This is a genomic window from Lichenihabitans sp. Uapishka_5, assembly GCF_033947565.1.
GTDB lineage: Bacteria > Pseudomonadota > Alphaproteobacteria > Rhizobiales > Beijerinckiaceae > Lichenihabitans.
In genome coordinates, this window is sequence record NZ_JARPVX010000026.1 from 1 (window position 1) to 47,332 (window position 47,332).

The 47,332-nt window shown below is 63.1% G+C and carries 57 protein-coding genes; 40 read left to right on the forward strand and 17 right to left on the reverse strand.

Annotated features, from left to right (window positions below; translation table 11 throughout):
- Window positions 1-671: Mov34/MPN/PAD-1 family protein (locus P7D22_RS11360; RefSeq protein WP_319934348.1), on the forward strand; the 671-nt coding region annotated here is incomplete at its 5' end.
- A gap of 106 nt (window positions 672-777) precedes the next feature.
- On the opposite strand, the gene P7D22_RS11365 is transcribed toward P7D22_RS11360, so the two are convergent.
- A complete protein-coding gene (locus tag P7D22_RS11365) occupies window positions 778-1,371 on the reverse strand; it encodes a hypothetical protein (RefSeq protein WP_319934349.1) in 594 nt (197 codons plus the stop codon).
- Between the two features lie 177 nt (window positions 1,372-1,548).
- Here P7D22_RS11365 and P7D22_RS11370 point away from each other — a divergent pair, with 177 nt between their 5' ends.
- Both P7D22_RS11370 and P7D22_RS11375 read left to right on the forward strand, forming a co-directional pair.
- Window positions 1,549-2,124 (forward strand): recombinase family protein, encoded by a 576-nt coding sequence (locus P7D22_RS11370; protein ID WP_319934350.1) that lies wholly within the window; start codon window positions 1,549-1,551, stop codon window positions 2,122-2,124.
- Window positions 2,124-2,546: a hypothetical protein gene (locus tag P7D22_RS11375; protein ID WP_319934351.1), complete on the forward strand. Its 423-nt coding sequence runs from the start codon at window positions 2,124-2,126 to the stop codon at window positions 2,544-2,546. The genes P7D22_RS11370 and P7D22_RS11375 overlap by 1 nt, the downstream gene beginning before the upstream one ends.
- Window positions 2,547-2,661: 115 nt before the next feature.
- On the opposite strand, the gene P7D22_RS11380 is transcribed toward P7D22_RS11375, so the two are convergent.
- The 3 genes from P7D22_RS11380 to P7D22_RS11390 all read right to left on the reverse strand — a co-directional run bounded on the left by P7D22_RS11380 (window position 2,662) and on the right by P7D22_RS11390 (window position 5,510).
- Window positions 2,662-3,846: an MFS transporter gene (locus tag P7D22_RS11380; protein WP_319934352.1), complete on the reverse strand. Its 1,185-nt coding sequence runs from the start codon at window positions 3,844-3,846 to the stop codon at window positions 2,662-2,664.
- 112 nt (window positions 3,847-3,958) lie between these two features.
- Window positions 3,959-4,828: an SDR family oxidoreductase gene (locus P7D22_RS11385; protein WP_319934402.1), complete on the reverse strand. Its 870-nt coding sequence runs from the start codon at window positions 4,826-4,828 to the stop codon at window positions 3,959-3,961.
- Between the two features lie 25 nt (window positions 4,829-4,853).
- Entirely contained in the window at window positions 4,854-5,510 is a 657-nt protein-coding gene (locus tag P7D22_RS11390; protein ID WP_319934403.1) for an O-methyltransferase, read from the reverse strand.
- 93 nt (window positions 5,511-5,603) lie between these two features.
- Here P7D22_RS11390 and P7D22_RS11395 point away from each other — a divergent pair, with 93 nt between their 5' ends.
- From P7D22_RS11395 to P7D22_RS11435, 9 genes are all read left to right on the forward strand, one after another.
- A complete protein-coding gene (locus P7D22_RS11395; protein ID WP_319934353.1) occupies window positions 5,604-6,230 on the forward strand; it encodes a TetR family transcriptional regulator in 627 nt (208 codons plus the stop codon).
- A gap of 224 nt (window positions 6,231-6,454) precedes the next feature.
- Window positions 6,455-7,243 (forward strand): alpha/beta fold hydrolase, encoded by a 789-nt coding sequence (locus tag P7D22_RS11400; RefSeq protein WP_319934354.1) that lies wholly within the window; start codon window positions 6,455-6,457, stop codon window positions 7,241-7,243.
- Between the two features lie 43 nt (window positions 7,244-7,286).
- A complete protein-coding gene (locus tag P7D22_RS11405) occupies window positions 7,287-8,387 on the forward strand; it encodes a PAS domain-containing sensor histidine kinase (RefSeq protein ID WP_319934355.1) in 1,101 nt (366 codons plus the stop codon).
- Window positions 8,388-8,663: 276 nt separating this feature from the next.
- Window positions 8,664-10,073, forward strand: coding sequence for a sensor histidine kinase (locus P7D22_RS11410; RefSeq protein WP_319934356.1), 1,410 nt, complete (start codon window positions 8,664-8,666; stop codon window positions 10,071-10,073).
- Window positions 10,070-10,435 carry a response regulator gene (locus P7D22_RS11415; RefSeq protein ID WP_319934357.1) on the forward strand — a complete coding sequence of 122 codons (366 nt, stop codon included), beginning with the start codon at window positions 10,070-10,072 and terminating at the stop codon, window positions 10,433-10,435. The genes P7D22_RS11410 and P7D22_RS11415 overlap by 4 nt, the downstream gene beginning before the upstream one ends.
- A gap of 310 nt (window positions 10,436-10,745) precedes the next feature.
- Complete coding sequence (tnpA, locus tag P7D22_RS11420; RefSeq protein WP_319934358.1) at window positions 10,746-11,198, forward strand: IS66-like element accessory protein TnpA; 453 nt, start codon at window positions 10,746-10,748, stop codon at window positions 11,196-11,198.
- Complete coding sequence (gene tnpB / locus P7D22_RS11425) at window positions 11,198-11,551, forward strand: IS66 family insertion sequence element accessory protein TnpB (RefSeq protein WP_319934359.1); 354 nt, start codon at window positions 11,198-11,200, stop codon at window positions 11,549-11,551. Before tnpA ends, tnpB begins: the two co-directional genes overlap by 1 nt.
- 51 nt (window positions 11,552-11,602) lie before the next feature.
- Window positions 11,603-13,198 carry an IS66 family transposase gene (tnpC, locus tag P7D22_RS11430; RefSeq protein WP_319934360.1) on the forward strand — a complete coding sequence of 532 codons (1,596 nt, stop codon included), beginning with the start codon at window positions 11,603-11,605 and terminating at the stop codon, window positions 13,196-13,198.
- Window positions 13,199-13,212: 14 nt separating this feature from the next.
- Window positions 13,213-14,231 (forward strand): IS630 family transposase gene (locus P7D22_RS11435; protein WP_319934404.1). Its coding sequence is split into 2 segments (ribosomal slippage): window positions 13,213-13,663 and window positions 13,663-14,231, totalling 1,020 coding nucleotides; the frame shifts between segments, so codons are not numbered across the junction.
- A 142-nt stretch (window positions 14,232-14,373) separates the two neighbouring features.
- Here P7D22_RS11435 and P7D22_RS11440 read toward each other — a convergent pair.
- Window positions 14,374-15,579 (reverse strand): sensor histidine kinase, encoded by a 1,206-nt coding sequence (locus P7D22_RS11440; RefSeq protein ID WP_319934361.1) that lies wholly within the window; start codon window positions 15,577-15,579, stop codon window positions 14,374-14,376.
- Window positions 15,580-15,781: 202 nt separating this feature from the next.
- On the opposite strand from P7D22_RS11440, the gene P7D22_RS11445 reads away from it, so the two are divergent.
- From P7D22_RS11445 to P7D22_RS11460, 4 genes are all read left to right on the forward strand, one after another.
- Window positions 15,782-15,997 (forward strand): type II toxin-antitoxin system ParD family antitoxin, encoded by a 216-nt coding sequence (locus P7D22_RS11445; RefSeq protein ID WP_319934362.1) that lies wholly within the window; start codon window positions 15,782-15,784, stop codon window positions 15,995-15,997.
- A gap of 131 nt (window positions 15,998-16,128) precedes the next feature.
- Window positions 16,129-18,450, forward strand: a complete 2,322-nt coding sequence (locus P7D22_RS11450) for a PAS domain-containing protein (RefSeq protein ID WP_319934363.1) — start codon at window positions 16,129-16,131, stop codon at window positions 18,448-18,450.
- A gap of 95 nt (window positions 18,451-18,545) precedes the next feature.
- The gene (locus tag P7D22_RS11455; protein WP_319934364.1) at window positions 18,546-19,061 is read left to right on the forward strand and encodes an SOS response-associated peptidase family protein; all 516 of its coding nucleotides are present in this window, start codon (window positions 18,546-18,548) and stop codon (window positions 19,059-19,061) included.
- Window positions 19,058-19,264, forward strand: coding sequence for a hypothetical protein (locus P7D22_RS11460; protein ID WP_319934365.1), 207 nt, complete (start codon window positions 19,058-19,060; stop codon window positions 19,262-19,264). The genes P7D22_RS11455 and P7D22_RS11460 overlap by 4 nt, the downstream gene beginning before the upstream one ends.
- A gap of 46 nt (window positions 19,265-19,310) precedes the next feature.
- On the opposite strand, the gene P7D22_RS11465 is transcribed toward P7D22_RS11460, so the two are convergent.
- The 5 genes from P7D22_RS11465 to P7D22_RS11485 form a co-directional block, all read right to left on the reverse strand.
- The gene (locus P7D22_RS11465; RefSeq protein ID WP_319934366.1) at window positions 19,311-19,529 is read right to left on the reverse strand and encodes a CsbD family protein; all 219 of its coding nucleotides are present in this window, start codon (window positions 19,527-19,529) and stop codon (window positions 19,311-19,313) included.
- Between the two features lie 64 nt (window positions 19,530-19,593).
- Window positions 19,594-20,082 carry a thermonuclease family protein gene (locus P7D22_RS11470; protein ID WP_319934367.1) on the reverse strand — a complete coding sequence of 163 codons (489 nt, stop codon included), beginning with the start codon at window positions 20,080-20,082 and terminating at the stop codon, window positions 19,594-19,596.
- Window positions 20,083-20,232: 150 nt separating this feature from the next.
- Window positions 20,233-20,610, reverse strand: a complete 378-nt coding sequence (locus P7D22_RS11475; protein ID WP_319934368.1) for a hypothetical protein — start codon at window positions 20,608-20,610, stop codon at window positions 20,233-20,235.
- Between the two features lie 31 nt (window positions 20,611-20,641).
- Complete coding sequence (locus P7D22_RS11480; protein ID WP_319934369.1) at window positions 20,642-21,919, reverse strand: Y-family DNA polymerase; 1,278 nt, start codon at window positions 21,917-21,919, stop codon at window positions 20,642-20,644.
- 2 nt (window positions 21,920-21,921) lie between these two features.
- A complete protein-coding gene (locus P7D22_RS11485; protein ID WP_319934370.1) occupies window positions 21,922-22,479 on the reverse strand; it encodes a LexA family protein in 558 nt (185 codons plus the stop codon).
- Window positions 22,480-22,505: 26 nt separating this feature from the next.
- On the opposite strand from P7D22_RS11485, the gene P7D22_RS11490 reads away from it, so the two are divergent.
- Window positions 22,506-22,901, forward strand: coding sequence for a hypothetical protein (locus P7D22_RS11490; protein WP_319934371.1), 396 nt, complete (start codon window positions 22,506-22,508; stop codon window positions 22,899-22,901).
- Window positions 22,902-22,904: 3 nt separating this feature from the next.
- Here P7D22_RS11490 and P7D22_RS11495 read toward each other — a convergent pair whose 3' ends face one another.
- Together P7D22_RS11495 and P7D22_RS11500 are read right to left on the reverse strand one after the other, a co-directional pair.
- Window positions 22,905-23,255 carry a response regulator gene (locus P7D22_RS11495; RefSeq protein ID WP_319934372.1) on the reverse strand — a complete coding sequence of 117 codons (351 nt, stop codon included), beginning with the start codon at window positions 23,253-23,255 and terminating at the stop codon, window positions 22,905-22,907.
- 64 nt (window positions 23,256-23,319) lie between these two features.
- Window positions 23,320-23,604, reverse strand: a complete 285-nt coding sequence (locus P7D22_RS11500) for a hypothetical protein (protein ID WP_319934373.1) — start codon at window positions 23,602-23,604, stop codon at window positions 23,320-23,322.
- A gap of 524 nt (window positions 23,605-24,128) precedes the next feature.
- On the opposite strand from P7D22_RS11500, the gene P7D22_RS11505 reads away from it, so the two are divergent.
- The 5 genes from P7D22_RS11505 to P7D22_RS11525 all read left to right on the forward strand — a co-directional run bounded on the left by P7D22_RS11505 (window position 24,129) and on the right by P7D22_RS11525 (window position 25,727).
- On the forward strand, window positions 24,129-24,350 hold the full coding sequence (locus tag P7D22_RS11505; RefSeq protein WP_319934374.1) for a hypothetical protein: 222 nt from the start codon (window positions 24,129-24,131) through the stop codon (window positions 24,348-24,350).
- 83 nt (window positions 24,351-24,433) lie between these two features.
- Window positions 24,434-24,568 carry a hypothetical protein gene (locus P7D22_RS11510; protein WP_319934375.1) on the forward strand — a complete coding sequence of 45 codons (135 nt, stop codon included), beginning with the start codon at window positions 24,434-24,436 and terminating at the stop codon, window positions 24,566-24,568.
- Window positions 24,565-24,750: a hypothetical protein gene (locus P7D22_RS11515; protein WP_319934376.1), complete on the forward strand. Its 186-nt coding sequence runs from the start codon at window positions 24,565-24,567 to the stop codon at window positions 24,748-24,750. The genes P7D22_RS11510 and P7D22_RS11515 overlap by 4 nt, the downstream gene beginning before the upstream one ends.
- Before the next feature lie 418 nt (window positions 24,751-25,168).
- Entirely contained in the window at window positions 25,169-25,426 is a 258-nt protein-coding gene (locus tag P7D22_RS11520; RefSeq protein WP_319934377.1) for a type II toxin-antitoxin system ParD family antitoxin, read from the forward strand.
- Complete coding sequence (locus tag P7D22_RS11525; protein WP_319934378.1) at window positions 25,419-25,727, forward strand: type II toxin-antitoxin system RelE/ParE family toxin; 309 nt, start codon at window positions 25,419-25,421, stop codon at window positions 25,725-25,727. Before P7D22_RS11520 ends, P7D22_RS11525 begins: the two co-directional genes overlap by 8 nt.
- Window positions 25,728-25,895: 168 nt before the next feature.
- On the opposite strand, the gene P7D22_RS11530 is transcribed toward P7D22_RS11525, so the two are convergent.
- Complete coding sequence (locus tag P7D22_RS11530) at window positions 25,896-26,891, reverse strand: 3'-5' exonuclease (RefSeq protein WP_319934379.1); 996 nt, start codon at window positions 26,889-26,891, stop codon at window positions 25,896-25,898.
- A 527-nt stretch (window positions 26,892-27,418) separates the two neighbouring features.
- Here P7D22_RS11530 and P7D22_RS11535 point away from each other — a divergent pair.
- Window positions 27,419-28,312: an ArdC family protein gene (locus P7D22_RS11535; protein WP_319934380.1), complete on the forward strand. Its 894-nt coding sequence runs from the start codon at window positions 27,419-27,421 to the stop codon at window positions 28,310-28,312.
- Between the two features lie 15 nt (window positions 28,313-28,327).
- Here the strand turns inward: P7D22_RS11535 and P7D22_RS11540 are convergent, their stop codons facing one another.
- Window positions 28,328-28,840 carry a hypothetical protein gene (locus P7D22_RS11540; protein ID WP_319934381.1) on the reverse strand — a complete coding sequence of 171 codons (513 nt, stop codon included), beginning with the start codon at window positions 28,838-28,840 and terminating at the stop codon, window positions 28,328-28,330.
- 225 nt (window positions 28,841-29,065) lie between these two features.
- Between P7D22_RS11540 and P7D22_RS11545 the strand changes: the two genes are divergently transcribed.
- From P7D22_RS11545 to P7D22_RS11555, 3 genes are all read left to right on the forward strand, one after another.
- Window positions 29,066-29,452: a hypothetical protein gene (locus P7D22_RS11545; RefSeq protein WP_319934382.1), complete on the forward strand. Its 387-nt coding sequence runs from the start codon at window positions 29,066-29,068 to the stop codon at window positions 29,450-29,452.
- 20 nt (window positions 29,453-29,472) lie between these two features.
- A protein-coding gene (locus P7D22_RS11550; RefSeq protein ID WP_319934383.1) for an IS3 family transposase occupies window positions 29,473-30,656 on the forward strand; the annotation gives its coding sequence in 2 pieces (ribosomal slippage) (window positions 29,473-29,737 and window positions 29,737-30,656; 1,185 coding nt in all).
- 33 nt (window positions 30,657-30,689) lie between these two features.
- The gene (locus P7D22_RS11555) at window positions 30,690-32,192 is read left to right on the forward strand and encodes an AAA family ATPase (protein WP_319934384.1); all 1,503 of its coding nucleotides are present in this window, start codon (window positions 30,690-30,692) and stop codon (window positions 32,190-32,192) included.
- Here the strand turns inward: P7D22_RS11555 and P7D22_RS11560 are convergent.
- Complete coding sequence (locus P7D22_RS11560) at window positions 32,189-32,383, reverse strand: hypothetical protein (RefSeq protein WP_319934385.1); 195 nt, start codon at window positions 32,381-32,383, stop codon at window positions 32,189-32,191. The genes P7D22_RS11555 and P7D22_RS11560 overlap by 4 nt on opposite strands.
- 244 nt (window positions 32,384-32,627) lie before the next feature.
- Between P7D22_RS11560 and P7D22_RS11565 the strand changes: the two genes are divergently transcribed.
- From P7D22_RS11565 to P7D22_RS11580, 4 genes are all read left to right on the forward strand, one after another.
- Window positions 32,628-33,329: a ParA family protein gene (locus tag P7D22_RS11565; protein WP_319934386.1), complete on the forward strand. Its 702-nt coding sequence runs from the start codon at window positions 32,628-32,630 to the stop codon at window positions 33,327-33,329.
- Window positions 33,329-33,739 carry a stability/partitioning determinant gene (locus P7D22_RS11570; RefSeq protein ID WP_319934387.1) on the forward strand — a complete coding sequence of 137 codons (411 nt, stop codon included), beginning with the start codon at window positions 33,329-33,331 and terminating at the stop codon, window positions 33,737-33,739. Before P7D22_RS11565 ends, P7D22_RS11570 begins: the two co-directional genes overlap by 1 nt.
- Window positions 33,740-34,197: 458 nt before the next feature.
- Window positions 34,198-35,064, forward strand: coding sequence for a replication initiation protein (locus tag P7D22_RS11575; RefSeq protein WP_319934388.1), 867 nt, complete (start codon window positions 34,198-34,200; stop codon window positions 35,062-35,064).
- 885 nt (window positions 35,065-35,949) lie between these two features.
- Window positions 35,950-36,282, forward strand: a complete 333-nt coding sequence (locus tag P7D22_RS11580; RefSeq protein ID WP_319934389.1) for a hypothetical protein — start codon at window positions 35,950-35,952, stop codon at window positions 36,280-36,282.
- 212 nt (window positions 36,283-36,494) lie between these two features.
- Here P7D22_RS11580 and P7D22_RS11585 read toward each other — a convergent pair whose 3' ends face one another.
- The gene (locus tag P7D22_RS11585) at window positions 36,495-36,947 is read right to left on the reverse strand and encodes a hypothetical protein (RefSeq protein ID WP_319934390.1); all 453 of its coding nucleotides are present in this window, start codon (window positions 36,945-36,947) and stop codon (window positions 36,495-36,497) included.
- Between the two features lie 209 nt (window positions 36,948-37,156).
- Between P7D22_RS11585 and P7D22_RS11590 the strand changes: the two genes are divergently transcribed.
- The 5 genes from P7D22_RS11590 to P7D22_RS11610 are packed head-to-tail and all read left to right on the forward strand — an operon-like array spanning window position 37,157 to window position 38,595.
- The gene (locus P7D22_RS11590) at window positions 37,157-37,426 is read left to right on the forward strand and encodes a type II toxin-antitoxin system RelE/ParE family toxin (RefSeq protein WP_319934391.1); all 270 of its coding nucleotides are present in this window, start codon (window positions 37,157-37,159) and stop codon (window positions 37,424-37,426) included.
- Window positions 37,423-37,740 (forward strand): helix-turn-helix domain-containing protein, encoded by a 318-nt coding sequence (locus P7D22_RS11595; RefSeq protein ID WP_319934392.1) that lies wholly within the window; start codon window positions 37,423-37,425, stop codon window positions 37,738-37,740. Before P7D22_RS11590 ends, P7D22_RS11595 begins: the two co-directional genes overlap by 4 nt.
- Before the next feature lie 55 nt (window positions 37,741-37,795).
- Window positions 37,796-38,023 (forward strand): hypothetical protein, encoded by a 228-nt coding sequence (locus P7D22_RS11600; RefSeq protein WP_319934393.1) that lies wholly within the window; start codon window positions 37,796-37,798, stop codon window positions 38,021-38,023.
- Entirely contained in the window at window positions 38,020-38,226 is a 207-nt protein-coding gene (locus P7D22_RS11605) for a hypothetical protein (protein ID WP_319934394.1), read from the forward strand. Before P7D22_RS11600 ends, P7D22_RS11605 begins: the two co-directional genes overlap by 4 nt.
- Window positions 38,227-38,280: 54 nt before the next feature.
- A complete protein-coding gene (locus P7D22_RS11610; RefSeq protein ID WP_319934395.1) occupies window positions 38,281-38,595 on the forward strand; it encodes a hypothetical protein in 315 nt (104 codons plus the stop codon).
- Window positions 38,596-38,987: 392 nt separating this feature from the next.
- Here the strand turns inward: P7D22_RS11610 and P7D22_RS11615 are convergent, their stop codons facing one another.
- On the reverse strand, window positions 38,988-41,084 hold the full coding sequence (locus P7D22_RS11615) for a catalase (protein ID WP_319934396.1): 2,097 nt from the start codon (window positions 41,082-41,084) through the stop codon (window positions 38,988-38,990).
- Between the two features lie 195 nt (window positions 41,085-41,279).
- Between P7D22_RS11615 and P7D22_RS11620 the strand changes: the two genes are divergently transcribed.
- The 5 genes from P7D22_RS11620 (at window position 41,280) to P7D22_RS11640 (ending at window position 47,315) form a co-directional block, all read left to right on the forward strand.
- Window positions 41,280-42,431, forward strand: a complete 1,152-nt coding sequence (locus P7D22_RS11620) for an IS110 family transposase (protein WP_319934397.1) — start codon at window positions 41,280-41,282, stop codon at window positions 42,429-42,431.
- Between the two features lie 542 nt (window positions 42,432-42,973).
- Window positions 42,974-44,173 carry a hypothetical protein gene (locus tag P7D22_RS11625; RefSeq protein WP_319934398.1) on the forward strand — a complete coding sequence of 400 codons (1,200 nt, stop codon included), beginning with the start codon at window positions 42,974-42,976 and terminating at the stop codon, window positions 44,171-44,173.
- Between the two features lie 97 nt (window positions 44,174-44,270).
- Window positions 44,271-44,540 (forward strand): hypothetical protein, encoded by a 270-nt coding sequence (locus P7D22_RS11630; protein ID WP_319934399.1) that lies wholly within the window; start codon window positions 44,271-44,273, stop codon window positions 44,538-44,540.
- Window positions 44,495-45,652, forward strand: coding sequence for a metallohydrolase (locus P7D22_RS11635; RefSeq protein WP_319934400.1), 1,158 nt, complete (start codon window positions 44,495-44,497; stop codon window positions 45,650-45,652). Before P7D22_RS11630 ends, P7D22_RS11635 begins: the two co-directional genes overlap by 46 nt.
- Before the next feature lie 4 nt (window positions 45,653-45,656).
- A complete protein-coding gene (locus P7D22_RS11640; protein WP_319934401.1) occupies window positions 45,657-47,315 on the forward strand; it encodes a thiamine biosynthesis protein ThiF in 1,659 nt (552 codons plus the stop codon).
- Window positions 47,316-47,332: the final 17 nt, after the last annotated feature.

Below are 47,332 nucleotides of genomic sequence, written 5' to 3' on the forward strand. Positions count from 1 at the left end.
AGCCGGGCACTGTGATGGCCTCATCAGCTACACCACGTCAGGGGACACGATCCGGCACCCTCACTTTCCCGATGCCCGACAGCCGGCTGAGCACATTCGCGGCCGGGCTTGCGGAGGCCGTGCACCGCCGATTGATCAGTCGGGAAGCGTCGCTGCCGGGCCATATCGATCTGGGCCACATCCTCTCAGACGGGCTCTCCCAAATTTGGCAGTCGGTCGACATAGATCCGATGATCGCCTTCGCAGTAGGCGACCGGCATGTGCGCGTCAGCGCGCGGGTCGACGTGCTCATCAGGGAAAGGATTGCAGCGCGGCCCGGGGTAGAAACCGGCGGCGTTATTGTCGGCCGCTACGTTCAGGCGTCCGAGACCTTTCAGGTCGTTGACCTGATCGAGGCGCCACCGGACAGCATCTTCACCGCAGAGCGGTTCACGCTTGGCACCCAGGGCCTTCGGCCAGCTATTGCCCGATTGATGCGGGAAGCCGGCGGCTCACTTCATGTGCTTGGCACCTGGCACAACCACCTGATGCCAAGTGGACCCTCAAGGCTGGACGCAGCAACAGCAGCGCGCCTGGCGCTGCGCCAGTTCTATCCTGCGCTGATGCTGATCGCGCACCCAGAAGGCTATTCGGCTTTGATCAGCGAAGTGGCCGAGTTGGCAGGCCAATGATCGACCAGGCCTAATCGACAGTATGGCTGTAAGCAGAGAGGACCTGCCGACCATAAGCAGCGTAGTACTTTATGAACCGGCCAAACATCCCCACAGCAAACACGATCTACGTCGAAAGCAGAACCAGATCGAGCGTCATGTGGTCCCTGTGATATTTCAAGGCGAGCATGGGCGTGGCGATGATCGCCACAAAGCAGATGTTCCGGCAAAAGCCATAGCTGTTGATAAAGCTGTCGAGTCGCTTGGCTGAGTCTTCCTGCCCGCGGGCCGCTGGAAAAGCGACCTGGAAGACGGCTTCCGCGTCGAGATCGTCGACGTTTACTTTCAATTTGGTAGCAGCAGCCTTTTTGATCCTGTTCTGCACCGCCGATGAAAGCGGCGCATATTCGCGATTGGCAAAGAGCCACGCCACGACGTGTTCCCGCCAGCGGCGCTTGCCGATCCCTAAAGCGACTGTTGCCGGCGAGCGCAGCCAGACCCTGGCCAGCAGGAACTCGACGACTGCAGAAGAAGGGGCGGCGCAGATTTGGCCGAGCACATAAGCCACTACAGTCCAGAAAACACCCTGAACGACAGTCCACTCAGTGCGGCCAACCAGAACTCCTCCCGTATAGCAGTAATCGACTGCCGCGATCAGGAACATGCCCGAAGCCACGAAAGCATAAAATTCGTAATCGGTGAGAGGGAACCACTCGCGCATGCATGATCCTAACACAGTCCAGGTTGTCCGTGGGGCTGCCTATCTGTCGGGAAAACGACCCTTTTCCAGACATATCCTGCTGGTTGCGCCCGATACCCAAAAAGCAGGCTGTAAATGTCTGGAAAGCGTGTCTATTTTTCTATTGTATGATAAACGGTAATATTGCAGAATACGGACATGCTTATCGGCTATGCCCGTGTTTCAACTGCCGACCAGAACCTCGACCTGCAGCGTGACGCGCTTCGCAAGGCCGGGTGCGAACGCATTTTCGAAGAGAAGAAGTCTGGCAAGGCTCGGACCAGCCGGCCGGAATACGAAGCTGCGCTCGCGTTCCTCCGTCCCGATGACATCCTGGTGGTGTGGAAGCTCGACCGCCTCGGTCGCTCGCTCGTCGAGATGATGCGTACCCTCGACACGCTGCGCCGTGATGGTGTCCGGTTTCAGAGCCTGACAGAACACTTCGACAGCGAAACAGCCCATGGGCGCTTCGCCCTGCAGGTCCACGGTGCCATGGCCGAGTATTTCCTCGACCTCAACCGCGAACGCACCATGGAAGGCCTGAAGGCCGCGCTTGCCCGTGGTCGGAAAGGTGGGCGGCGGAAGAAGCTCACCGAGGCAGACCTGGCCGCAGCGCGGGCCATGCTGAAGGACCACACTATCTCGGTGGCCGAGATCGCGCGCCGCCTCGATGTCACCCGAGGGACTTTCTACCAGTATTTCCCGGCTGCGCGCCGCCAGGCAGGAGGGGCCTGATGCCGATCCGCCCACACCTCAAATACCTGTACCCGATCGACTGGCAGCAGCTCTCTGCAGTGATCCGCTTCGAACGGGCTAAGGGGCGCTGCGAAGGCTGCGGTCGCCCACACGGCATGACGGTGCGCCACCTCGGCGACGGTAGATGGTACGACGAGGAACGGGCGCACTGGCGCTGCGGAAAGGGCAGAACGCTTCCACGGCTGTCTATCGACCCGGAGCAGGGGACCACCACGACCGTCTATCTCGCAACGGCGCACTTGGATCACGATCCGGTCAACAGCAGCCCGAGGAACCTGAAAGCCCTCTGCCAGCGGTGCCACATGCTGCACGATCGTGAAGAGCATCACCGGCAGCGATGGTTGACGCTCCGCATGCGCAAGGCGCTCGGCGACCTGTTCTCCGGGCCATACCGCCCATAAGCTAAGGGTCCTGCACCGAGCATTTGCACCGGCTAAGCCTATGACAGAGTAGGGCCGTCAGGTTGGTGCATCGGTCTTAAGTGATGCACCATGAAGGGAGGCTGCTTTCCTGCCATCAAGCTGGCGCGATGAGTACTGCTCGATGAAGTCGCAAGGTCAAGGTCATAGCCAGCAAGGCTGCCACGCCGCCGACCAAGAACACGGTCGAGTAACTGGTCTTGTCGGCCAGCAACCCGACAAGCGGGCCCGACGCGCCATATGCCAAATCCTGGAAGATCACGAAGCCGCCGATCGCGGTGCCCCTGAGGTGCGGTGGCACTCGCTTCACCACGTTCGCTCCCATGGCCGGAAACACCATGGAGCAGCCTAGCCCGGTCAGCAGGGCACCGGCCAATGCCATTAAGGGAGTGTATGCCTGCCAGAGCAAGAACTGACCGCAGGCCTCGACCCCGAGCGATACAAGCGCCACTGGTGTCCCGCCGATCCGATCAGGCAAATGACCGCAAAGCAGGCGAACAGCAACGAACCCCAGACCGAAGCATGTCAGGCCCAAACCGGCATAGGGCCAGCCTCGGCTCAGAAAATACAGCGAGAAGAACGCACCGAGGACCGCGAAACCGACACCCTGGAAGCCCACGACGGTACCGGGCTGCCAGATCTGGCCGATGATCCGCCAGAACGACTCGCGACGGCCTGGGCTCGGAGCGACCGCAGGGATCGCCTGGATCGCGAGCAGGCCGATCAGCGGCAGCAGCGTGCAGGCCGCCATGACGCCGGCGAAGCCAGTCCGTCCAAGCAGTATCATGCCGAGCGGGCCGCCGACCGCGAATGAGCCGTACATGCCGGCACCGACCAAAGCCATGACGCGTCCCGTCTGGGGCTGCCCCATCAGGCCGATGGCCCAGCTGATCATGCCCACCATGGCAAGGCTTTCGCCGAGTCCTACCAGCAGCCGCCCGGCAATCAACACCGTATAGGCGGTCAAGTTGGGCAACGTGCCCCAGCTCGACGTCAAGCAGATCACGCACGCGACGGCATAGATCAAGAGGCCGCGCTGCATGCAGAGCTTGCCGCCGATGCGGTCGCTCAGGCCGCCGGCGATGCCCCGGGTCAGGATGGTGGACAGGAATGCGATGCCGATCGCCAGGCCACCCGCCGCGTTCGGCAGGCCAAGATGCTGGACCACATGCACCGGCACGGCAGGCAGTGACATGGCCACGGTCAGATAGGAAAGGAACAGTGCGCCGGTCAGGGCCACGACCTGCCGGTAGGCTGCACGGGATTGTTCGGGGAAACTCATGGCGACGCTTCCTTGATTTGATGACCGACTAGGGTCGGGCTCCTACCCCTGCCGGCTCTGGTGGAGGCGTTGGCTGACGTGAACGCTTACGGCGGTCGTGGATGGACCTGCTTTACCCTGCGTAGTAGCGGTCGTCGTCCAGCTCGCCGATCAGATCCGGCCCGGTCGGCTGCCAGCCGAGCGCCGCACGGGTCCGGGCGGCGGAGACGCTCATGTCGGCGCGGGCCATCATGGCGAACCAGCCGAAATGTTCCTGCTCCCGCGACTCGACCGGCAAGCCCAGACGACGACCGATGACGCTCGCGATGTCCTTGAACGGCACGGCCTCTTCCGCCACGGCATGGTAGACGGGCTCCGTCACGCCCGTTTCGAGCGCGAGGCGGTACACGCGGGCGGCGTCCAGGCGATGCACGCCGGCCCAGCAGTTAGCCCCCTCTTCGATGTAGGCCGACACGCCCTTCTCCCGCGCGGTCCGGATCAGGATCGGCATGAAGCCATGGGTTTCGCCGACACCGTGAACCGACGGCGCCAGCCGGATCGTGGCCACCCGCTGGCCACGCTCGGCCAGGCTGCGAGCCGCCTGCTCGGATTTGCGCGGTGAGGCGTCGGCAGCCATGTCGGCCTCGGTCGCACCACGCTTCAGGCCGGAAAGGCCCGATGTCACCAACAAAGGCCGGTCGGAGCCATGCAGGGCATCGCCGAGGACCTCGATGACACGCCGATCCTGCAGAGCGTTTTCAGCGAAGCGGGAAAAGTCGTGGTTGAATGCCGTGTGGATCACGGCATCGGCGGCGTTCGCGGCTTCGTGCAACGCCGCGTGGTCGTCGAGGCTAGCGTGCACAACCCTTGCGCCTGTCGCAGCTAAGACTTCGCCTTTATCCGCTGAACGGGACAAGCCCGTAACCTGATGCCCGGCCGCGAGCAGGTCGGCGACGATGGCTGAGCCGACCCAGCCAGTCGCGCCTGTGACGAAGATATGCATGGTAGTTCCTCCTTTGTTGATGTGTTCAGTCGGTGCGCAGGGACAGTTCGACGTCATCGCCGAACGACAGGGATACGTAGCCTCCGCCCGTTGACCGCACGCGCGCCAGGTAGTCCGGGTTCTGGTCGGCATCGTCAGCGATGATCAGCGCCCCTGGCCGCAGTCGGGACTCCAGGAGATCAAGGATTTCACCGTAAAGCGCCTTGGCCCCGTCAAGCAGGAGCAGGTCGATCGTTGCCGGCAGGTTCTGCGCAAGGGTCTGCAGCGCGTCGCCCTCGCGCACATCGACAAGATCGGCCAACCCAGCTTCTTCAAGGTTGCGACGGGCACGCGCCACCTTGGAGGGCTCGAACTCGGTGGTGATCAGGCGACCGCCACCATTGTCGCGGAGGGCCGCGGCTAGGTAGAGGGTCGAGATGCCGAACGACGTGCCGAACTCGACGATTGACGTTGCTTGGCTGTTGCGCGCCATCAGGTAAAGCAGCGATCCGGTCTCGCGCGACACCGGTAGCCACAGATCCTTCACTAGGCTGTAGAATTGCAGGTATTCGGTCTTGCTCTTCAGGAGGCGATTACGCTCGTCCTTGGGCATGGACTTGAGTGCCGGGCTGGTTGCGGCATCGGCTTCCGAGAATAGGTGATCGAGCAACAGTGCCAGAGGTTTCGAAGTCAGAGTATTCATCGCATTCATCCGTTCAAAGGCTTGTTCTTGGCTCCCCCTTAAAATACGATCAATAGCTCACATTTACTAATCGCGTTTGCTGGAGCCTGAACGGTGCCATCTGACAAGCCACTAATTTCTCAAAGGAAAAAACCGAAGCAGGCGCGCTCTTCATGCTTGGTGACGGCCATTCTGGACGCGGCGGCTCAGGTTTTGGCGCAAGAAGGCGCACACCGTTTTACAACGGCGCGCGTGGCCGAACGGGCAGGCGTCAGCATCGGGTCGCTTTACCAGTATTTCCCGAACAAGGCCGCCATCCTGTTTCGCCTGCAGAGCGAGGAGTGGCAGGAAACATCGACGATGATGCGCGATATCCTCGCTGATGCGGGGCAGCTTCCGCTCGATCGCCTTCGGGCCCTCGTCCATGCCTTTCTCTCGTCGGAGTGCCAGGAAGCGAAGATGCGCATTGCCCTTAGCGATGCTGCGCCGCTGTATCGCGATGCACCCGAAGCGCAATCGAAGCGCGCCGAAGGTGACGCGATGTTCAGCGACTTCATCGAGGAGGTCTTGCCCGTATCCTCAGCTGCGACGCGCGTTTTGGCGGCTGACCTCGTCCTGAACACGATGGGCGAAGTGGGCAAAAGTTTTTCAGACGGAGAGCGATCGGTAGAAGAAATCGCAGCCTACGCTGACGCCATGGCCGACATGTTTTGCGCCTACCTCACTCAGATCGAAGCGTAAGTCACGGTTGGTGCGCCAGTCTTGAGATATGCAACGCGGTCTTATGCGTGTGGCGCTCATCAGCAGGATCAGAGAGTTAACGTGGACATGGTGCCTCGCGGAGAGGAGGTCTTTGCACAGCGCTAACATCCTTGGCTCGGCAGATAGATTTTTGGTATGTCAATGACGAGGGCGGCTCGCGATACGCAAATCTGCGTTATCCGGCGAGCCTCCGCAGAGGTTGGATGTCGAGTGGTCGAAGAAATAACGTCCGGGTAAAGGGAAGCGGGGTGCGAACGATCGTTTTCGCGCATGGCTATGGCTGCGACCAGAATATGTGGCGGTTCGTGGCCCCTTCGTTTGAAGAGGATTTTCGCGTCGTGGCGTTCGATCATGTCGGAGCAGGCAGTTCCGACATCGAGGCGTATGACCCCGCCAAATACGCGTCTTTGTCCGGCTACGTCGACGACCTCATAGAGATCGGCCGGGACTTTGGGCTCAAGGATGCAATTTTCGTCGGCCACTCCGTAAGCACAATGATCGGAATTCTGGCGTCTCTCAAAGCGCCAGGCCTGTTCGGCCGCCTCGTGCTGGTCAGCCCTTCGCCACGCTATATCAATGACGTGAACTACTCGGGCGGTTTCGATGCCGAGCAAATCGACGAACTGCTGGAGTTCCTCGGTCGCAATCACATGGGATGGTCGGCCACCATGGCTCCGGTTATCATGGGGAATGCCGATCGGCCCGAACTCAGCGAGGAACTGACAGCCAGCTTCTGCCGGATGGATCCGGAGATCGCCCGCAACTTTGCGCGTGTCACTTTCACGTCGGACAACCGGCAGGACCTCGAAAAGGTAGCGGTCCCGACGCTGATCCTTCAATGCCAGGAGGACAGCATAGCGCCCATACAGGTTGGCGAGTACGTCCACAGCCATATACCCGGCAGCCGCATCGTCTACCTCAATGCGACCGGACACTGCCCCAATTTGAGCGCGCCCGAGGAAGTCATCGGGGCGATCCGCGCCTTTGTCTAACGCCAGCCATAATGCACCTGGAGGCGCACCAATCGAGGATTTTGTGGACCTCTACGAACAAGCCCCGGTTGGCTATCTGTCGATACATACCGACGGCCTGATCATTCAGGTAAACGAGACGCTCGCAAGCTGGAGCGGTTACGCAAAGACAGACCTTCTCGGCAGACGTTTCGCGAGCCTGCTCACCGTCGGCACGCGCATATTTTACGAAACCAATGTGGCCCCGCTGCTGAGGATGCAGGGCGGGTTTAGCGAAATGGCACTCGAACTGCGGACCGCCGATGGTCACGTCCTTCCTGTCTTCGCTCATGCACAGCTGCAACAAAACGATACCGACAGGCTTCCGATCATTCGGCTCGCGCTGACCAAGGCGCTCGATCGAAGGCGCTACGAGCAGGAGCTTCTGGAAGCGCGTGCCGCTGCCAAGGTGGCCGAAGCCCGAACACAAACCCTACTGGAGAGCGAGCGCGAAATCGCCCAGTTGCGCGAGGAGTTCATAGCCGTCCTCGGCCATGATCTGCGCAATCCTCTCGCCTCGATCGGGGGTGGCCTGAACCTCCTGAAGCGGGACGTGACGCCCGAACGTCGAGCGCTCATCCTCGATATGCTCGAAGGCAGCGTCTTTCGAATGGGAACGCTCATCGACAACGTGCTGGATTTTGCGCGCGGCCGTCTCGGCGCGGGCATCCCGCTCGATCTCCGGATCGACGTCGCTCTGACACCGATCCTCGAACAGGTCGTGTCTGAACTGCGCCTCGGCAACAGCGGCCGCGCCATCGAAACCGATTTCGATCTGCCCGCGCCGATCAGATGCGATCCCTCGCGGATCGGCCAGCTTGTATCCAACCTGCTTGGCAACGCCCTGACTCATGGGGAGGCCGGACAGCCCGTCCAAGTTCATGCCGATCAGAGCGACGGGGTATTGACGATCTGGATCGCCAATGCGGGCGAGCCTATTCCGCCTCAGGCCATGGAGCGGCTGTTCCACCCATTTTTCCGGGGCGAGGTCCGAAGCAGCCTGCAAGGCCTCGGCCTCGGTCTGCATATCGCGTCCGAAATCGCTAAGGCGCATGGGGGGACTCTCGGGGTAGACTCCACCCACGAAGCAACCCGTTTCACGTTCCGAATGCCGCTTCTCGCCTGATCCATGGCGCCATACTGCTCAAATCGTTCCTCTTTGAGCGAATGATTGTATGCAACCCAGGCTATCTGTGCTCCGCACCAATCTTGATTTGGTCAACGGTAAGCGCCGCTTAGCAACAGCCGACGGTGGGTTTTTCCCAGTGATGACGCTTCGAGGGTGGCCGCAGGCGCACGGCAATCTAAGTTAGATCGAACGTCGGGTAGCGAACGTGCATGATCGAGTGACGCAGGCCCCTCTCCCCAGTACGGGCTTGGCAAAACGCCAGGAAGGAAGTTGATGACACTGCACGAAGCTGATGCCAGCGCCGCCACGAAGGCGGCTTTCAACGCCGAAGTAGCCGGTCGTTTTGGGCTTGTGCCAAATTTCTTCCAGAGCGCTTCAGAGGCGCCTGGCCTGATCGCCGAGCTCTGGGGCTTCGCCAAGTCGGCCTACATTTTCAACCCGCTGCCTTCCCTCTTCAAAGAAAGGCTGTTCGTCCACGTCTCGCGCTTCTGTGAGGTGCGGTACTGCATCGTCCGACACGTCGGGTTCCTCGTCGGCAACGGTCAGCCCGCCGGTGATCCCAAAGCACACCCGCAGACCGTAGACGACGTCGTCGAGCTGCTGCGGAAGCCTGGCGTGCCGGACGCCGGGACCCTGGACGCCATCCTGCTTCGCCTCGAAGCCCGCAACTCGCCTTTCGGCGTGCCGGAAGCGGGCACCCAGGAGGAGTTCGACATCTTTGCGGCCGCCAGCATCGTCTTCCTGCATCCGACGGCTTCGGAGCGTGCACGCGGTGCCCTGCGGGCTGCGCTCGGTGCTCAGACACTCGAATTCCTGACGGCTTTCCTGGCCTTCATCCGGACGGCTCACTACTGGACGGAAACCCACCCCGACATCGTGTTCGAGGAAGATATGGAGGAACTCATGCGGCTGCATGAGGAACTCGCCTCACTCATGCTGGACACCAAGGACGCAGCCCGGACTGAGGTCGGGCAACGGCTTTACGACGAGGTGATCCTGCTGCGTCAGGAACGGGATGACCGCGTGGCGCTCAGGAAGTCGCTTGCAGAAAACCAGGAGGCCAGGCGCCACCAGCAGTTGCTGATCAATGAGCTGAACCACCGCGTTAAAAACACGCTGGCAATCATCCAGTCGATCGCGATGCAGACCCTTCGCGACGAGGACATCACGCCGCAGATCCGGGAAGCATTCATGGCACGGCTGATGGCTCTCGCCGATGCGCACGACGTCCTGACGGCCGAAAGCTGGGATGGCGCCGAGCTGGACGCCGTCATCACAAAGGCCGCGATTATTCATCAGGCTGCCGGCGGGAACAGCCGTTTCCGGCTTTCCGGGCCACCGATCCGCCTGACACCAAAAACGGCCGTGGCTTTGTCGATGGCCTTCCACGAACTTGCGACAAACGCTGCCAAATATGGCGCGTTGTCTGTGTCGACAGGCAAGGTCGACGTCGACTGGTCCCTGGAGAAGTCGGAAGCGGGAGACCGGTTGAGCTTGTGTTGGACGGAGCGTGCCGGCCCTTATGTCATGGGCCCGGCCCGCAAAGGCTTCGGATCGCGCCTCATCGAACGCGGGCTCGCGGGTGAACTCGCCGGAGATGCCACGCTCGACTTTCGACCCGATGGGCTCGTCTGCACGATCCACGCCCCCTACCCATTCGAAACGGAGATCATCCAGGCGTGACAGACGCGTACCGAGTGCTCGTCGTCGAAGACGAGATGATGGTCGCCATGCTCGTCGAGGACATGCTCGTCGAGATGGGTTACCGCGTGGTTGGACCGGCCTATCGCCTGAGCGATGGGCTACGCCTGGCGCAGAGCGAGACGATCGACTTCGCCGTCCTCGACGTGAACCTCAATGGTGCGAGATCTTTCCCAATCGCGGCCGTGCTTGTCGATCGCGGCATCCCGTTCGTGTTCGCGACCGGCTACGGCTACAGCGGCGTCGAGTTGGAATATCCTGGCGTTCCGGTCATCTCTAAGCCATTTACATTAGGCAGGCTCAACGATGCCTTGACAAAGGCCGAAGAAGTCCGCGAAACCTGAAAGCGCTCCTGCTAAGACTGTCAGATGCTTCACGAGCGCGAGCAACACATTGACAGATTGCTTACGCCCCGCATGCGCAGGCACTAATACCAGCGAGTGGCGAGCGTGACTCCTGGGGTTTTCAGGCGGCCTGAAGTCTGAATCATCATGGCAACGGAGATTGCCATGGCGACGCCCATCCCCCTTCGCGATGATTTCGACGGCTTGAGGCTTCGTGGGCTGGCGCGGGGTAAGCGTGACTGGACGGCCGCCTACCGTGTTTTGGTTTGGCCTGGGATAGGTGTCCACCTGATGTCGAGGTGGACACCTAATGGAAGCGAGCAGCGGGAAGCGACGCGTTTGGCCTGCTGAGGAGCGACAACGGATTGTTGCTGAAGCAATGGCGCCGAACGCGTCGGTTGCGGCGGTTGCCTTGCAGCATGGGGTCAACGCGAATCTTCTGTTTAAGTGGATCAGCCGCTCGCGCCAGGGCTTACTTGATCGGCGTCGGGGTCTTCGCCTCGGGAAGGAAGGCACGATAGCTGGCCGGGTGCCGGTGTTCGTTCCGGTGGAGATCGTCGACCCGTCGGCACCGGCTCCGACCCTGTTGCCGCAGCTGCACAAGAAGGCCAGGCGCCCGGCGTCGCTGACACAACAGCCTGGTCGAGGCCGCCCGCAGGGTGCGATGGAAATCGCACTCCCGAACGGCGTCCGGTTATCGCTTGATAGCGACATCGCTCCCGAGGCTTTGCGGGGCATCCTGTCGACCTTGGTCGGTCTCTGATGCTGACGATCGCGCCGGGGCTGAAGGTCTATCTCGCCTGCAAGCCGGTCGACATGCGCCGCGGCTTCGACGGGCTGGCGGCCGATGTGGCGCAGGTGCTGCGCGCCGACCCGTATTCTGGCGCCGTGTTCATCTTCCGGAGCCGCCGCGGTGACTACCTGAAGATCCTGGCCTGGGATGGGTCCGGGCTGTGCCTTTTCGCAAAAAGATTGGAGCGGGGACGGTTCGTGTGGCCGCCGATCGTGGAGGGCGGCCTTCGTCTCACGGCCGCGCAAGCCGCCTTGTTGGTCGAAGGGATCGACTGGCGGCGCACGGTGGCGCCCGCTGAGGTCGCGGCACCCGCCCTGGCCTGAGATCGGCGCCATTTTCCTTTGCGGTCCAGACCCGTGTGATAGTCTCGGGCCATGTCGCGCATTACCACCGATCTGCCCGACGACCCTGCCGCGCTCCGCCGGTTCGCGAGCGGGTTGCAGCATGATCTCGTGGTGCTCGAAGCCACTGTCCAGGCCCAGACCCTGCTGGTCGAGAAGCTGAAGCACCAGCTCGCCCTGCTGCGGCGGGCGCGCTTCGGCCGCTCGTCGGAGAAGCTCGACGCGCAGGTCGAGCAACTCGAACTGTTGATTGGCGACATCGAGGAGAGCGCGGCCGAGGCGCAGGCCAGGATGGCTCGATCGGCAGCGCCTGTGCTTGTTGCGGTCGAGCGCAAGCCGTCCGTGCGCATGCCCTTGCCGTCCCACCTGCCGACCGAAACGATTATGCACGAGGCGCCTTGCGTCTGCCCGAACTGCGGCGGCACCGCGTTCGGCCGCATTGGCGCGGACGAGCGCGAGGTGCTGGAATACGTGCCCGCCCGCTTCCGCCGCATCCTGCACATCCGCCCGAAGATGACCTGCCGCGCCTGCGAAACGATCCTGCAGGCACCGATGCCAAGCCTGCCGATTGAAAAGGGGCGGCCTGGTCCGGGGCTCCTGGCGCACGTGGTTGTGTCGAAGTTCTGCGATCACCTTCCCCTGTACCGTCAATCCGAGATCTACGGCCGCGAAGGCGTCACCATCGATCGGTCGGTAATGGCGGGCTGGATGGGCCACGTTGCGGCGCTGCTCGCGCCCTTGGCCGAACGCATCGGCCGACATGTGCGCGCCGGCCCTGCGATCCACGCGGACGACACCACGGTCCCGGTGCTCGATCCTGGGCGCGGCAAGACGAAGACCGGCCGCCTATGGGTCGCGGTGCGCGACGAGCGGGGCTTCGGCTCCATGGCGCCGCGGGCGGCCGTCTACCTCTACTCGCCGGACCGAACGGCCCAGCATGCGCATGCGCTGCTAAAGGGCTGCCGCGGCCACCTGCATGCCGACGGTTACACGGGCTTCGGCAAGCTCTACGAACCCGATCCGCTGACCGGCGCGCCGGCGTCACTGATCGAGGTGGCGTGCTGGAGCCATGCGCGACGCAAGATCTACGACGTCCATGTCACGACGGCATCTCCCGCCGCCGAGCGCGCCCTGGCGCTGATCGGCGACCTGTTCGCGGTCGAGACCATCATCCGTGGTCGGCCGCCAGCCGAGCGGCAGCGCGCACGTGCCGAGCGGTCCACTCCGATCCTGGACACGCTGAAGGTTCACCTGGAAGCGACGCTGACCAGGATCAGCGGCAAGAGCCCCTTCGCCAAGGCGATCCGCTATGCGACGTCACGATGGCCGGCGCTGACGCGCTTCGTTGGTGACGGAAGTCTCGAACCCTCGAACAACGCCGCGGAACGGGCTATCAGGCCGCTCACCTTGGGCCGGAAAAACTATCTGTTCGCCGGTTCCGACGAGGGCGGCCGCCGCGCCGCGACCTTCTACACCTTGATCAGCACGGCCCGCCTGAACGGCGTCGACCCTCAGGCTTGGCTGACCGACGTCATCGGTCGCATCGCCGACCATCCCATGAGCCGGCTCGACGACCTGCTCCCCTGGACTTGGACCGCCAGCCGACCGCCTCAGGCTCAAGCCGCGTAGCCCGCCGCGGCCATCTGCTCACGCTTACGGCGCGGGCCACGAAGGATGCGGATCAGGCGCGTCGGCTTTTGGCACTGGCGGCGATCTATGACGGCGGGACGCGCAACGAAGCGGCGATGGTTGGCCACGTCACGCTTCAAATCGTGCGCGACTGGGTGGTGCGGTTCAATGCACGCGGTCCGGACGGGCTCATCAGTGGCCGCGCCCCGGGTAGCCGGCCGAAGCTGGGCGAGATGGAGCGGCAAGCCCTGGCCCGGATGGTGGAAAGCGGCCCAATCCCGGCGATCCACGGCGTGGTGCGCTGGCGGCGCAAGGACCTCGTAGCCTGGATCTTCGGGGAATACGGCATCTCGCTCGACGAGACGACGGTAGGACGCGAGTTGAAGGCGCTTGGCTTTGCCAAGCTGTCGGCCCGCCCGCGCCATCATGCCCAGAACGAACTCAAGGTAGACGCTTTTAAAAAGGCTTCCCAGCCGAGCTGGTGGCCATCCAGGCCAAGCTCCCGCGCGGGACCGAGATCGAGATCTGGTGGCAGGACGAAGCTCGTATAGGGCAGAAGAACAAGATCACGCGGCGATGGGCTCGCCGGGGAACGCGGCCGTCGGCGCCCCAGGATCAGCGCACCATGTGGGCGTACATCTTTGGAGCGATCTGCCCAAAGAAGGGCAAGGGCGCCGGCCTCGTCCTGCCCTACTGCGACACAGGCGCGATGAACCGGCACCTGGCCGAGATCTCTACCACCGTCGATCCGGGCGCTCACGCGATCCTCATCCTCGACCAAGCCGGGTGGCACGCGACCCCTAAGCTCACCGTGCCCGACAACATCACGCTGCTCTTCTTGCCCCCGCGAGCCCCCGAGCTCAATCCGCAGGAGAACATCTGGCAGTTCATGCGCGACAACTGGCTGTCAAACCGCATCTTCGCCGACTACGACGACATCGTCGGCCGATGCTGCGAGGCCTGGAACAAGCTCATCGACCAGCCCTGGATCATCATGTCCATCGGATTGCGCGACTGGGCCCATGCGTTCTGATCAGTGCACGTTGGTATAATAGCGCAGCCGTCCGGCTGGTTCATCAATCTTGAGTGATGCACCAGCGAACTGTTGGTCATTGAGCACCAGCAGCCTCACGGAGGCGAGCATCAGGCCTGCCCCGGCGGTCAGCGATCTTTTCTCACACCGGGTCCAATGCCGGTTCGGAGTTGAACCTGGGAAACCGCACGGTGAAGGTGGTGCCTTGCTGTTCTGACGAGCTGACCTGGATCGTACCGTTGTGGGCTACGACAATCTCATGGGTGATGTAGAGGCCCAGCCCTAAATTCATGGAAGCGTGCTGGTCGGTCGTCGCCGGTGCGCGGGTCAAGGGATTGAAGATCGTTCCGATCTTCTCCGGCGGGATTGGCACGCCTTGGTTGTTGATCATCAACGTGACTGCGTCACCGTCGCATGTGACGCCGACATCGATCGAGCCGTCCTTGAAGCCATACTGGATAGCGTTGCCGAGCAGGTTCGAAAACACCTGCCCAATACGGGCTTTGTCCCACTCCCCTTCGAGGTCTCCGGGCGGCACATCGAGCTTGATCGTCCGCAACGGATGCGCCGCCCGCATTTCGTCAACAAGCTGATGGGCGACGTAGCCGAAGTTCATGGCGGATCGGACGATCGGGAGCGAACCGCCGAACCGCGCGCGGGTAACATCCATGAGGTTGTCGATCAGGCCGCCGATACGTCGGGCGGAGTCGAACATGCCTCCTGCGAGCATCTCCTGTCGTTCATTGAGCGATCCCAAGCGCGGCATAAGTTCGGCTGACAATGTGATTGCCTGCACTGGGCTGCGCAGGTCATGCCCAAGGATGCCGATGAACAGATCCTTCGACCTCAGCACCTCGTCGGTATAGTAGGTCACCGACTCCGTCATGGCTTGGTCGATTGCCTCGTTGAACCTCGTCAGGTCATCGAAGTCCTTCTCATCCATGAGCGGGATTGTTCTCCTCCAGAGCTTGATTACGCTGGCTCGCAAGGCGCGGTACTCGGAAACCATCTGGCCGATGTTGAATCCGCCCGAGAGGCGCAGTGCGGCGTGGACCTCCGCAGCCGTGCTGGTCTTGGTGCGAACTTTTTTCCCCTTGGACTTGATCGTCTCTTCCTTCGGCGTCTGATCCGACTGAATGTCGGCGACGATGAATTGCAGGATTTGGCGGATATGGTCCCGCAACGCCAAAGGGGTCATGCCATCGGATGTCGGGGTCAACGTCCGCGCGAACTCCTCCCATTCGACGACGATCGGCTTGATATTCTGAGAGATGAAGGCGGGCAGGCGTCTGTCGCCTTCACGCTTTTGTTCGGTGGGCGCCGTCGAGTTTGGTTCTTCGTTCGGCATCCTGAAATCCCGTCATTCAGCGTATAAGGGCAACCCTGCTAGGCGTCGAAGGATCAATGCGATTTGCATCTCATGTCTCAAGGCCAAGCGATGACCCTTTGTGAAGGTACGCTACCGCTCCATCATGGCTGATGCGTCAGCCTAAGCGTCGCGTTATAGAGCAGACTTGTCGTATCTATTGTTATCGTTATAACTGTTGATCATGTCTCAGCGCAAGAATGTCTCGATCTCGTTGAGCGCCGAGCTCCATGCGGTCGTTGAACGCATGCTGGCTTCGGGGCGATACGGCAACTTCAGCGAAGTGGTCCGCGCGGCGCTCCGGTTGCTCGACGAACGAGAGTTGGATTTCCAAGACCATCGGGCGGCGCGCCAAGCCGCAAAAGCGCAGTCTGGGACACAAGGGCCGCTGAGCGCATGAACGACACCGGAGTTGTTCAGTTCGGGAGAGGTCCGCACGGCGCGTCCATCCGCGACTTCGACTGGTCAGCGACGCCCTTGGGGCCACGCGAGATCTGGTCGGCTTCCCTTACGGCCATCTATGAAATGATGATGGCTTCCCCGTTCGCCATGTGTGCGGGCTGGGGGCCGGAACTGACGTTCATCTACAACGAGGCCTATATCGATTTCCTGGCGGCGCGCCATTCGGCCGCCCTCGGCCAGCCGATCAAGGAGGTTTGGCATGACGTTTGGGCCGATATTGACCCGCTGATCCGACGCGCCATGGCCGGCGAAGAGGTGCACCAGACCGACATGCACCTCGTCATGACGCGCAAGGGCTACGCCGAGGACACCTATTGGACGTTTGCCTATAGCGCGCTGCGGGAGGGTGAGGCCGTTGTCGGTTTCCTCGATATTGCGATCGACACGACCGCCGGCGTGCTGGCCGGGCAACGGCGCGATGCGGCCGAAGCCAGCCTACGCGAGCTGAATGCGACGCTCGAACAGCAGGTCGCCGAGCGGACGGAAGAGCGCAACCGCATCTGGCAGGTCAGCCGCGACATGCTCGTGGTCGCCGAGCCCGAGGGTAGCTGGTTGAGCGTCAACCCGGCCTGGACCCGCGTACTCGGCTGGTCAGCGGATGAGCTGGTCGGACGAACCTCCGAATGGATAGAGCATCCGGACGATCGAGCCAGATCGCGCGCCGAGGCTGCACTGCTGGCGCAAGGACATTCCACCGTCAATTTCGAAAACCGCTTCCGCACCAAGGCGGGCGACTATCGCGATCTGTCATGGACGGCCGTCATGGCCGACAACAAAATCTATGCGACCGCGCGGGATGTTACGGACGAAAAGGTCCAAGCTGCCGTCCTGGCCGACCAGGCATTGCGCCTCAAGCTCTTCGGCGACGTCGTCCAGGCCAACAAAGACCCGATCTGCGTGTTCGACACGGACTATCGCCTGACGGCTTTCAACCAAGCCCACAGCGACGAGTTTTTCCGCATTTTCGGGCATCGCGTCCAGGTTGGCGAAGTGTTTCCCGACCTTTTCCCGCCCGAGCAGGCGCCCATCATGCGGGGTTTCATGGCTCGGGCGCTTGCGGGCGAGTCCTACACGGTTACCGAGGAATTCGGCGATCCCGACCTCGCCAAACCGTATTGGCAAGTGACGTATTTTCCCCTGCGCGATCCAGAGGGCCGCCTTGTCGGCGCGTTCCACCATGCCAAGGACATCATGGACCGCCTACGCGCGGAAGCCGAGCTGGCCACGATGCAGGAAGCGCTGCGGCAGTCGCAGAAGATGGAGGCGGTCGGTCAGCTGACCGGCGGCTTGGCGCACGACTTCAACAATTTGCTGGCCGTCATCACCGGTAGCCTCGAACTGCTCGAACGACGCATCACGCAAGGCAGGATCTCAGAACTCAGCCGCTTTGCCATGTCGGCCCAGGCCGCGGCCAAGCGCGCGACCGCATTGACGCATCGCCTGCTCGCCTTCTCACGCCGGCAGACGCTCGATCCTAAGCCGACCGGCATCAACCAGCTGATCGCCAGCATGGACGAGCTGATCCGCCGCACCGTCGGACCGTCGATCGAGGTCGAGGTGGCGGGCGCGGCCGGATTATGGACCACGCTGGTCGATCCGCACCAGCTCGACAACGCGTTGCTCAATCTCTGCATCAATTCCCGCGACGCCATGCCGGATGGCGGCCGCTTGACCATCGAAACCGCGAACCGTTGGCTCGACGAGCGGGCCGCAAAGGAACGCGACGTGCCACCCGGCCAGTATGTCTCCCTGGCGGTCACAGACACTGGATGCGGGATGCCGCCTGAGGTTATCGCCAAGGCGTTCGATCCGTTCTTTACCACCAAGCCGATCGGCCAGGGCACGGGCCTTGGCCTGTCTATGACCTACGGCTTCGCCCGCCAGTCGGGCGGTCAGGTCCGCATCTATTCGGAAGCCGGGACAGGCACGAGCATCACCATCTACCTGCCCCGCCATTACGGTGACGAGGTGGAAACGGACGAGCTCTCGATCCGTCCCCCGGAACCGGCTGAGCAGGGCCAGACGGTTCTGGTGGTGGACGACGAACCGGGCGTCCGCATGCTGGTTGCCGAAGTGCTTGGGGAATTGCGCTATGAGGTGGTCGAAGCCGAAGACGGGCCATCAGCTCTCAAGGTCCTGCATTCCAAGGCGCGCATCGACCTTCTCGTGACCGATGTCGGCCTGCCAGGCGGCATGAACGGCCGCCAGATCGCGGACGCGGCCAGGTCGCTGCGGCCCGGCCTCAAGGTGCTGTTCATGACCGGCTATGCCGAGAACGCCGTGATCGGTAACGGCCATCTCGATCCGGGCATGTCGGTCATCACCAAGCCATTCGCGGTCGATATCATAGCTAATCGCATCGAAGAGATGATTACGCAGCCGGTGAAGTGAACACGGCCATTATGGCTGATCGCTCGCTACCGACCGCAATTGACGCCGAAGCCAGGGTCGCGTGATCCTGTCAGCCGCTCACCCCGGAGCCGGCCATGACCCTGATCGCTCCCCGTTGCCGCGCGATATCGAACATCAGGCACAATGGTTGCAGCTGTTTAGCAAGCACTGCATCCCAGGCGTGCCCGGCCGCGCTGTTGCAGCCTCGGTGGATGAACCCTCTGACGCCTTTACGCCCGCCAATGCTCTCTGGCAGCAAATGCTCAAACGTGTCTTGCAGAGCATTGTTGGGGCTGGCCGGCATCTGGCAGGACGCCGACCACAAGGGTGACGCCCGTCCGTCCTTCCTGATCGTCACCGAGGAGCCGAACGACTTCATCCGCCCCTACCATGACCGGATGCCGCTCGTGCTGGATGACGACCGGATCACGCAATGGCTCGACCTTTCCCAGGCCGTGCAGCCCGATCCGTCCATGCTGCTGCCGCTCGACCGGTTTCACGTCCGGCCGATGCACAAGGCCATGAACCGTTCGGCCGAGAAGGACCTCGACGCGATCGACCCGGAGGCCGCGGCCGTGCGGGCATCCCTTAGGGGCGTGGTCGCGGCATGAGCCAGCCAATCGACGAGAAGACGCAGCGTCAGGCCCGCCGCGCAGCCATCCAGGCGACGATCGACACGCTGCTCGACCTCGAAATCCCGCCGGCCCTCATCATCGAGCATCTGGCCGTGATGTCCGTCGAGACGGTCAAGGGCCGGACGCTGCACCTAGTGAAGGCCCGCATCAGCAACGACAACGCCCCGGCCGTCGATTGACGGCCGGGGCGCGCGCTTTAAAGCCAGTGGCTGTTTCCAGCCGCTCCTAGAGGGTCTTATTCGCCTTGTCGGCGAGGTGGTTCAGGCCATCCTTGAGCGCCTGTTTCGCGTCGCCCATGGCTTCCTGCACCGACCCCTTGGCCTTCTGGCCTGCTCCTTCGGTTTGCAGCTTCGAGTCGCCGACCGCGTTGCCGATCCCCTGCTTGATGGAACCGGCCGCCTTGTTGGCCATGCCGCTCGCCTTATCGTCTGTCGCTGTAGACATCGGATCACCTCCCTTCGTTGTTGAAGCCTGACTAACGGAAGGCGTCTGGCGGCAGTTCCGGCAGTCAGTGTCGGCGGTAGTGCGGCTTGCGGTGCCGCCAGTCCCAGGGGGCGGTCGGATCGGCCTGGCTCCATAGGCCCTGGTGGATCGAGGCCGCCTGCGTCATGGCCTCGTCGTAGGACCGGGGCGGATGAAATTCGTCATAGGCCCAAGCGTCGCCCAGGGTCAGCATGGTCCAGCCGATATCGGTCCCCTGCCCTGTCCGCACCATGGCGACGATCCGGTCATAGCTCTTCGGGAAACTGCGATGACCGGGCGGCGGCTCGACCTCGACGGTCTTACCGAGGATCAGGGCCGACAGGTCGGCCTTAGCCTTGGACCCGAAAGGTTGATCGTGTTCCGGCGCGTCAATGCCGAAGACGCGGATGCGTTGTTTCTGGCCATCGGCCATGACCGTGAAGGTGTCGCCATCTGCGATCTTGGTGACTACGGCAGGAAACGCCTGTGCCGTCAGCGGCAAGAGGCAGAACAACATCGCCAATAAATTCTTCATGCCGAAATATACATGAAATCTAGAAACAAAGGCTGTTTTCATCCAGCTGGAAATTCCTAGCCTGCTCGCCATGAAGGGACGGCTTTGCCATGGAAGCGGTTCGGCATCACAGCCGCCTATGCCGCGACCTTGGCTTCCGTTCGTGGACGCCTAGAAGGGAATATCATCGTCCAGGGTCGGATGATGAACCGGCGGCTGGTGAAGGCCGGCGTCGCATTCGGCCTGGAAGGCCGCTTCCTCCGCCTTTAACGCGGCCTGCTCCGCTTTCGTCATTGGCGGTTCAGGCCGGGGGTCGTAACCGCCGGCCAGTTCGACTGAATCCTTATAAATCTGGTAGTCGTAAAAGCCGTCCTTATCGAGGTTCAGCTTGTAGGCCAGGTCCACATAGCGGGAGAACACCGCCTGCCATGCGGCTATTGCGGCAGGGTCGTCGGCGGTCCAGGCTTGCTCCAGCTTCTCGACCGCCGCCGACCAGGCCTCGCCTTGGCCATGAACGATCGCAAGGGCCTCGGCCTCGATGTCGATCATGGGCAGCCCTCCCCATCTGTGTAGCTTGAACTTACACCTTCAGCAGATCCTCCCAAGCGGTCGTGTAGCGCCCCGAGATGAACTCCGTCCGCAGTTTCCAGCCCGGTTTCCGGCCCATGCTGGCGAAGGTGACGGTCCCCCGCCCAAACCTGGCGTTGAGCGCATCGAGGGCCTGCATCCGGGCGAGTGACCGCGCGTCGTCATGACGGTCAAACAGGCTCCCCTGAACCCGGCCAGCCGGGCCGAGGTCGATCAGGGTGACGCCCGCTTTCTTGTACGAGAACCCAGGCCGCCAGAGCGCATCGAGCGCGATCAGTGCGGCCCGGTTCAGCCTGCCGGTGTCGGCCGTTGCCACGGGCAGCCTATAGGCCCGTTCGGCGGCATATTGCGGATCGCGTGGCCGATGCTCGTCCGTCTTGACGAACACCGCCAGGCGGCCACAGGCGAGGCCCTGGCGGCGCAGCTTCTCGGCCGCCCTGGTCGCATAGGTCGTGACCGCCTGCTCCATCTCGTGCCGCGTCGTGACGCGCTTGCCGAAGGAGCGCGAGGCGATGATCATTTTCCGGTCGGGCGGGGCTTCCTCCAGGCTGATGCAGGGGATGCCCTGCAACTCCCAAACCATCCGCTCCATGACGACGCTCGTGTGCATCCGCACGAACTTGGCGTCCGCGCGGCGCAGATCGTTCGGGGTCATGATGCCGATAGCCTTGAGCCGGTCCGCCATGCGGTGCGCCACGCCCCACAGGTCGGTCAGCTCGATGCGGTCGAGCGCGGCTTCCTGCTCTTCGGCCGTCAGCAGGATCATGACGCCGCCGCTCTCGGGCGTCTTCTTCGCCAACCGGTTGGCCAGCTTGGCGAGGGTCTTGGTCGGGCCGATGCCGACCGACACCGGGATGCCGGTCCATTGCAGCACCGTCGCCCGCATGGCCCGGCCATGGGACTCGAGCCGGCTCTCGAACCCGGCCAGGCCGAGGAAGGCCTCGTCGATCGAATAGATTTCCAGGTCGGGCGTGAAGTCGCCCAAGACCCGCATCACGCGCGCGCTCATGTCGCCATAGAGGGTATAATTGCTCGACCGGACGATGACGCCCTGCGTGTTCACCCGCTCCCGGCAGATGTGCCACGGCTCCCCTATCTCGATACCGAGGGCCTTGGCCTCGTTCGAGCGGGCAATCACGCACCCGTCGTTGTTGGACAGCACCACCACGGGCTGGCCGCGCAGCTTGGGCTGGAACAGCCGCTCGCAGCTCGCGTAGAAATTGTTGCAATCGACCAGAGCGATCGGGGCTGCGCCCGCCAGGGTCGTCACCCCTACAGCATGCGGATGGTGTTGCGGACCACGCCCCAGACCTCGAAGCCGGAATCCTCGCCCACGATTATATCGCGGAAGGCCTTGTTTTCCGGGTGGAGGACGATGCCGTCCACCGTCTTGCGATACCGCTTGATGGTGAACTCGCCATGCAGCAGGGCCAGCACCACGCAGCCATTCCAGGCCGACACCGAGCGATCGACGATCGCCAGGTCGCCCGGAAAGATGCCGGCATCCTTCATGCTCTCGCCCGCGATCTTGACCGCGAAGGTGGCGGACGGGTTCGAGATCAGCAGCTCGTTGAAATCGAGCGGGCGGTCCAGGTAGTCGTCGGCCGGGCTGGGAAAGCCGCATGAGGCCGGCGACATCACCAGGGGAACGGTCGCCGCGCGGTACGCCTCGACGCTGAAGATGCTGGCGAGGTCCCCGGCCCGCAAGGACCCGTCCGCCAGGCGTTTGGCGATCGCCGCCACCGGGAGCGGCAGACGCACCACCGTGGTGGGTGCGCCGCGTGGCCGTCCCCCGATCCCCTTCCGGCTGTGCCGATACGACGCCCGCATGCCGCTTCTCCCCTTGCCTTCAGTTCATGTTACAGATACTGAACAAAACAAGAACGAATGACAAGTTTGAAATGTCGCGGCGGTTTCAGCCGATCTGGCTTGACCGTGACCGCAGGGTGACTTTCAACAGGCGGGCCGGGCCGCAGAGTCAGCCTCAGGCAACCGCCAGGGTAGCAGGTGGGGAGATCGTGATGAACCAGATGCCAGATCATTCCGCCGGCACCGGCTCGGCCTACCGGGCCTATCTGATCGGGGACACCGGCAAGGTCGCCAGCAAGGTCGATGTGCTCGCCCTGACCGATGACGAGGCGATCCGGCAGACAGCCACGATCGACCATAATGGCGCGGTCGAGCTGTGGGATCGCGGCCGAGTCATTTTCCGGCATGCCAAAGGGGAACACGACCCTTTGGTCAGGCGATAAGCCTTAGCAGTCGCCGATCGCGCCCAGCAGCCGGTCGCTGGTCCAGGGCTTCGAGAGGAAGGTCACGGCCGGCCTGATGTCACACGGCATCGCGTTGTAACGCCCCGAGGTGACGACAATGGCCGTTTCCGGTCGCGTGGCGCGGACATGGCGGGCAACGTCGAGCCCGTCCAAATCGCCCGGCATGTTAATATCGGTCAGGACCACGCCGATCTCGTGATCGGGCTCGTCGCAATAGGCGATCGCCTGGGCCGCGGTGCCGAACTCCACCACGCTATGGCCCGCATCCTCCAGCATCTCGACCGCGAGCATGCGGAGCATCGGCTCATCTTCGACGACTAGGACAACACACACAGCACTCTACCCGTCGTTGAACAAGGTTAAACCGGCAGGTCGGATGTTTGGTTCCGGGCGATCCTCATGATTTCGGGGCCTGGCCTGGCAAAGGCAGGACCGGCCTGCCATGGGCATCCGCTTGGCTTGACCGGATGATCGTATAGGGGGCTCCGCTGTCGGACGTCGCCGTCATCAGGCTGTATGCCGCGTCATGGGCGCGACGCGCGACGCTGTGCAGGTCCCGGTCGTCGGGCGGCAGTTCCCGCAGGCAGCGGAAGGCGACCTTGCAGCAGGTTTCCGCCACCTTGGCCCAATCGACCCCGTGACCGTCGCCCTGGTCGTGCAGCTGGATCGCATAGAGACGCAACGCCTCCACCGGATCGAGGGGCGGACCCTGACGCGCGCGACGCTTATGCGGCGGAGCTGGTCTCATCCGGTCAGGATAGCAGGGAGAGGCTTAAGTCCCGTTAACAGAACCGATGCGCTGCTCTTCCCGGGACGCAGGGAAACGCGAGCAGCGCACCAGCTCCACCGTGCTAAGCCGCAAAGATTGAAAGATCGTGGCGTCGCCCCTGTGAGGCCTTTGGCCCGGGGCCGCGCTCTAGCCCTGCGGGCCGGAGCCGAGAGGTCTCCGCCCATGCGGGTGACGATCGGCTGACGCGCAGGCAGCAAGCCAGAGGGACCTGCGGTCCCCGACGGTCAATCGCCAGGCGCGAGCGCGTCCGGCGGGGTGTCCCCAGGCTTCGGCCCGAAGACGGGCCTGGCAGCCAGGGTGATCCCCTCCCCGCCGGCCGGCATTGACCGCCTCCCCCCGCTCATTGGCGCTCGGCCTAGCAGGGTTGCATGCGCAACCCTTCAGGCAACAAAGGAAACAAGCCAATGGAAGCACTCGTGAAATCCAAAAACCCCGTTCGCGACTACCGCAAGGCGGTCGTGGCGGTCCTGTCCAAATACTTCGCCGTCGATGCCGCAACGGTGCGGTTCAGCGCCAAGGCCATTCGGGCGCACCGGGCGGCAGGCGAAAACCCCGCCTACGTCGCCTTGAGCATCGGGCGGACCCGCAACCTGCCGATCGCACCGGCCTTCCGTCGCCAGAAAACCGGGCGGAGGTAGGGCCATGAGCAATTGTCTCGACATGCTGCCCGAACTGCGGACGCGATGACGGCATCGAAATCCTGGCCAACCTCCGGGTCCGGGTGACGGAAGACGGCACCGACGCTGACGCGGCCACCTGTGGCGACCACGAGTTCGAGCCGGACAGCCGGGCGGAATGCAAGCCCTGCGGCTATTGCGGCAAGGTCGCCGACTTCGAGCTGGAGGACGCGGCATGACGGAGCCGTCCTTCATGGACTACCGGTCCGCCCTCGATGCCGCCCTCAAAGCGGCCTTCGACCTCGACACCTATGACATGGGCCTGAGCGCGGATGAGATTGCCGCGCATCAGGAGGCCGGCGAAACCCCGGACGAGGTGACCCGCCGCTATGCCCGCAAATACGGCCTGCGGTCCCTGTAAGCGACAGCCTGCCCCCGGTGCCATGCCGGGGGTCGTGCGCCTGCCGGCGCTGCCCCTCGCCCTGTGGCCGACCCGCCAGCCTGCGGCCTCTCCCACCCGCGCCGCGCTGCAGTCATAGCGGCCGGCCGGCGGAGCTGGATCGAGGGTGGCGGAGCCGGCCGGCCGCGGCTGTGAGTGGACTCCACCGTGCCCCTGCCCAACACCGTTTTGCGGGCACATGATAGCTGACTGTTATCATCAAGCTATCTGTCAGTTTGCAGGTAGTGACCGGTCAGCCGCCGTCCTTGAGACGTAAATGGTCAGGCTGGCATGGCTGCCGGCAGGGGGGCAAGTCAGCGATGATCCGGCAAAACGCCGAGCGATATGAAATATTGTGAATAATTCTTATGCCGGTTATCCTGAAGCAGAGAGGACGCCCATGGCCACCATGACCGTTTCGCTGCCCGATCCGATGAAAGACTGGATCGAGGCGCAGATCAAAACCGGCGACTACGCCAGTTCGAGCGACTATGTCCGTGACCTGGTGCGCCGCGACCGCGAGCAGAAAGACAAGCTCACCGCCCTGCGTCGCCTGATCGACGATGCCGAGGCGAGCGGCATCAGCCCCCGGACCCTGGACGAGGTTTTTGCCGACGCGCGGGCTCGGGCCCGCAAGCGTGGACTGCTGAATGAGTAGCTATCGCCTCACGCGGCGCGCCGATCAGGATCTGGTCGACATCTACCTCTACACCCTCGAAACATTCGGCCTGCAACAGGCGGAACGCTACGTCGAAGGCGTGCGATCATGCTTCGGCCTGCTCGCTGACGCCCCCCAGATCGGCAGGAAGGCCGATATCATCCGTTCAGGCGTTCGCCGCCACGAACATGGCGGCCACGTCATCCTCTATCGGGAAGAAGTCGAACGGGGCGGCGTGCTCATCCTGGCCGTGATTCACGCCAGGATGGTGCCCACTCTCGGGCTGCACGATCTGGCCTGATCCTTTGAGCGGCCAGGCACAACCAGCGAATTCCAACGGCGAAGCCCATTTGATTTCTGTCGCGGCCGCCGTGTTTCCTAGGTTCAATAAAGGCCACTGACAGCCTTGCCGACCAATGATAGCTATCAGCTAGCATGACGTTATCAACCGTTGGCTGCTATGCCTGAACTAGGCTTTATACCGCTCGCAGGCCGTAATCCGCTGCGCCCGGGGCCGGACGCGGCGCATGTAGATCTCGCCTTCGAGAAAGGCGATCTCGGCCTCGGCCAGGGGCTCGTCCACCTCGACCCACCAGGAACGCGGCCGGCCGTCGCTGCCGTTGCTCCAGCGGTAGCCCCGTACTTTCAGCTGGTCCTTCAGTTCGAACGGCGCGCCTTCCGCCCAGATGCGAATGCGGGCTGCGTCCGAGCGCGTCAGCAGCTGGCCGAGCGCCGAACCGGCGTGGTTCGTCAGGGGCGCCATCAGCACCTCCAGCAGCGCGTGGCAGTCGTCCGTGGCGCGGTGCCCCGTGTGAAACCAGCCGCTCTGCCCAACCAGATAGCCGAGCTTGCTGCCCTCGAACCCAAACTCGGCCCAGGGCACTTCCTTGACCGAGCAGGCCCAGGGCTTCGGCTCGAAGCCGCGCGCCAGCCGCTCGCAGAACGGCCGGTCGAAGCCGGCATTGTGGGCGATGATCAGGTCGGCCTCCGCGATGAAGGCCTCGACCGCCTCCAGATCGATCCTCTGCCCCGCCAGCATCGCATCCGTGATGCCGGTCAGGCGGGTGATCTCGGGCGGCACCGGGTCGGAGGACTCCTGCAGGCCGCTGAACTCGCCCACGATGTCGAGAACCCGGCCTTCCGCATCGTGGACGAAGGCCACCATGCCCAGCTCGATGACCTCGTGGCGTTTGTGGTCGAGGCCAGTCGTCTCCGTATCGACGATGACCGTCAGGCGTTCGCCCGGCTGCAGTTGGCGGGGCCCAACGGCAGCACGGGGCTGCAGACGGCGCAGCACCCGGTAATCGTCATGGGCGTCGAGCAGCGCGGCCGCGCTCTCCGGCGTCACGCCAGGGGTACGGGCCGTGCCGGTGCGCCTGGCCGGGCGTCCCGGGCGCGATGGTGCGGTCCCGGGGCTCGCGTCGGGGTCGGCCTGGTCGTCGAACAGATCGCCTTGCAGGGCCATCGGCTCAGACCGGTATGGGCGATGATGCGCGTGGCATGTCCCCATTCTAGCCGATCGGGCGGTCGAGGGTAAATCTTGGCTTGGCGGCAGGTGTGGCGCCGTCGCGGGCGTCTCCCTGCGGGATCGCGCTCTAGCCCTGGCGGGCCGTAGCCCCCAGCAGTGGGGTCCCCGCCCATACGGGTGACGATCGCCTGACGCGAGAGCCTGGCGGGCGTGAGCGGCCAGCTCCTTCGGATCGGCACCTGGCGGTCCCTCACGGCAACAGGGACCTGCGGTCGCTCGTAGCGAAGATGGGACCTGGCGGTCCCACACGACCAAGAGGGACCTGCGGTCCCCAGCCATCAATCGCCAAGCGGCTAAAGCCGCGTCCGGCGGGGTGTCCCCGGCCTTCGGTCCGCTTCGCTCCCCTGCCAGGCCGGGTGATCCCCCTCCCCGCCGGCCGGCATTGACGGCCTCCCCCCGCTCATTGCCGCGAGGGCTAGTCAAGTTGCATGCGCAACCTTTTAGCCAATTAAGGGGAAAGACCAATGAAAACCGACCTTTACCAGAGCATCACCGACCGGATCGTGGCGAGCCTCGAGCAGGGCGTTCGCCCATGGACCAAACCCTGGAGCGGGACAGAAATGGAGGGCCGCATCGTGTTGCCAAAGCGGGGCAATGGCGAGGCCTACCGGGGGATCAATATCCTGATGCTGTGGGGCGCGGCCCAGGAACGGGGTTTTCGGGCGCCGAGCTGGCTGACCTACAGACAGGCGCAGGCCATGGGCGGGCAGGTCCGCAAGGGCGAGACGGGCAGCATGGTCGTGTTCGCGTCCAGCCTCACCCGCACCGAAACCGATAGCGGGTCCGGCGAGGAGCAGGAGCACCGCATCCCCTTCCTCAAATCCTACACAGTGTTCAACGTGGAGCAGATCGACGGGCTCGGCGACGCCTTTCCCCTGTCGACGGAACCGGCCCTGCAGGCCTTCGCGCGGAGCGAACGGGCGGAACGGCTCTTCGCCGCCACGGGCGCGGACATCCGGCATGGCGGCAACCGCGCCTTTTACCAGATCGCGGACGATTACGTGCAGATGCCGCCCGCCGAGGCTTTCCGGGACCCGGCCAGCTACTATGCTGTTTTGGCCCATGAGGTGACGCACTGGACCCGGCATGAAAGCCGTCTCGACCGCTCGTTCGGACGCAAGCGGTTCGGCGATGAAGGCTATGCCATGGAGGAACTGGTCGCCGAACTGGGATCGGCCTTCCTGTCGGCCGGCCTCGACCTGACCCCGGAGCCGCGCGAGGATCACGCCAGCTACATCGAGAACTGGCTCCGCGTCCTGAAAGGCGACAAGCGGGCGATCTTCACCGCCGCCAGCCATGCCCAGCGGGCCGCCGACTTCCTCATCGGGCGTGGCGAAGAGGGCGAGGCGCAGCCTTGAGGGCTGCCGGTCGCGTCAGGACCGACTGGCCGGTCGCCGCGCTGCCCTCAGGCTGCCGAGGGCCGCCGCCGGCAGGCGGGCCTTCCAGCGCTCGCCGCGCTTAAAGCCGTCCCGCGGCAGGCGCTTTTTGCCCTGAAGTTGCAGGAGCGTGGCCGCGATCGCTTTGGCATTCAGGGCGAGGTCGACCGGCTCAGCGTCGGCATCGGGCGTCGTCGCGGCCGGCTCGTCTTCGGCCTGAGCGGCGGCAGGTTCGGCCGGATAAAGGGCGTCCGCCTCGGGCGGCGCCGTTTCGACGGCGGCAGGCTTGATCCTGGCCGGCTTGCGCGGTCGCGGCGGCGGTTCGGCTGCAGGCAGTGGCTCGGGCGGACCCGCCTCGTCCAGGACCGGCAGGATGCGGCCGTGGATGGCTGGCGGCGCTTCCGCCTGTGGTTCCGCCGCCATGACGGGCGGCGGCGGCTCATCGAGGCCGGGCCACGACACGCGCGGCTGGTCGTCGGCCGCCGACGTCAACAACGGATCGATCGCCATGGCCGCAGCCGGTGCCGGCTTGCGGCCGCTCCGGCGGACTTCAACGGTGAACGGCTTGGGGGTGCGGCGAACCATAAGCTTGGCCTGTAGCAGGCCGATCCGCCCACCGGCAAGACTGGCAGTCTTTCCCAAGGTTGGCGGCGGGTGATGACTTGCGGGAAGTCCCCTGCCTGGCGATGCTGGAGCGCAGGTCGGCTCAATTCCTCAATTCGCAGCAAACCTCCCATGGCCAGTCCTCCGCACGATGCCCAGGCAGCGAAACGCCGTGCGTCCTTCGCGCGCGCCGAGCGGCTGCGCAGCGAACGCGAAGCCGGGCTCAACAATCGACAGCAACAGGAACAGAAAAAGCGTGACCCTTCGCGGCCGGCCAGCCGCTCAGCCGAAACCAGGGCCGCCTTGCGCGACCGTGAACAGCGTTTGCTGGAGCTGGCCAAGACACCCGAGCAGAAGCAGCTCATCAAGTCGATGTTTGCCGGTTACCACCGGTCGCTGAAAAAAAAGGACGAGGTGATGGCGCAGCTCGAGGCGAAGCGGCAGCAGCGCACCGCCGAGCAGGGCCGCAAGGACTGGTCTGCCCCCACTGAAGTGATCCGCCCTGAAGTATGGCTTTAAGCCAACGCGAGGACGGACAGATGCCGAAGAAGATCCACAAGCCTGAAGAGGTCGTGGCCAAGCTGCGCCAAGTCGACGTGCTGGTGTCACAAGGGCAGACGACAGCGGATGCGATCCGCTCGATCGGCGTGACGGAGGTCACGTACTACCGCTGGCGCAAGGAGTTCGGCGGGTTGAAGGCCGACCAGGTGAAGCGCCTGAGAGAGCTGGAAACCGAGAACGCGAGACTGCGTAAGGCGGTCGCGGATCTCACGCTGGACAAGCTGATCCTGAAGGAAGCCGCCTCGGGAAACTTCTAAGCCCCGCGCGTCGGCGCGTTTGCATCGAGCATGTGCAACGGCATCTGGCCGTGTCCGAGCGCCGCGTGTGCGTGGCGCTTGGACAGCACCGCTCGACGCAGCGCAAGACGCCGCGGGGCCGAGATGACGAAGACCTGCTCATGGCCGACATTATCGAGCTGGCCCGTCAGTACGGCCGCTATGGCTATCGGCGGATCACGGCCTTGTTGCGCGATGCCGGCTGGATCGTGAACGCCAAGCGGGTCGAGCGGATCTGGCGACGCGAGGGCCTAAAAGTGCCGGCCAAGCAACCGAAGCGCGGTCGCCTCTGGCTCAACGACGGCTCCTGCATCCGGCTCCGGCCCGAGCACCGCGATCACGTATGGTCGTACGATTTTGTCGAGGACCGGACGCACGACGGCCGTAAGTTCCGGACCCTCAACGTGGTCGACGAGTTCACCCGCGAATGCCTCGCCGTCGGGGTCGCCCGCAAGCTGAAGGCCGTCGACGTCATCGACGTGCTCTCCGACCTGTTCATCCTGCGCGGTGTGCCGGGCCACGTTCGTTCCGACAACGGTCCCGAGTTCGTCGCGCAAGCCGTGCAGGACTGGATCAAGGCCGTCGGCGCCAAGACTGCCTATATTGCCCCGGGCAGTCCTTGGGAGAACGGCTACGTCGAGTCCTTCAATGCCCGGCTCCGGGATGAACTCCTCGATGGCGAGATCTTCTACTCGCTGCGGGAGGCGCAGGTCATCATCGAGAGCTGGCGACGGCACTACAACACCGTCCGGCCGCACAGCGCGATCGGCTACAGGCCACCCGCTCCGGAGGTGTTTGTGCCCGCCTTCGCCGCATGGCCGGCTCCGCAACCCCGACCAGCTCCGCCGGCCATGCTCACGCTAGCACCCAGACCGACCCTGAACTAACATTCGACCCGGATCACCCAACGGGGGCAGACCATGTTCCTGTGGGAACAGGGCCGGCAGCTGCCCGGCCCTAGGGATGTGGTCGTGGTCGACGAGGCCGGCATGATCGGCAGCCGCCAGATGGAACGCCTGCTGCATTTCACGCAGGCAGGCCGCGCGAAGCTGGTCCTGGTCGGCGATGCCCGGCAGCTGCAGGCAATCGAGGCCGGCGGCGCGTTCCGCGCCATCGCCGACCGGATCGGCACGGCCGCGATCAAGACCGTCCGCCGCCAGGCCGTCGAATGGCAGCGCCAGGCGACCGGCGAACTGGCCACCGGGCAGACGGAAGCCGCCCTCGCCCGCTACGAGGCGGCCAGCATGGTGCATGGCCACGCCACGGATGCCGCCGCCCAGGCCGCATTGGTCGACGCCTGGCATCGGCACCGCGTCGAGCAGCCGGGGCAGACGCAGCTCATCATGGCCTTCCTCCACCGCGACGTCGCCGCGCTGAACGCACTTGCCCGCGGCCGCCTGCGGGCGGACGGCGCGCTTGGGCCGGACGTCGGTCTCAGCACGGCGACGGGCCGGGAATGCTTCTCGGTCCATGACCGCCTGTATTTCACGCGCAACGATGCGAAGCTCGGCGTGCGGAACGGCAGCATCGCCACCATCGAAGCCATCCATGGCCGCAGCCTGACGGTGCGGCTCGACGGCGCATCAGTCTCGCTCACCTTCAGCCTGGACCATTACGGCCATATCGCCCACGGCTACGCCGCCACCATTCACAAGAGCCAGGGCGCGACCGTCGATCGCGCCCATCTCTATTGCAGCGCCAACCTCGACCAGCACGCTGCCTATGTCGCGATGACCCGTCACCGCGAAAGGTTGGATCTGCATTGGTCGCGTCAATCCATCCCCACACGGCAGCGGCTCACCGCCATCCTGTCGCGGCTGTCGATGAAAGACACCAGCCTCGACTATGCCGACGAGCGCGTGGCCGAGGCCGAAGCCCGGCAGGATGTGTTCGACGAGACTCAGGTCCGCATTCGCGCGCGTGTGCAGATCTTCGCGGACCGCGAAGCGACGGCCGCCGGTCGCATGGCGAACGCCAGGGCCCTCCTCCCGGCCGATGCCACGACGCGCGACCTTGCAAGGCTGGCCTTGAACACGGTCGAGCGCGCCCGCCTCTTCGGGCTGCGCCAGGGCCGCTTGCATCAGTGGGCGCGCGGCATCGTTCCAGCCGCTTGCATCGCCGTCGCTCAACCGATCCGCACTACCAGGACGGCCATTCATGCCGCACGGCTAGAGCACAGCCACGCGGTCATGGAGCAGCTGCAGGTCATCGAGGCCCGGCACGCAGCCGCGCGCCGTCAGGAGCAGGCCGCCCGCAGGGCTTTGCAGCGCGAGGCTGCGGAGAACTGGCACAGACTGGCAGTCACGACGCGAGTGACAGCGCGCTTCGCCGGGCAGGGCTGCAGCGTCGTGGCCTTTCAGGCCGCGGCCTCCCCTGCCCCCGCTAAAGGCGACCTCTCCCCTCCCCTCCTCCGTATCGCCTAGCGACCTCGCTCCCGCTCGTATTCCTCACGCCGGAAATCATGGCCGGCGACCGGAAAGCCGTGCTCGTAATGCGCATTCTCGGCCGCGATGCGTCGCTCCAGAATTTCGCGCTCGATCACAAAGGCAGGCTTGTCGGCCGCATGGTTGTCCCGGTTGGTGCGGTCCGGCGTCGATGAATGGTCATCAGGCATAAGATCACCTGTTTTGCATGGGCGAGGCGGACACCATACCAGTGCCTCCAGCCATGGCTACACCGAGGACGAAACTCCCGGCTGCATCCGGATAGTCATCCATTCGCAACCTGATAACAGATAGTGATCTGTTAAAATGATAACAGTCAGCTATCGTATATCAGCAATAGCTGTTGACACACTGTTAGCAGTTTGTGAGCATCATGCTATCTAGTGCGCTCCCATCATCCATCGAAGAGGCTTCATGCCAACCATCGTATTCGCGAGTCCAAAGGGGGGTGCCGGTAAGTCCACCTCCGCCGTCGTGCTGGCCACCGAAATGGCCGGGAAGGGCGCCACCGTCACGGTCATCGATGCCGATCCGAACAAGCCGGTGTCCCGCTGGGCCAAGCGGCCCGGCCGCCCGGATAACCTCGACGTCATCTCCGACGTCAACGAGGAGACGATCATCGACGTGATCGATGCCGCCGCAACGCGCAGCGCCTTTGTCATCGTGGATCTCGAAGGCACGGCCTCGACGACGGTCAGCTACGCGATCAGCCGCGCCGATCTCGTCATCATCCCGACCCAGGGCAGCCCGCTTGACGCGGTCGAAGCCGCCAAGGCCATCCGCTTGGTGCATCGCATGGAGAAGGTGGCGGGCGGCCGGAAAATCCTGACCTCGGTCCTGTTCACCCGCACGAGCGCCGCCATCCGGCCGCGTACCCTGCAGGCCATTGCGACCGAATTCAACGAAGGCGGCATTCCCACCTTTGCCACGAGCATGAATGAGCGAGACGCCTTCCGCGCCATCTTCGCCTTTGGCGGCACACTGGCCAAGCTCGACTCGACCCAGGTCAGCAATGTCGATGCGGCGATCGCCAATGCCCGTGCCTTCATGGGCGAGGTGGTGGCCATGCTCAATGCCAGCCAGGGCGCTGCTACTCGCAGCGCGAAGGTGGCGTGATGGGCCGCGCCAGCATCCTTGAGCCGTCTGACGACGAAAACGACGACATCGACCTGTCGCGCTTCCAGCCCAAGCAGGGACCGGCTGAAAATGCCCTCCCGCCGGAGCAGGTCCGTGCCATTGCCGAGGCGTCCAATTTCCCAAGCCGCGATCCCAAGCCGCGGCGGGAAAAGGCGCAGCCCGAAGCGGCCGCACCAGTTCAGCCTGCCGCGCCCGAGCCTGCCGCCGTGCTTCCCAGACGCCAGCCTCGCCGGCATCGTACCGGGCGCACGATGCAGTTCAACGCCCGCACGACGCCCGCCACGGTGGATGCGTTCTACGCCATCGCCGATCAGCAGGGCTGGCTTGTCGGCGAGACGGTCGAGCGCGCGCTTGCGGCTCTGCAACGGGAGCTAAAGGCCAAAGCCTGATCTGTTCCGCACCCGCGCAAATATGAGGTTTTCGGGCAGGCGCGCTGCGCAAATCGGCGCCTTTGCAAGCGCCTGAAACATCTCCGGTTTTTCGCGCGTGATGGCGGTCGAAGCCCCGCAACTATGAGGTTTTTGGGGACGGCCGAAACCGGCGAAGCCGAGCAAGGCTGCCGAGTCGCATGCTGCATAGTCGAGTATGGCATGGATCGCGTCCAGCGTCGGAAACTATGAGGTTTTTGGGGAAGGGCGGTTCGATTGATGGGCCTGCGCCAACCCACTGATATACATGCACCATATGCCGAAAAATGCGGGATATTGGTTCAAACTATGAGGTTTTTGGGGAAGTGGGAAAACATGCTGCGATGGAATAAACCATTTCCGGCTTTCCATCGAAGCAGGTACTATTCCCCATGGATGCGGAGGACAAGACGGGACAGGAGCGACCACCAGGGAAAACCTTGGTCCTGCAACTCACCCCCAATCTGCTGGAGTCGCTGAAGCCCCAGGAGCTGATCCAGATCAAGGGTCATGCCGAGCTGACCCTGAACGCCCGCCGCGCCATCACGATCCTCTGGCATAACGCCCACCGCCAGGGCATCCGGGAGGGCAGGGACTACACGATCGAGATCGACGACCTGAAGACCGACGGCCACAAAGGCTACGAGCCCGTGGTCGAGGCGGTCGAGGCGTTGATGACGACGTTCCTGATCTTCAAGGACCCGAACGATCCGGACGGCGACGATTACCGGGTCCAGTTCCTCGGCGGTAACAACATGACGCCCAAGGGCCGGCCCGGCGGCGTCCTCACCTACAGCTTCGACAAACGGCTGATCGCCCTGCTGGAGGCCTCCGTCAAATGGGGGCAGATCTCGCTGCCCGTGCTGATGTCGTTCTCCTCGAAATACGCCATCAGCCTCTATGAGAACGTCACGCAGAGCGTCAATCTGCGCCACATCAGCAACGCGACCTACACGATCGACGAATTCCGCGAGATGATGGGCGTGCCCGCCGGACGTTACGCCGTCTATGGCGACCTGAACCGCCACGTCATCAAGCCCTCTGTGAGCGAGATCAACGCCCTCGCGCATTTCGAGATCAGCGTCCTGCCGATCAAGAAGGGCAAGAAGGTCGATCAGATCATGGTCGCCTGGATGCGCAAGTCGCAGGACGCGGCGACCGAGGCCCTGCGCGAACGGGAGCGCCCGCGCCTTGGCCGACGCGTCCGCCTGGCCAACCGGGTGGAGCATGTCGCCGACGCAGTGCCCTCGGTCGGCCGCATGATGCGAGACGACCGCAAGCAGCGGCGTTCCCCAAAAACCTCATAGTTGGCGTCAGCCTACAGCGACAAATCGGGCAGGCGGCCTGTGGATAACTTCGGATTTGCTCCCCAAAAACCTCATAATAAGGCCCCAAGAACCTCATAGCAGAACCCCAAAGACCTCATATTATTCCCCAAGAACCTCCATAGGAGTCCCCATATTCCTCATAGTTGCGGGCCTAAGATATTGTTAACCATGCGCAATCCGCCTCTGAATCTAGAATCTTTTGAATCTATTGAATTAGCTGAAAGGAAACCCGGCCGGCTATAAGCCGCCTCTCCTGACGCTGCCGCTACGCGGCGGACGCTTCGCGTAAACCGGCGTCGGCCTGTCGGCCGACCTCTTTCCCTTCGCCGATCCCGCAAGTCTACGCGCCACTCGGAACCGTCAACGCCTTCGGCGTGCTCCGCGTTGCTTCGCCCCTTCGGGTGACGAACCCTCGCTCAGCGCGTGCGGAGGTCTCGACGGCTCCGAAGGAATGACAGGGCTCGACTCTCCAAAGGAATAGGGAAGGATGATAGGCTCGAAAGAACGCAAGGACTGCGCCCAGTCATGCAGAGTTGCATGCGAGCGGGTGCCTGCCCGCAAATTCCGTCCGTTAAACGCTCGCTGATTGAACCATGCAAAAAAGAATGCTGTCGGCTGACAGATAGTGCTCCCGGTACGCCCATAGTCGAGGCGGCAGCCTTGTCAGAGGACACCCGACGGGGTGTTTTTTGGCGTGCTGGGAGACTGCAGATTGACCCGACCGCTCTGACCGACGAGGATTCCGGATCGCGGAGGTCCTCACATGCCGCTGATTGGCAGCTTTGACGTCGAGCAGGCGACCTTAGCCGGCAGGCGCCGACGTTGACCGTGCCCAGGTTCGAGCCACGACCCGCCATCAGGCCGATGACGAAATCGGCCTTCGTCCTGGAGCGCCTTGCGGCTGAGAGCGGCCACCCGGTCGCGGCGATCCTCGGCCACGTCCGGCACTGCCCCTACCGGAACAACCTGTTCAGGGCGTGCCGTATGGCCATATTCGGCACGGTCGAAAGCTGGGACCTGGAAACCGACGAGAAAACGGTGAACGACCCCCGCGTCAAACAGGAATACTGGGTCACGTTCTCTACGGCCCTGCTCGCCGACTTCGGCACGCAGCGGGCCTGCCCCAATTGCGATGAGCCATGCCATCCGGTGGTCATCAAACGGCAGAACGAACGCTATAGACGCGTTATCCGATAGCTGACTGATAGCTGTTAGCTAGCTTTATACGCTTGGTGTGATGTCCTGCGGCATCAGTAGGGGATGTCGTCATCCAGCATCTCGGACAAACTGCCATCCGGGTTTCGAACAGCCCCGGTTCCATCCGCTTCGGCCGTCAGCCCTTCGAGACTGCTGCGCATCCGCTCCTGCGCATGGGCGATGCCGCTCCGCAGGCAGTCGCTCAGGAACTGCTACTCGCTTTCGTGATAATAGCTCAGGGCATCTTGCAGCGCCTCCTGCTGATCCGCGTCGAGCTGGATCATCGCCGAGAATGTCCGCACCGAAGGCCGGGCGATGTAGTCATCGAGGGCGGCCATGGCCATGCCGACGACGACGTCAAACAGCTTGTAGTTGAGGGACGAGGACTGCACCCGCATCCCCAGGCGGTGATAGGCGGCACCCGTCTCTTCCGTGATCGCCCTGATTTCCCTGTTGAGGCTGTCCCGATCCTGCAGCCGGCTGGCTGCCGCACCGAAGTTCGCCGGCGGCGATCCGTCGGGCAGGGGGTGTAGCAGCGTCCATAGGAGGAACTGGCCCGCCTCGTCCTCGTAATGCCGCTCGAAACGCTGTTGGATGCCGTCCAGCACGACCTGGACCATATGCGAGGCCATCGGCATCGGCGGTATCGGATCGTCCGATCGCATGTGGTTCTCCCGGCCATGGCAAAGACGCCCAGATCCTCCGCCATGGGAGCAGCCTAAGCAGCGATGCGATGCCCGCCCAGCGAAAATCCGACGGCCCGTCTTTGGGCGCCCCTACCTTGAAATTGCATTTCATAGCAAAAATGGTATAATCAGGCATGAGTTGGCGCGTTGAGTTTCTGGACGAGGACGTTTTCGCGGCCCTGACAGCGATGCCGGCCGACATCCAGGCCGCGTTCCGGCGGATCGTCGAGATGATCGGCAGCCACGGGCTGGAGCGGATGCGCGAGCCCTACGTGAAGCATCTCGACGGGCCTGTGTGGGAGATGCGCATGAAGGGCAGGGACGGCATTGCGCGCGCCGCCTATGTGACCGCGACAGGCAAGCGCGTCGTCGTCGTGCATGTGTTCGGCAAAAAGACCCAGAAGACGCCGCGCCGTGAAATCGAAACCGCCCTGAGAAGGGCTAAGGAGGTCCAATGACCCGCACGTTCATTCCCGTCGAAGAGGCCTTCCGCGAGTGGGACAAAAACCCGGAGTTCCGGACAGCCTATGCCGCACTTGAGGAGGAGTTCGCTCTTGCCTCGGCCCTGATCGAGGCGCGCGCCCAGGCCGACATGACCCAGGAGCAGGTCGCCGTGGCCATGGGCACGACCCAGACCGCGATCGCCCGCATGGAGAGCGGACGGACCATGCCCTCGACCCGCACCCTTGAGCGGTTCGCCAAGGCGACCGGCACCAAGCTGCGGATCAGCTTCGAGCCTGCCGCCCCCGGAACTGCGGCCGTCCATCCGTGACCGTCGAGCAGCTGGTCGAGCGCGTGCTGCGGGACGCTCTGGCGGACGAACGGCTGTGAGCTGGCACTATCGCGTCATACGGCACCCCGACAGATCGCTGGCCCTCCACGAGGTCTATTGCGACGAAGCCGGCCGACCCGATGGCTGCACGGTAGAGCCGATCGGCTTTGTGGCGAATGAGGAGGAGGGGCTGTCCGGCATCGTCGAAGCCCTCGAAATGGCGCTGAAAGACGCGCGCGAGCGTCCGATCCTCGACATGGCGTCGTTCGGGACAAAGCAATGAGCTGGAAGGACCAGAAGGCATGGGAGGCCATGCTCGACGCCGATCCCAAACTGAAGGCAGCCTGGGACAGCTATCTCGGCCAGCTGGAGCAGGACGCGGCGATGATCGCGCAAGGCGTCAGGCCGACCGGCCAGGCAATGACCAAGGCCGCCAGGCAGGTGCTTGACCAGGCGATGGGTCAGAACGCCGCCAACGACGATTGACCCCGCCGTTCAGACCGAAGAAGATTCCGGTTCGCGGACTTCGGAGCATCGTCCATGCCGGCCATCGATCACGTCCGCGCCCTGATCGATCAGGCCAAATCAGATCACGGCGCGGTCCGCGAGCTGGAAGAGCTGCAATGTCTGATGCTCGCCTGGCTGTCCGAGCAGAATAGGGGCGATCGAGCAGCCGGCCCTCGGGATGAACCTGCCCTTGCAGTTCTGGTCAGGTTTGACCGGCACGAGTCGCAGATCCTTGACCTGTTGGCGGGTGCGGCGGGCGTTCCGTCCAGGGCCGTAGCGCAACGTCTTGTTGCCCATGCGCTGTTCCACCCGGAGATGCGCGAAGCAGCCGTGCAGGGCGAACCGTGATCGTACCGGCGTACACCTTCAGTCCCATGACGCGGAGCGCCATGCTGATTGATCGCCTGGCAAAAGAGAGCGGCCACTCGGCCGCGGCGATCCTCGCCCATATCGGGCAATGTCGCTCGCGAAACACCCTGCTGAGTATATGCAGGGACCTGATGTTTCATGCTTGGCGGACATGGGACACGTCGGCCGAAGATGGGTGGACGCCGAGGAGGAGCTTTATCGGGACAACTGGATCGGTTTCTCACGCGCCTTACTCGACGGTGTTGAAGACAGGAAGCCATGCCCAAATTGCAAATTGCCCTGCCTTCCGGGCATGCCTGACGATGCGATGCATCGCGTATATCACGGTTAAAGAGCGCTGCCGGTAAAGGGCAGCGCTCTCTCGATATGGCTTAAAATACGGTGCGCACCGAAGGCTCGCGCGCCCAGATCCGCCCGTTAGCGGCCGCCTGCAGGAAGGCCTTGTCGTGGCCGCCCATGGCAATCACGCCTGCATCTGGAACGACGCCGGCCTTGTCCATCAGCGGCTTGGCCGCTGCAGAATGCCCGATCACCTTGAGATGCGCGAAGGCGTCGTGCACGAAGGCGACTGCCGCGGCTTCCTTCGCCAGCATTGCAGCGCCCTCAGCCGAAAGCGCTAGGACTACCGTGTCGAACAGCACGGACGGCCCGCCAGCTAGTTGGAAATCCGCCCGGATCAGGCCGCCATCACTGCCCTTGGCGCCGCCCACTTTGGGCGCGATGACCTTCAGCTGCGCGCCCATCTTGGTGGCCTCGGCTTCGAGGGCGGTGACCATCTTCGGGTCGGTGCCGTCCGCCACCAAGCAGCCGATCAAACGGCCTTCCAACGTCGGCTTGGCCTTAGCCAGGATGCTGAGCATCGGCGACGGCTTCAGGTCCGTCCGTACCGGCACCGTCGTCGGCGCCTTCGCGATCGGGCCCTCATAGCCCAGCCCGTCGGCGACGCGCTTGGCAATGGCTTCGTCCACGTTGGCGAGACGGCTCAACAGCTTCAGGCGGACCGCCTCGGTTTCCACCTTGCTCAGCTCGAAAATGAAGGCCGAGACGATATGGTTCTGCTCCGGCTCGGTCTGGCTGAAGAAGAACAGCCGGGCCTGGCTGAAATGGTCGGCGAAGGTCGCGGAGCGGACCTTCAGCTTGTCGCCTTCCTCGTGGGCAGGGAAGCTCTTGAAGCCGATCGCCGGATCGGTGCGCTCCACCGTGGGATCAAGCGAGCTGGGCGAATAGGAAACCCGTCCCTTGGGCACACCCATCTGCATATGGCCGTCACGCTGGAAATTGCGGACCGGGCAGCGCGGCGCGTTGATCGGCAGCTGCGCGAAGTTCGGACCGCCCAGACGCTTAAGCTGGGTATCGAGATAGGACTGGTTGCGGCCCTGCAGCAGCGGATCGTTGGTGAAGTCGATGCCCGGCACGACGTGGGTCGTGCAGAACGCCACCTGCTCGGTCTCGGCGAAATAGTTATCCGGATTGCGGTCGAGCACCATGCGCCCGATGACCCGCAGCGGGATGACCTCCTCGGGGATCAGCTTCGTCGAGTCCAGGATGTCGAAATCGAAGCTTTGGGCAAATTCTTCATCGAACAGCTGCACGGCCAGCTCCCATTCGGGGAAGCTGCCGGTGTCGATCGCGTTCCACAGGTCACGACGATGGAAGTCCGGATCTCCGCCGCTGATTTTCAGCGCCTCGTCCCACACGACCGACTGCATCCCGAGCTTGGGCCGCCAGTGGAACTTCACATAGGTCGATTTGCCGGCCTCGTTGACGAGCCGGAAGCTATGGACGCCGAAGCCTTCCATCATCCGGAAAGAGCGGGGGATCGCCCGGTCGGACATGATCCACATCAGCATGTGGGTACTCTCGGGCGACAGTGACGCCCAGTCCCAGAACGTGTCATGCGCCGTCTGCGCCTGCGGGAAGCCGCGATCCGGCTCCTGCTTGGCGGCATGGATCAGGTCGGGAAACTTGATCGCGTCCTGGATGAAGAACACCGGCATGTTGTTGCCGACCAAGTCCCAGTTGCCCTCCGAGGTGTAGAGCTTGACCGCAAAGCCGCGTACGTCCCGGGCGGTGTCGGCCGAGCCCATATTGCCGCCGACTGTCGAAAAGCGCGTAAACAGGGGGGTCTTCACACCGACCTCTCCCAGCACCTTGGCCTTGCTGAACTCGGCCAAGGAGTCCGTCAGCTCGAAGAACCCATGCGCCGCCGCGCCGCGCGCGTGCACCACACGCTCAGGGATGCGCTCGTGGTTGAAGTGCGTCAGCTTCTCCAGCAGCGCGAAATCCTCAAGAAGCACGGGACCGCGCTGCCCGAACTTGAGGGAGTTCTCATCGTCCGCGATCACGCCGCCCTGGTTGGTTGTCATCGGCGGATGAGTGCCGCCGGCATTCTGGTGCAACTCTCCTCCCGTGCCGACCAGCTCGGCAGTGAGGGGTGCAGCAGCACGAGGCGACTTGTGTTTCGACATGCGAATTCCGTTCGGTATGGGTTGGCGACGCCGGCGGCGATCGACCGCACCTTAGCAGACGGACTGGAAAAGCTGGAATTGTTCTACAAAGCCGCTTTGGACGGCGAGGAGAAAGATCCCATGATGATCGTTGGACGGCGGCTCGGGAACGTCTCAGAGTTGGTTCGCTACCAACCGGTTTGAAGGGATCTTCCCGTGTCAGCAGCCCCTCTCTCGTCTGCCGCTATTCGCGTTGACCTTGGCGCGATCTTTGTTTCGCTGGAATTGTCGAAATCAACGTGGCTGTTGACCTCATTGTCACCGGGCAGCGAGAAGATGTCCCGTCATTCGGTGCCTGGCGGCGATCTGCCGGCATTGCTGACGTGCTTGGAAGGATTGCGTGACAAAGCCGAGGCCCGCGAGGCTATGCGCTACCCGTTGATCGTGATCCAGGAAGCGGGGCTCGATGGCTTCTGGATCCATCGCGCGCTTGCCTTGGAGGTCGACATCACCAGCCATGTGGTCGATGCGGCGTCCATTGCGGTGTCGCGACGGCATCGGCGGGCAAAAACGGACAGGATCGATGGTGAAACGTTGGTCCGCACGCTCATGGCGTGGATCCGTGGTGAGCCACGGGTCTGCTCGATGTTGCGCGTGCCGACGATCGAGGAAGAGGATCGTCGTCGGATCGGGCGCGAGCGCACCGCTCTGGTCAAGGAGCGAACGCTGCATACGAACCGGATCAAGGGTTTGCTTTTCAGCGTCGGAGTTCGGGAATATGAGCCGAGCCGAAGAGATCGGCGTCGGTGTCTGGAAGAGCTTCGAACGGGTAGCGGTCAACCGTTGCCTGCTCACCTCAAGGCGATGCTGGTTCGTGAACTCGACAGGCTGGAGTTGCTGATCGAGCAGATCAAGCAAGTCGAGGCAGAGCGAGACAGCTTGGCGGCTACGACGGCATCATCTGTTCCACAAGCCATGCTCGCGACGATCAAGGGGATCGGCCCGGAGTTCGCGAGTGTTCTTGCCGGTGAGGGACTGTTCCGTCATTTCGACAATCGGCGCCAAGTCGCAGCCTATGCTGGGCTCGCGCCATCGCCTTGGTGCAGCGGCTCGATCAACCGCGAGCAGGGCGTTTCCAAAGCCGGTAATCCTCGGTTGCGCACAGCGATGGTCCAGGCCGCGTGGCTGTGGTTGCGGTTCCAGCCGACCTCGGCCCTGACACGCTGGTTTCAGGAGCGCGTCAGTCGTGCTGGCGGCCGTGGCAAGAAGATCGCCATTGTCGCCCTGGCTCGCAAACTGCTCGTGGCGTTCTGGAAATTTGCGACGGGCGGTGTCGTGATCGAGGGGGCCATCGTTGCCAAAGCCTGATCGACCCTGCCGGTATATTGCTATTCCCGAAGCTTGATCAGCTCCGGGGGATCCAGGCGTGCGGACCGAGGTAGACCATGGCTTCAACAGCCGGTTTGAAAGAATGGTGCCGCCCTACTGAGCCTTGCCCCGAATGAGGGATTGTGGTGCAGCCGTTTCGAACGGCGACCGGATGTGAGGTGGTACAGGCAAAGCGCTCGCTGCCGGTACTCGTGACATGGCTCAACTGGATCCTATCGTGAAAATACAAAGCATCTGCACCAACCGCAAATAGCCTCTTGACCCCGGGGATCATCATGTGAGGTCTACCTTTCACCCGCTAAGCAGGCCGATCATCAAACCCGGTTTCCACTCCATCTTGCCGCACCGGCTAATTGTGCGGTGTGCCAGAACGGACATTGGGCGTGTTGCCGGCTTGGTGGTCGCACGATGCGATCAGATGGCAACGTCGTTCCTGGCCTTCTTCAAAAAGGCTGCCCTGCGGCATCGGGACCAGATACATCTACGCCACCTAACTGATTGTCGGTCGCTGGAGGCGTGAAATGCCGCGCTGCATCTACTGCACGTTGGACAAGCCTTTGGATGCATTTGACCCGGAGCACGTCTTTTCGCGCGGCTTGTGTGGTCCGGGCCAAAACTGGACGCTTGGGAAAGAGGTCTGTCGAAAGTGCAATGGGCGGTTTTCGGCTTTCGAGGCCCACTGGATGCGCCAGGCCATCGAGGCAACAGCGCGAAATTTTCATGGCTTGCAGACGCGGAATGACACGACGCGCTTTGATAGACCACAGCCTGTCGAGATCGACGATCTATATTGCGTTAACAAGGGTGATTGGATCGTATACGAAGCCGGATTTACGTTTCCTGCCGATCATCATTACAGGCCGCAGCTAATTCAAACGCCTACTGGCTTGCTATGTATTGCGGCATCAATAGATGATGGCGAAAAATTGCAGGCTGCGCTTAATAAAGTGAATTGGCAAAGCGTAGAGGTAACTATCCCATTTTGGCAAAAGCGGCATACCGATTTCTTGATCGCTGAATTCGAACCGCGCCCGCGGCAGGGCTATGTCCTCACCAGTTATAAACGCGAGCAAAGGGCACGTGGCTTGTGGTTGCGGGACTTCCCTCACGACTCGCTGCTGAAGAGAGATCGCTTTATCGATACGGAACATACTATCACGACGCGCATGGCACTTGACCATCGTGGTCGCCTGTACCTACGCGCCGCCAATATTGAAACAGTACCAGCTTTCCTCAATCTCTGGGGATTGCAACGCTTTTCCACCGAAGTTCCTCCCCAGCCAACTGGGCGAGGAGAACAGACCATGGTGTTCGGTCTTCATCTGGACCTCGTGAAGATTTATCAGGCCGTTATGAAGAACGGGCTCAATCTATTCACCCATTTCTACGGCGCTGCTGCGGCGTTGGATCCGACATTGGACCCACTTCGCCGCATGCTAATGGACGAGCCTACAAACAGGAAACGTGTGATGCAGCACTGCCGCGTATACGATGCTAATCCTCCTGACTTTCCGAAAAGTGGTAATCCGTTGGAGCATCGAATGCAGCTGGAAATGAACACGGGCGGCGCCCTTTATTTTCGGATGCGCCTTTTTGATGCTCTCGGTTACGAAGCGTTTCTTGGCATGGTCCCGGCGTCATTGCGGAATGGGTTTCAAACACGGCGCGCAGTAGTCGATTTTACCGGTGCGGGAATTTGCGAGGTCGCAAGGTGGCCCTGATCAGCAATGCAGACGCCACAATCCGCATTGTGCACGTGACCGGGGCACGACCCCACGCTGCTGTTCCGTCACGGTTGGCATGACATGGAAGGCCAGATTGTCCGACCTGAAGAAGATCGTGCAGCGCCAGAACGACGGGAAGATCGCCCGCATCTACTCGACCGGCATGCGCGAGCAGTTCGCGGACGAGTTCAGGTCGTTAAAGCAGGTCGCGGCCTTAGAGGCCATTGTCAGGGCCAATCGACCCATCGGAAGCGTCGCCCTTGTGCTGGGAAAAATTCAACCTATTTCAAGAACAAACCATGCACGCATGAGATTTCCATGGCTGCCAAGACGTCTCATTTCAAGGTCGACAACGGCGACATGACGCTCGTTGAGCTGGAAAGCGCCCGCAACATCCTGATCGACTGTAAAATTAGGGTTGCGGCCGATGACGAGAATGATGTGGATGTGCCGGATGTCGGCACCCAGCTTCGCGATCGTTTGCCCCGCGACAGCGCTGGCCGCCTGTACGTCGATGCCTTCCTGCTGACCCATCCGGACCAGGATCACTGCAGCGGGTTGATGCGCCACTTCCATCTTGGCCGTCCGGACACTTGGGTAAAAGCCGACGACAAAATCATCATTCGTGAAATGTGGTCCTCGCCGATCGTCTTCCGGCGAGCCGATCGCAAGAACAAGTCGACAGGTCACGTTTTGTGCGCCGACGCCGAAGCCTGGCGCGGCGAGGCGCGCCGCCGGGTCAAGCTGTACCGGGCTCAGGGTTATTTTAGCGACGGCGATCGTATTCAGATCTTTGGGGAAGACGCCGAGGGCAAGACTGACGACCTGCTCCCCATCCTGGTCTCGGCGGGATCCGCCTTCTCCCGGATTTGTGGCGTCACCGACGGCACGTTCGAAGGGTTCCTCCTAGCGCCCATGCTGGCCGACGACGACGAAGAAGCCGAGGTGCTTTCTAAAAACAATTCAAGCGTCATCGTTCAGCTAACCATCGCAGGCGATGGCAAGGCGGATGCCGGTCGCTACCTGTTCGGCGGGGATGCCGAAGTCGCCATCTGGGAAAGGGTCTGGGACAAATACGCCGCCGACAAGCTGGCCTATGAGGTGCTGATTGCGCCCCACCATTGCAGCTGGCACAGCCTTTCCTGGGACAGCTGGTCCGACCTGAATAGCCGGGCTCGGGTGTCGGCCAAGGCCCGAAATGCCCTGTCACAGGCAGCCCCGGGCGCCCTTATCATTTCGAGTAGCGTCGAGATCCACGACGATGATCAGGACCCGCCATGCATTCGCGCCAAGCGGGAATACCTCTCCATCTTAAATCCCGGCCGCGGCTCTTTCCGGTGTATCGCGGATGAAAGCGGCGACGGCCCGCTCGAAGTCCGGGTCGGCTGGTACGGCATCAAGCCGAGCAAGCTGGCGCTCGGGGCCGGCGTGCTGGGGGCCACAACAGTGGGTTCCGAAGCGCTCGCGCATGGCTAGCCTCATGCCGCCGGCCGTGACCCGGGCGATCCGCATCGCCTGCGCTCATCCGGCGGTGCTTGAGGTGCGCGTCAGCGAGGATGCCGAAACCGGCATCATTCAAATGGACTTGAATATCCAGCAGGAACTGCCGTCGGCCTGGCGCGCCGCCGGCGAGAGTCCAAGCCACGTTCGGGCCGTTGAAACGGCCATCATCCGGTTTCCGCCAAGCTATCCGCAGCGCCCGCCCCGAACATACCTGAGGGAGGATTTCGATCGAACACACCCGCATTTGCTGCCGGGGCCGTCGGATCAGCTGCCGCAGCCTTGCGTGGTCAACGGCTATCCAAGCGAGCTAATTCAGGCACGAGGGTTTGAGGGCTATCTCGACCAGCTTGTCGACTGGCTCGACAAGGCCGCCATGCTTGAACTCAACAGCGAGCAGCATGGCTGGGAGCCGGTGCGCCGATACCATGTAGACGACGAAATTATCGCCGCACCAGTGCCGCTCCGGGGGATGTCAGGCCCCGGCGGGGATTGTGCCGTCGTCCGCACGGAATTCATCAGGTTCGAGCTAGGCGAAGGCAGACGGCTGTTTCGTATCGCGCTCAATCTCGGCCAGCATGTTGCCCTGGACAGGGCCGGGTGCACCATCACGCAAACAGGCGAACGCGTATTCAGAGGGTGCGGCGTCGCCTTGATCGTTGGCGCGCCAGACCGAGAAGGCAGTTCCACCATCATTGGTACGCCCCTTCCGGAGAGTGTCGCCACGGTCGACGGTCTCCTGGAGCGGGCCAGGCACTATGGTTGCGAGTCGGCCCTCAAGGCAAAACTTGATCATATCGGCCTCATGCTGGCGCAAGGCGGCTTTACGGCGACGCCGCTCGTGATCGTCTTCCTCGTTCGGCGGCCATTCCGGGTAGTCGGGTCAGATAGCCCGATCGAGATCCGTCCTTACGTTCTGGATCTTCAGCCGGGCGAAGGGCTGCTGTTGAGTCGTGGCGACGTCCGCCTTTGCGGCTTGCGCGAGGAAATTACCACTGCGCTCATGAGGCGCGCGGCCGGCGACGACGAAGGCTCACCGTCGCGGCCCTGGCTCCTGCTCGGCTGTGGCAGCGTGGGATCGAAAATCGCGCTTCACCTGGCGCGCCGCGGCCAAGGACCGGCGCGGGTGCTCGATCGCGCGATGATGTCGCCGCACAATTATGCCCGTCATGGCCTCTTGCCCGAGCCGAACGCCAGGGGAGGGCTGATCATACCAAAGGCTGAGGCACTGACGCACTCGCTTGCCGGCTTCCACTCTCCTGCAGACGCAGAATTGACCGACATCGGCAGCCTCGTCACGACCGTGGAAGGCCGGCAGCGGTTTGATGTCGACGGCCTCGTTTTGAACACGACAGGATCGAGCGCCGTTCGCGAAACGCTGGTCAGCCAGGCATGGGAGAAGCGACCCCCATTCGGAGAAGCCCATCTTCTCGGCGCGGGCGCGGTCGCCTATGCGGCTTTCGAGGGTGCCGGAGGCAATCCCAGCCTGAGCGATTTGGCCGCCGAGTCCTACCGGCTCATCGCCGCCGATGCGGATATCCGCGACCAAGTCTTCGGGGCCCAAGCCGAGGCCATCCAGATAGGCCAGGGCTGCGGCACCCGGTCGTGTCCCTGGGCGTGGTGTAGCTCCGCAGCGTAGCGGAGGTGACCGCCCGC

What these genes read in the sequence shown, in the direction of transcription:
- P7D22_RS11365 (WP_319934349.1), bottom strand. Translation starts at nt 1,371, where the DNA reads ATGCGCGAGTGGTTCCCTCTCACCGATTACGAATTTTATGCTTTCGTG.
- P7D22_RS11370 (WP_319934350.1), top strand. Translation starts at nt 1,549, where the DNA reads ATGCTTATCGGCTATGCCCGTGTTTCAACTGCCGACCAGAACCTCGAC.
- P7D22_RS11375 (WP_319934351.1), top strand. Translation starts at nt 2,124, where the DNA reads ATGCCGATCCGCCCACACCTCAAATACCTGTACCCGATCGACTGGCAG.
- P7D22_RS11380 (WP_319934352.1), bottom strand. Translation starts at nt 3,846, where the DNA reads ATGAGTTTCCCCGAACAATCCCGTGCAGCCTACCGGCAGGTCGTGGCC.
- P7D22_RS11385 (WP_319934402.1), bottom strand. Translation starts at nt 4,828, where the DNA reads ATGCATATCTTCGTCACAGGCGCGACTGGCTGGGTCGGCTCAGCCATC.
- P7D22_RS11390 (WP_319934403.1), bottom strand. Translation starts at nt 5,510, where the DNA reads ATGAATACTCTGACTTCGAAACCTCTGGCACTGTTGCTCGATCACCTA.
- P7D22_RS11400 (WP_319934354.1), top strand. Translation starts at nt 6,455, where the DNA reads ATGTCGAGTGGTCGAAGAAATAACGTCCGGGTAAAGGGAAGCGGGGTG.
- P7D22_RS11410 (WP_319934356.1), top strand. Translation starts at nt 8,664, where the DNA reads ATGACACTGCACGAAGCTGATGCCAGCGCCGCCACGAAGGCGGCTTTC.
- tnpA (WP_319934358.1), top strand. Translation starts at nt 10,746, where the DNA reads ATGGAAGCGAGCAGCGGGAAGCGACGCGTTTGGCCTGCTGAGGAGCGA.
- tnpB (WP_319934359.1), top strand. Translation starts at nt 11,198, where the DNA reads ATGCTGACGATCGCGCCGGGGCTGAAGGTCTATCTCGCCTGCAAGCCG.
- tnpC (WP_319934360.1), top strand. Translation starts at nt 11,603, where the DNA reads ATGTCGCGCATTACCACCGATCTGCCCGACGACCCTGCCGCGCTCCGC.
- P7D22_RS11440 (WP_319934361.1), bottom strand. Translation starts at nt 15,579, where the DNA reads ATGCCGAACGAAGAACCAAACTCGACGGCGCCCACCGAACAAAAGCGT.
- P7D22_RS11445 (WP_319934362.1), top strand. Translation starts at nt 15,782, where the DNA reads ATGTCTCAGCGCAAGAATGTCTCGATCTCGTTGAGCGCCGAGCTCCAT.
- P7D22_RS11450 (WP_319934363.1), top strand. Translation starts at nt 16,129, where the DNA reads ATGGCTTCCCCGTTCGCCATGTGTGCGGGCTGGGGGCCGGAACTGACG.
- P7D22_RS11455 (WP_319934364.1), top strand. Translation starts at nt 18,546, where the DNA reads ATGACCCTGATCGCTCCCCGTTGCCGCGCGATATCGAACATCAGGCAC.
- P7D22_RS11460 (WP_319934365.1), top strand. Translation starts at nt 19,058, where the DNA reads ATGAGCCAGCCAATCGACGAGAAGACGCAGCGTCAGGCCCGCCGCGCA.
- P7D22_RS11465 (WP_319934366.1), bottom strand. Translation starts at nt 19,529, where the DNA reads ATGTCTACAGCGACAGACGATAAGGCGAGCGGCATGGCCAACAAGGCG.
- P7D22_RS11470 (WP_319934367.1), bottom strand. Translation starts at nt 20,082, where the DNA reads ATGAAGAATTTATTGGCGATGTTGTTCTGCCTCTTGCCGCTGACGGCA.
- P7D22_RS11475 (WP_319934368.1), bottom strand. Translation starts at nt 20,610, where the DNA reads ATGATCGACATCGAGGCCGAGGCCCTTGCGATCGTTCATGGCCAAGGC.
- P7D22_RS11485 (WP_319934370.1), bottom strand. Translation starts at nt 22,479, where the DNA reads ATGCGGGCGTCGTATCGGCACAGCCGGAAGGGGATCGGGGGACGGCCA.
- P7D22_RS11490 (WP_319934371.1), top strand. Translation starts at nt 22,506, where the DNA reads ATGTTACAGATACTGAACAAAACAAGAACGAATGACAAGTTTGAAATG.
- P7D22_RS11515 (WP_319934376.1), top strand. Translation starts at nt 24,565, where the DNA reads ATGACGGAGCCGTCCTTCATGGACTACCGGTCCGCCCTCGATGCCGCC.
- P7D22_RS11520 (WP_319934377.1), top strand. Translation starts at nt 25,169, where the DNA reads ATGGCCACCATGACCGTTTCGCTGCCCGATCCGATGAAAGACTGGATC.
- P7D22_RS11525 (WP_319934378.1), top strand. Translation starts at nt 25,419, where the DNA reads ATGAGTAGCTATCGCCTCACGCGGCGCGCCGATCAGGATCTGGTCGAC.
- P7D22_RS11530 (WP_319934379.1), bottom strand. Translation starts at nt 26,891, where the DNA reads ATGGCCCTGCAAGGCGATCTGTTCGACGACCAGGCCGACCCCGACGCG.
- P7D22_RS11535 (WP_319934380.1), top strand. Translation starts at nt 27,419, where the DNA reads ATGAAAACCGACCTTTACCAGAGCATCACCGACCGGATCGTGGCGAGC.
- P7D22_RS11540 (WP_319934381.1), bottom strand. Translation starts at nt 28,840, where the DNA reads ATGGCGATCGATCCGTTGTTGACGTCGGCGGCCGACGACCAGCCGCGC.
- P7D22_RS11545 (WP_319934382.1), top strand. Translation starts at nt 29,066, where the DNA reads ATGGCCAGTCCTCCGCACGATGCCCAGGCAGCGAAACGCCGTGCGTCC.
- P7D22_RS11555 (WP_319934384.1), top strand. Translation starts at nt 30,690, where the DNA reads ATGTTCCTGTGGGAACAGGGCCGGCAGCTGCCCGGCCCTAGGGATGTG.
- P7D22_RS11560 (WP_319934385.1), bottom strand. Translation starts at nt 32,383, where the DNA reads ATGCCTGATGACCATTCATCGACGCCGGACCGCACCAACCGGGACAAC.
- P7D22_RS11565 (WP_319934386.1), top strand. Translation starts at nt 32,628, where the DNA reads ATGCCAACCATCGTATTCGCGAGTCCAAAGGGGGGTGCCGGTAAGTCC.
- P7D22_RS11570 (WP_319934387.1), top strand. Translation starts at nt 33,329, where the DNA reads ATGGGCCGCGCCAGCATCCTTGAGCCGTCTGACGACGAAAACGACGAC.
- P7D22_RS11580 (WP_319934389.1), top strand. Translation starts at nt 35,950, where the DNA reads ATGACGAAATCGGCCTTCGTCCTGGAGCGCCTTGCGGCTGAGAGCGGC.
- P7D22_RS11585 (WP_319934390.1), bottom strand. Translation starts at nt 36,947, where the DNA reads ATGCGATCGGACGATCCGATACCGCCGATGCCGATGGCCTCGCATATG.
- P7D22_RS11590 (WP_319934391.1), top strand. Translation starts at nt 37,157, where the DNA reads ATGCCGGCCGACATCCAGGCCGCGTTCCGGCGGATCGTCGAGATGATC.
- P7D22_RS11595 (WP_319934392.1), top strand. Translation starts at nt 37,423, where the DNA reads ATGACCCGCACGTTCATTCCCGTCGAAGAGGCCTTCCGCGAGTGGGAC.
- P7D22_RS11605 (WP_319934394.1), top strand. Translation starts at nt 38,020, where the DNA reads ATGAGCTGGAAGGACCAGAAGGCATGGGAGGCCATGCTCGACGCCGAT.
- P7D22_RS11610 (WP_319934395.1), top strand. Translation starts at nt 38,281, where the DNA reads ATGCCGGCCATCGATCACGTCCGCGCCCTGATCGATCAGGCCAAATCA.
- P7D22_RS11615 (WP_319934396.1), bottom strand. Translation starts at nt 41,084, where the DNA reads ATGTCGAAACACAAGTCGCCTCGTGCTGCTGCACCCCTCACTGCCGAG.
- P7D22_RS11625 (WP_319934398.1), top strand. Translation starts at nt 42,974, where the DNA reads ATGCCGCGCTGCATCTACTGCACGTTGGACAAGCCTTTGGATGCATTT.
- P7D22_RS11635 (WP_319934400.1), top strand. Translation starts at nt 44,495, where the DNA reads ATGGCTGCCAAGACGTCTCATTTCAAGGTCGACAACGGCGACATGACG.
- P7D22_RS11640 (WP_319934401.1), top strand. Translation starts at nt 45,657, where the DNA reads ATGCCGCCGGCCGTGACCCGGGCGATCCGCATCGCCTGCGCTCATCCG.